57 protein-coding genes (1 of these 57 running past the window's edge) are annotated in these 57,671 nt (G+C 36.0%); 43 read left to right on the plus strand and 14 right to left on the minus strand.

Annotation, left to right across the window (positions count from 1 at the left end; genetic code table 11):
• Nucleotides 1-115: 115 nt before the first annotated feature.
• Nucleotides 116-280 carry a hypothetical protein gene (locus tag ACFSW4_RS13265; RefSeq protein ID WP_279401783.1) on the minus strand — a complete coding sequence of 55 codons (165 nt, stop codon included), beginning with the start codon at nt 278-280 and terminating at the stop codon, nt 116-118.
• 12 nt (nt 281-292) lie between these two features.
• On the minus strand, nt 293-3,058 hold the full coding sequence (locus ACFSW4_RS13270; RefSeq protein ID WP_377329861.1) for a UPF0182 family membrane protein: 2,766 nt from the start codon (nt 3,056-3,058) through the stop codon (nt 293-295).
• Between the two features lie 130 nt (nt 3,059-3,188).
• Between ACFSW4_RS13270 and ACFSW4_RS13275 the strand changes: the two genes are divergently transcribed.
• Nucleotides 3,189-3,464 (plus strand): DUF3219 family protein, encoded by a 276-nt coding sequence (locus tag ACFSW4_RS13275; protein ID WP_054754355.1) that lies wholly within the window; start codon nt 3,189-3,191, stop codon nt 3,462-3,464.
• Between the two features lie 71 nt (nt 3,465-3,535).
• Here the strand turns inward: ACFSW4_RS13275 and rpsD are convergent, their stop codons facing one another.
• From rpsD to ACFSW4_RS13290, 3 genes are all read right to left on the minus strand, one after another.
• Entirely contained in the window at nt 3,536-4,138 is a 603-nt protein-coding gene (gene rpsD, locus ACFSW4_RS13280; protein ID WP_054754353.1) for a 30S ribosomal protein S4, read from the minus strand.
• Between the two features lie 229 nt (nt 4,139-4,367).
• Entirely contained in the window at nt 4,368-4,976 is a 609-nt protein-coding gene (locus ACFSW4_RS13285; RefSeq protein WP_054754351.1) for a hypothetical protein, read from the minus strand.
• Nucleotides 4,977-5,084: 108 nt separating this feature from the next.
• Nucleotides 5,085-5,564, minus strand: coding sequence for a GAF domain-containing protein (locus ACFSW4_RS13290; RefSeq protein ID WP_054754349.1), 480 nt, complete (start codon nt 5,562-5,564; stop codon nt 5,085-5,087).
• Nucleotides 5,565-5,672: 108 nt separating this feature from the next.
• On the opposite strand from ACFSW4_RS13290, the gene refZ reads away from it, so the two are divergent.
• The 11 genes from refZ (at nt 5,673) to ACFSW4_RS13345 (ending at nt 16,104) form a co-directional block, all read left to right on the plus strand.
• Complete coding sequence (gene refZ, locus ACFSW4_RS13295) at nt 5,673-6,278, plus strand: forespore capture DNA-binding protein RefZ (RefSeq protein WP_377329864.1); 606 nt, start codon at nt 5,673-5,675, stop codon at nt 6,276-6,278.
• 103 nt (nt 6,279-6,381) lie between these two features.
• Nucleotides 6,382-8,082 carry a septation ring formation regulator EzrA gene (locus ACFSW4_RS13300; protein ID WP_377329866.1) on the plus strand — a complete coding sequence of 567 codons (1,701 nt, stop codon included), beginning with the start codon at nt 6,382-6,384 and terminating at the stop codon, nt 8,080-8,082.
• Between the two features lie 19 nt (nt 8,083-8,101).
• A complete protein-coding gene (locus ACFSW4_RS13305; RefSeq protein WP_054754337.1) occupies nt 8,102-8,407 on the plus strand; it encodes a hypothetical protein in 306 nt (101 codons plus the stop codon).
• An 82-nt stretch (nt 8,408-8,489) separates the two neighbouring features.
• Nucleotides 8,490-9,623: a cysteine desulfurase family protein gene (locus tag ACFSW4_RS13310; RefSeq protein ID WP_377329868.1), complete on the plus strand. Its 1,134-nt coding sequence runs from the start codon at nt 8,490-8,492 to the stop codon at nt 9,621-9,623.
• Between the two features lie 5 nt (nt 9,624-9,628).
• A complete protein-coding gene (thiI, locus tag ACFSW4_RS13315) occupies nt 9,629-10,831 on the plus strand; it encodes a tRNA uracil 4-sulfurtransferase ThiI (protein WP_377329870.1) in 1,203 nt (400 codons plus the stop codon).
• 77 nt (nt 10,832-10,908) lie between these two features.
• Nucleotides 10,909-11,106: an alpha/beta-type small acid-soluble spore protein gene (locus tag ACFSW4_RS13320; RefSeq protein ID WP_054754335.1), complete on the plus strand. Its 198-nt coding sequence runs from the start codon at nt 10,909-10,911 to the stop codon at nt 11,104-11,106.
• Nucleotides 11,107-11,257: 151 nt separating this feature from the next.
• Nucleotides 11,258-12,844, plus strand: coding sequence for an amidohydrolase (locus tag ACFSW4_RS13325; protein WP_377329872.1), 1,587 nt, complete (start codon nt 11,258-11,260; stop codon nt 12,842-12,844).
• 94 nt (nt 12,845-12,938) lie between these two features.
• Entirely contained in the window at nt 12,939-13,589 is a 651-nt protein-coding gene (locus ACFSW4_RS13330; RefSeq protein ID WP_377329874.1) for a hypothetical protein, read from the plus strand.
• Nucleotides 13,586-14,149, plus strand: coding sequence for a GerW family sporulation protein (gene ytfJ, locus ACFSW4_RS13335; protein ID WP_054754328.1), 564 nt, complete (start codon nt 13,586-13,588; stop codon nt 14,147-14,149). The genes ACFSW4_RS13330 and ytfJ overlap by 4 nt, the downstream gene beginning before the upstream one ends.
• Before the next feature lie 84 nt (nt 14,150-14,233).
• Entirely contained in the window at nt 14,234-15,220 is a 987-nt protein-coding gene (locus ACFSW4_RS13340) for a class I SAM-dependent methyltransferase (RefSeq protein ID WP_377329876.1), read from the plus strand.
• A gap of 74 nt (nt 15,221-15,294) precedes the next feature.
• Nucleotides 15,295-16,104, plus strand: a complete 810-nt coding sequence (locus ACFSW4_RS13345; protein ID WP_377329878.1) for an EcsC family protein — start codon at nt 15,295-15,297, stop codon at nt 16,102-16,104.
• A 22-nt stretch (nt 16,105-16,126) separates the two neighbouring features.
• Here the strand turns inward: ACFSW4_RS13345 and ACFSW4_RS13350 are convergent, their stop codons facing one another.
• Nucleotides 16,127-16,585, minus strand: coding sequence for a universal stress protein (locus ACFSW4_RS13350; RefSeq protein ID WP_054754326.1), 459 nt, complete (start codon nt 16,583-16,585; stop codon nt 16,127-16,129).
• Between the two features lie 145 nt (nt 16,586-16,730).
• On the opposite strand from ACFSW4_RS13350, the gene ACFSW4_RS13355 reads away from it, so the two are divergent.
• Nucleotides 16,731-17,483, plus strand: coding sequence for an SDR family oxidoreductase (locus tag ACFSW4_RS13355; protein ID WP_377329880.1), 753 nt, complete (start codon nt 16,731-16,733; stop codon nt 17,481-17,483).
• Nucleotides 17,484-17,574: 91 nt separating this feature from the next.
• The gene (gene ald / locus ACFSW4_RS13360; RefSeq protein WP_377329882.1) at nt 17,575-18,687 is read left to right on the plus strand and encodes an alanine dehydrogenase; all 1,113 of its coding nucleotides are present in this window, start codon (nt 17,575-17,577) and stop codon (nt 18,685-18,687) included.
• Between the two features lie 372 nt (nt 18,688-19,059).
• Here ald and ACFSW4_RS13365 read toward each other — a convergent pair whose 3' ends face one another.
• Entirely contained in the window at nt 19,060-19,857 is a 798-nt protein-coding gene (locus ACFSW4_RS13365; protein ID WP_377329884.1) for an alpha/beta fold hydrolase, read from the minus strand.
• Nucleotides 19,858-20,006: 149 nt separating this feature from the next.
• Nucleotides 20,007-21,098 carry a M24 family metallopeptidase gene (locus ACFSW4_RS13370; RefSeq protein ID WP_377329885.1) on the minus strand — a complete coding sequence of 364 codons (1,092 nt, stop codon included), beginning with the start codon at nt 21,096-21,098 and terminating at the stop codon, nt 20,007-20,009.
• A 117-nt stretch (nt 21,099-21,215) separates the two neighbouring features.
• Here ACFSW4_RS13370 and ACFSW4_RS13375 point away from each other — a divergent pair, with 117 nt between their 5' ends.
• Both ACFSW4_RS13375 and ACFSW4_RS13380 read left to right on the plus strand, forming a co-directional pair.
• Complete coding sequence (locus ACFSW4_RS13375; RefSeq protein ID WP_377329887.1) at nt 21,216-21,896, plus strand: metal-dependent hydrolase; 681 nt, start codon at nt 21,216-21,218, stop codon at nt 21,894-21,896.
• Between the two features lie 96 nt (nt 21,897-21,992).
• Entirely contained in the window at nt 21,993-23,297 is a 1,305-nt protein-coding gene (locus ACFSW4_RS13380; protein ID WP_377329889.1) for a DRTGG domain-containing protein, read from the plus strand.
• Here the strand turns inward: ACFSW4_RS13380 and ACFSW4_RS13385 are convergent.
• Nucleotides 23,287-23,577 (minus strand): YtpI family protein, encoded by a 291-nt coding sequence (locus tag ACFSW4_RS13385; RefSeq protein WP_377329890.1) that lies wholly within the window; start codon nt 23,575-23,577, stop codon nt 23,287-23,289. The two genes, ACFSW4_RS13380 and ACFSW4_RS13385, sit on opposite strands and share 11 nt — an antisense overlap.
• A 91-nt stretch (nt 23,578-23,668) precedes the next feature.
• Between ACFSW4_RS13385 and ACFSW4_RS13390 the strand changes: the two genes are divergently transcribed.
• Nucleotides 23,669-24,619 carry a DHH family phosphoesterase gene (locus tag ACFSW4_RS13390; RefSeq protein ID WP_377329892.1) on the plus strand — a complete coding sequence of 317 codons (951 nt, stop codon included), beginning with the start codon at nt 23,669-23,671 and terminating at the stop codon, nt 24,617-24,619.
• Nucleotides 24,620-24,645: 26 nt separating this feature from the next.
• On the opposite strand, the gene ACFSW4_RS13395 is transcribed toward ACFSW4_RS13390, so the two are convergent.
• The 3 genes from ACFSW4_RS13395 to ACFSW4_RS13405 form a co-directional block, all read right to left on the minus strand.
• On the minus strand, nt 24,646-24,828 hold the full coding sequence (locus ACFSW4_RS13395) for a hypothetical protein (protein ID WP_054754320.1): 183 nt from the start codon (nt 24,826-24,828) through the stop codon (nt 24,646-24,648).
• Nucleotides 24,829-24,934: 106 nt separating this feature from the next.
• The gene (gene ytrI / locus ACFSW4_RS13400; RefSeq protein WP_054754318.1) at nt 24,935-25,444 is read right to left on the minus strand and encodes a sporulation membrane protein YtrI; all 510 of its coding nucleotides are present in this window, start codon (nt 25,442-25,444) and stop codon (nt 24,935-24,937) included.
• Nucleotides 25,444-25,773 carry a YtrH family sporulation protein gene (locus ACFSW4_RS13405; RefSeq protein ID WP_054754315.1) on the minus strand — a complete coding sequence of 110 codons (330 nt, stop codon included), beginning with the start codon at nt 25,771-25,773 and terminating at the stop codon, nt 25,444-25,446. The genes ytrI and ACFSW4_RS13405 overlap by 1 nt, the downstream gene beginning before the upstream one ends.
• A 132-nt stretch (nt 25,774-25,905) precedes the next feature.
• On the opposite strand from ACFSW4_RS13405, the gene dnaE reads away from it, so the two are divergent.
• From dnaE to ACFSW4_RS13445, 8 genes are all read left to right on the plus strand, one after another.
• On the plus strand, nt 25,906-29,247 hold the full coding sequence (gene dnaE / locus ACFSW4_RS13410) for a DNA polymerase III subunit alpha (RefSeq protein ID WP_377329894.1): 3,342 nt from the start codon (nt 25,906-25,908) through the stop codon (nt 29,245-29,247).
• A 158-nt stretch (nt 29,248-29,405) separates the two neighbouring features.
• Nucleotides 29,406-30,641, plus strand: a complete 1,236-nt coding sequence (locus ACFSW4_RS13415; protein WP_377329896.1) for an NAD(P)-dependent malic enzyme — start codon at nt 29,406-29,408, stop codon at nt 30,639-30,641.
• A gap of 22 nt (nt 30,642-30,663) precedes the next feature.
• Complete coding sequence (locus ACFSW4_RS13420) at nt 30,664-31,272, plus strand: FadR/GntR family transcriptional regulator (protein ID WP_054754307.1); 609 nt, start codon at nt 30,664-30,666, stop codon at nt 31,270-31,272.
• Nucleotides 31,273-31,367: 95 nt separating this feature from the next.
• Nucleotides 31,368-32,225, plus strand: coding sequence for an acetyl-CoA carboxylase, carboxyltransferase subunit beta (gene accD, locus ACFSW4_RS13425; protein ID WP_054754305.1), 858 nt, complete (start codon nt 31,368-31,370; stop codon nt 32,223-32,225).
• Nucleotides 32,222-33,187, plus strand: coding sequence for an acetyl-CoA carboxylase carboxyl transferase subunit alpha (gene accA / locus ACFSW4_RS13430; protein ID WP_377329899.1), 966 nt, complete (start codon nt 32,222-32,224; stop codon nt 33,185-33,187). Before accD ends, accA begins: the two co-directional genes overlap by 4 nt.
• A 339-nt stretch (nt 33,188-33,526) precedes the next feature.
• Nucleotides 33,527-34,486 carry a 6-phosphofructokinase gene (gene pfkA, locus ACFSW4_RS13435; protein ID WP_377329901.1) on the plus strand — a complete coding sequence of 320 codons (960 nt, stop codon included), beginning with the start codon at nt 33,527-33,529 and terminating at the stop codon, nt 34,484-34,486.
• A gap of 20 nt (nt 34,487-34,506) precedes the next feature.
• Complete coding sequence (gene pyk / locus ACFSW4_RS13440) at nt 34,507-36,267, plus strand: pyruvate kinase (protein WP_377329903.1); 1,761 nt, start codon at nt 34,507-34,509, stop codon at nt 36,265-36,267.
• 16 nt (nt 36,268-36,283) lie between these two features.
• Nucleotides 36,284-36,679, plus strand: coding sequence for an FxsA family protein (locus ACFSW4_RS13445; protein WP_054754302.1), 396 nt, complete (start codon nt 36,284-36,286; stop codon nt 36,677-36,679).
• On the opposite strand, the gene ytvI is transcribed toward ACFSW4_RS13445, so the two are convergent.
• On the minus strand, nt 36,676-37,773 hold the full coding sequence (gene ytvI / locus ACFSW4_RS13450; protein ID WP_377329906.1) for a sporulation integral membrane protein YtvI: 1,098 nt from the start codon (nt 37,771-37,773) through the stop codon (nt 36,676-36,678). The two genes, ACFSW4_RS13445 and ytvI, sit on opposite strands and share 4 nt — an antisense overlap.
• A gap of 44 nt (nt 37,774-37,817) precedes the next feature.
• Between ytvI and ACFSW4_RS13455 the strand changes: the two genes are divergently transcribed.
• The 9 genes from ACFSW4_RS13455 (at nt 37,818) to splB (ending at nt 46,530) form a co-directional block, all read left to right on the plus strand.
• Nucleotides 37,818-38,291: a DUF441 domain-containing protein gene (locus ACFSW4_RS13455; protein WP_054754295.1), complete on the plus strand. Its 474-nt coding sequence runs from the start codon at nt 37,818-37,820 to the stop codon at nt 38,289-38,291.
• A 211-nt stretch (nt 38,292-38,502) separates the two neighbouring features.
• A complete protein-coding gene (citZ, locus tag ACFSW4_RS13460; RefSeq protein WP_377329908.1) occupies nt 38,503-39,618 on the plus strand; it encodes a citrate synthase in 1,116 nt (371 codons plus the stop codon).
• A 79-nt stretch (nt 39,619-39,697) separates the two neighbouring features.
• A complete protein-coding gene (gene icd, locus ACFSW4_RS13465) occupies nt 39,698-40,969 on the plus strand; it encodes an NADP-dependent isocitrate dehydrogenase (RefSeq protein ID WP_377329910.1) in 1,272 nt (423 codons plus the stop codon).
• Between the two features lie 24 nt (nt 40,970-40,993).
• Nucleotides 40,994-41,941, plus strand: coding sequence for a malate dehydrogenase (gene mdh, locus ACFSW4_RS13470; RefSeq protein ID WP_377329912.1), 948 nt, complete (start codon nt 40,994-40,996; stop codon nt 41,939-41,941).
• Nucleotides 41,942-42,193: 252 nt separating this feature from the next.
• Nucleotides 42,194-42,775, plus strand: a complete 582-nt coding sequence (locus tag ACFSW4_RS13475) for an anthranilate synthase component II (protein WP_054754292.1) — start codon at nt 42,194-42,196, stop codon at nt 42,773-42,775.
• A complete protein-coding gene (gene pabB, locus ACFSW4_RS13480) occupies nt 42,772-44,499 on the plus strand; it encodes an aminodeoxychorismate synthase component I (protein ID WP_377329914.1) in 1,728 nt (575 codons plus the stop codon). The genes ACFSW4_RS13475 and pabB overlap by 4 nt, the downstream gene beginning before the upstream one ends.
• A gap of 73 nt (nt 44,500-44,572) precedes the next feature.
• A complete protein-coding gene (locus ACFSW4_RS13485) occupies nt 44,573-45,178 on the plus strand; it encodes a class I SAM-dependent methyltransferase (protein WP_377329916.1) in 606 nt (201 codons plus the stop codon).
• 76 nt (nt 45,179-45,254) lie between these two features.
• Nucleotides 45,255-45,509 (plus strand): transcriptional regulator SplA domain-containing protein, encoded by a 255-nt coding sequence (locus ACFSW4_RS13490; RefSeq protein ID WP_054754284.1) that lies wholly within the window; start codon nt 45,255-45,257, stop codon nt 45,507-45,509.
• Entirely contained in the window at nt 45,502-46,530 is a 1,029-nt protein-coding gene (gene splB, locus ACFSW4_RS13495) for a spore photoproduct lyase (RefSeq protein WP_377329918.1), read from the plus strand. Before ACFSW4_RS13490 ends, splB begins: the two co-directional genes overlap by 8 nt.
• Before the next feature lie 262 nt (nt 46,531-46,792).
• Here the strand turns inward: splB and ACFSW4_RS13500 are convergent, their stop codons facing one another.
• Complete coding sequence (locus ACFSW4_RS13500; RefSeq protein ID WP_377329920.1) at nt 46,793-47,632, minus strand: protein-glutamine gamma-glutamyltransferase; 840 nt, start codon at nt 47,630-47,632, stop codon at nt 46,793-46,795.
• A 116-nt stretch (nt 47,633-47,748) separates the two neighbouring features.
• Here ACFSW4_RS13500 and ACFSW4_RS13505 point away from each other — a divergent pair, with 116 nt between their 5' ends.
• The 9 genes from ACFSW4_RS13505 to ACFSW4_RS13545 form a co-directional block, all read left to right on the plus strand.
• On the plus strand, nt 47,749-47,976 hold the full coding sequence (locus ACFSW4_RS13505; RefSeq protein ID WP_377329922.1) for a DUF3892 domain-containing protein: 228 nt from the start codon (nt 47,749-47,751) through the stop codon (nt 47,974-47,976).
• A gap of 122 nt (nt 47,977-48,098) precedes the next feature.
• The gene (locus ACFSW4_RS13510) at nt 48,099-50,159 is read left to right on the plus strand and encodes a thioredoxin domain-containing protein (RefSeq protein WP_377329924.1); all 2,061 of its coding nucleotides are present in this window, start codon (nt 48,099-48,101) and stop codon (nt 50,157-50,159) included.
• 58 nt (nt 50,160-50,217) lie between these two features.
• The gene (locus ACFSW4_RS13515; RefSeq protein WP_054754282.1) at nt 50,218-50,907 is read left to right on the plus strand and encodes a response regulator transcription factor; all 690 of its coding nucleotides are present in this window, start codon (nt 50,218-50,220) and stop codon (nt 50,905-50,907) included.
• Nucleotides 50,904-52,616, plus strand: coding sequence for a two-component system histidine kinase PnpS (pnpS, locus tag ACFSW4_RS13520; RefSeq protein WP_377329926.1), 1,713 nt, complete (start codon nt 50,904-50,906; stop codon nt 52,614-52,616). Before ACFSW4_RS13515 ends, pnpS begins: the two co-directional genes overlap by 4 nt.
• Nucleotides 52,617-52,637: 21 nt before the next feature.
• Entirely contained in the window at nt 52,638-55,292 is a 2,655-nt protein-coding gene (gene polA / locus ACFSW4_RS13525; RefSeq protein ID WP_377329928.1) for a DNA polymerase I, read from the plus strand.
• A gap of 15 nt (nt 55,293-55,307) precedes the next feature.
• Nucleotides 55,308-56,141: a DNA-formamidopyrimidine glycosylase gene (mutM, locus tag ACFSW4_RS13530; RefSeq protein ID WP_054754271.1), complete on the plus strand. Its 834-nt coding sequence runs from the start codon at nt 55,308-55,310 to the stop codon at nt 56,139-56,141.
• Between the two features lie 59 nt (nt 56,142-56,200).
• Nucleotides 56,201-56,833, plus strand: a complete 633-nt coding sequence (ytaF, locus tag ACFSW4_RS13535; protein WP_377329930.1) for a sporulation membrane protein YtaF — start codon at nt 56,201-56,203, stop codon at nt 56,831-56,833.
• A gap of 9 nt (nt 56,834-56,842) precedes the next feature.
• Nucleotides 56,843-57,454 carry a dephospho-CoA kinase gene (gene coaE, locus ACFSW4_RS13540; RefSeq protein WP_377329932.1) on the plus strand — a complete coding sequence of 204 codons (612 nt, stop codon included), beginning with the start codon at nt 56,843-56,845 and terminating at the stop codon, nt 57,452-57,454.
• Nucleotides 57,455-57,564: 110 nt separating this feature from the next.
• Nucleotides 57,565-57,671, plus strand: partial view of a glyceraldehyde-3-phosphate dehydrogenase gene (locus ACFSW4_RS13545; protein ID WP_377329934.1) — the 5' end (the start) only. 919 nt of this gene lie beyond the right edge of the window; 107 of the gene's 1,026 nt are visible here — the first part of the coding sequence; the start codon lies at nt 57,565-57,567; the stop codon falls past the right edge of the window.

The raw sequence follows: 57,671 nt of genomic DNA on the forward strand, positions 1-57,671 counted from the left end.
CTTTTTGTTTATCTAAAATAATAAAAAAATAAAAAATTGTGGATGACAACCATATTAATGTCATCCACAATTTTTTATTTTACTGGGTTATGTCCCAGCCTCTTTTTATGTTAAGTCAAGATTCACTTTTCTCTTTTAATAATTGAATCAATTCTTCATTTTGTTTAGTAATCTTTTCGCTGTTCTTGTAGAGCAATCTTAACCATCTTAATGCGAAGGCAATAATGAGTACAGGTAGAATCATGAAGAAGAATCCAATAAATTGAGATATTGCTTCCATATAATCCCCCATTTATGGTGTAGAGTTTAAACGTTCCTCAATATCTTTCATAATCTGTCCAGCGCGTTCCCACTGTCCATTTGATAAAGCATTTTGGTACTGATCAAATAGGTCAGAAACTTCTCTTAATGTTTGTTCAGCATCGATAATTGGCTGATCATTCGTTTCACCATCATCTACATTTTCAGAATCTGAATCAGGATTTGGATTAACATCTGGAGCATTTCCAGGCGCACCGTCTTCAACCATTGTCATAAGTTCATCGAGTGCTTGATCGAAAGTTGGTTCCATGACAATGTAGTCTTCATAAGCTACAATTACCTGCTTCACCTCAGGAAGTGATGTAGCATTAGATGATTCAATATAAATTGGTTCCACGTAAAGAACTGTGTCTTCAATTGGATACGTCAGTAAATTACCTCGAATAACTTCAGAACCACCCTGAGACCATAAATTCAATTGTTGTGAAATGTAACTATCTTGGTTAATCCGGTTCTCAATTTGTTGTGGACCGTAAACATTCTCTTGTTTAGGGAACCGGTAAACAAATAATTCTCCGTAATTGTCCCCATCATTTCGTGCGCCCATCCATGCAATCATATTTTGCCTACTCTTAGGTGTGAATGGAATGGACAAAATAAACTCCTCCATATCTTCGTCTGGTAATGCCATTGTCGTATAATACGGATCCATGACAATGTCTTGGTTATAATATTTCTCGGTTGGGAACTGCCAAGCGTCTTCACGATTATAGAATACTTCTAAATTAGACATGTGATAAGTACCCCATTTATCCGCCTGGATGGTAAATAATTTTTCCGGATAACGGAAATGAGCTCTAATATCTTCAGGTACATCTGTCGTGAACATGTCAGGGAACATGTTTTGATACGTCCTAAATAAAGGATCATCTTCATTTGCGACGTAAAAGTTTACATCTCCTGTATAAGCATCAACTGTTACTTTTACTGAATTACGGATGTAATTTAAGTTTTCTTCATACGGTTCAGCATAAGGATAATTCTCAGCTGTTAAATAAGCATCTAACATCCAAACGAGCGTTCCATCATCACGAATGACTAAATAAGGGTCTTGATCATAATCAAAGAATGGAGCAATTCTGTTAACTCGTTCTTTAATGTTTCTCGTTTGAAGTAATTGGCTTTCATTTGTTAATTGGTCTGAGACGAACATTCTAAATGAGCCTTCTTTTATAGAGAATAAAAGCTTATTGATGCCTTGAAGCGGTATACCACTGTTTGCCTCGTATCTAGTTGATGCATTGACTTCACCTTGAGGGTAATCAAACTCATCGACATTGGTGTTTACGATGACACTTTTATTATCTTCTTCACCAAAGTAAATTTGAGGGCGTTCAAGTTCAATAGCACCTTCTGTCGGTAAATCTTGTAATAGATATTCTGGTTGACCTTGTTGATCAATCTCATTTACATGGCTCATCGTTACACCATATCCATGCGTATAGCGTAAATTATCATTTACCCAAGTTCTGGCTTGGTCAGGCAAGTTGGTTGTATCTAATTCTCTTGCGCCAAGAAACACTTGACTATAATCGCCATCAATCATATAACGATCGATATCAATGTCTCTAAATTTGTAGTAGTTACGAATCGTTTGTTTTTGATTATACACATCTAATAGTGGTCTTGAATCATTCAGCCTAACATTGTCAATCGTTAACTGATTACGCTCAATTAACTCTTCACTTAGACTATTTTCACTCGGATGATCAATTTCGTTGATTTTTTCTAAGCCATAAGCTGCTCTAGTAAACTCGAGATTTCGTTCTAGATAAGGCTTTTCTTGATGAAATTCATTTGGTGATACAACGAATTGTTGAACAGCTACAGATGCTAACTGTCCTAAAATAACAATGGCTACGTATGTGGCGATTGGTATGAATACCGATTTAAGCTTACCACGTACTAATACTATAATCATCCACACGGTCGCAATCAAAGCAGCAGCTGCTAAGACATATGATTTCGGGATGTTAATAACATCATCTGTATAACTTAAGCCATAAACAACACTATCTTGAAAAACATTAACACTGTTCGTTAGCAACGTTCCATACGGTTCTAGTAAATGCTGAGCTGCCAAAATTAAACCGATAAATCCTACTGTGAAGCCGAGGTGAAGCTGAGCCATACGGCTTTTTCGGTACATTTCAAAAACTGAGTAAGCTCCGATTTCAGTTAATAGAACAATCACACTCAAACTGAACAGGACACCTAACACGAACTCTAAAAATGGAAGTATGTACAGATAGAATGATATGTCCATGTCAAAGTGAGGGTCAGTTTTACCAAAAGGCTCATAATTTAATACTTTTAATAAAGGTTCCCATCCTAACCCTTGAATTAAAATGGTTCCTAAGACTCCAAATATAATGGATACTACTAAAATAAGGGTCCAGCTCGTCTTTTTATGGAGGAGCATATTTGGAAGTACATTAGGATTCAAATAAGTTAAGTATGACTTTCGAATCCAATAAAGCGTCAAAATACCAATGAATAAAAACAATATAAAACCAATGGCTCCTAATGCGAATTTACTTGTTAAAATAGTTAGGTAGACATTTTGGAAATTTATTGTTTCCATCCAAATATAATTAGTGAACACCTGAAATCCAATAATCCCTAGAATTAAAATAGGTAAAATAATGAAGAAAATAAATTTAAGTCGTTTTGTAAGTTTCTTAATATTTTCCGCTTGTTTTTTATTTATTTGATCGAAAAAATCTTGTTGATCCATGTTGACCTCCCTAAAAGTGATTTATTCCTCTTTGTAATACGTAAGAATGAGTCCAAAAGTTTCACTCACACATTAAGTTTAAGTTAAAATAAAAATAGATTCCAGAACTTTGGTAAATAGGAGGATTTTTGTGGCAGATATTCTTATTAACGATTACAAACTTGAAGCGGAGAAGTATGAACTAGAACAAAAGTATTCTAAAAAGTATTTAACTATTGATTTTAAAGTTTCTCATGAAATGTATCACGATGTTACAACTTTACTTTATAGAAATGACTTTGTCGTGAATATTCCGAGTGAAGAATTAGAATTTCAAGCTGAAATTTATACGTTTTGGACGTCGTTTACTAATTTATATGAGCAGGGTGCAGTAGGAGATTTTCATTTAGAGTTAATAGAAAAGTGATGGGCAGGTAACTTAAACCAAAAAACCTCGAATTGTTTAGTAACAATTCGAGGTTTTTGTAAGTTGACATATTAACGAGAGTAGAACTCAACGATTAATGCTTCGTTAATTTCTGATGGTAACTCAGAACGTTCAGGATAGCGGTTATAAGTCGCTTCCTTGTTATCTTCGTTAAATGTTAAATATTCAGGTACGAAGTTGTTGACTTCGATTGCCTCAGCAATGATGTCAAGATCCTGTGATTTCTCACGTACACCAATTACTTGACCAGGTTTAATACGGTAAGATGGGATGTCAACACGACCACCATCAACTGTGATGTGACCATGACCAACTAACTGACGAGCTTGACGACGAGTGCGTGCAAGACCAGCACGGTAAACAAGGTTGTCTAAGCGAGATTCAAGTAAGATCATGAAGTTCTCACCATGAACACCTTTCTGTTTAGCTGCGTCGTCAAAGATACGACGGAATTGACGTTCAGTTAAACCATACATGAAACGAAGCTTTTGCTTCTCTTGTAACTGAAGTCCATATTCTGATTGCTTTTTACGCTGGTTCGGACCATGCTGACCCGGAGCGTAAGGGCGTTTTTCTAACTCTTTACCTGTACCAGTTAGAGAAATGCCGTAACGACGTGATTTTTTCCATAGAGAGCCTGTGTAACGTGCCACGAGCGTCTCCTCCTTTATATATTAAATTTGCATAAAATAAAAAGGATGTGTCCCACACCATGCTCATTTTGCATTCATGTACCTTCGCTCCAGCAGCAGAGAGTTACGCGATACACCTCATCTAGAGGTACAAAATGATGACATAGCAAGTTCACCTAAGCTGCCTTTTATTTTACACAAAGGATATTATATGAAAAATTAGCGGAGGAGTCAAGTGTTAAGTGGAAGATTATAAGATGACTTTTCTAATGTTTCGAATAGAAACCTCGTGTTCACCTATCATTTCAAAGAATGTGCTTTGGTTTTGCTTCATTTCGTTTACTTTTTCTTTTGTTTCAAGAACTGCTTGTTTAATGACGCTTTGCTCTTCTTTTAGATGGGATAAATCTTCATAAATTGGCCTGAGGTCGTCTTTCGTCGCAAAGTTCTTAAGTTCACTTCTGAGTTCGTGTAGGTCGTCTTTAGTGGCGAATTTTTTGAACTCACCTCTGAGCTCTTGCATATCCTCTTTCGTTGCAAAGCTCTTAAGATCATCTTTAGTAGCGAAATTCTTAAGATCATCTTTAGTAGCGAAGTTCTTAAGGTCATCTTTGGTAGCGAAATTCTTAAGATCCTCTTTAGTAGCGAAATTCTTAAGATCCTCTTTAGTAGCGAAATTCTTAAGATCGTCTTTAGTAGCAAAGCTCTTAAGATCATTTTTCGTCGCAAACTGAGACATGGACTCCTGTGTTGCTTTAAGCTCGTCCCTCATTAATTGCTGATTCGTCTCAAGAGATGTGACTCTTACGTTTAGACTTTGGAGTTCAGCTAATATTAAATCCAGTTTTTCTTCAGACATAATATTGTCTCCTCTCAAAATATAATAATTATTATACCACGATTTAGTCGAAAAATGGCACAAAAAAACACCAACTTTTTCAGAAAAAATTGGTGCTATAAGCGCGGTTTATAAATGTTTCTTTAACGTTTCGACAAATGCTTCTAAATACTTCTGATCTACTTCATCAAAACGGTTTTTAATCGGACTATCAATGTCTAACACTCCGTAAACTTCTTCATTCATGATGATAGGAACAACAATTTCCGATTGACTTTGGGCATCGCAAGCAATGTGACCAGGGAACTCGTTAACATCTGGGACGAGCATGGTTTTACGTTCTGCAGTTGCTGTTCCGCAAACACCTTTTCCATCGGCAATTCTAACGCAAGCAGGTAACCCTTGAAATGGACCTAAAACTAGTTCCCCATTTCTCATAATATAAAAGCCAACCCAATTTACAGTATCTAAAAATTGGTTTAACAAAGCACTCGCATTAGAAAGGTTGGCTACAGCGTCTGGCTCGCCTTCTAACAAACTATCTAACTGTTTAACTAAAAGTTCATAATTTTCTTCTTTTGTTCCGTTGTATTTTATTGTGTCAAACAATGTGATACGCTCCTTTATAAATGTTTGGTAAAATGTTGTCATAAATTCTATAAAATTAAAAGGTATTTTACATTTACAATCGAATTATAGAGACAAAGAGGTGATGTTATGTCAAACGATAGTACAAGACAAAAGATTATGGATGCTGCCGCTCAATTGTTCTATTACAACGGTTTCAAAGGTACATCTGTTAGAGCAATCACCGAAAAAGCTAATGTAAATGTATCGTCTATTAATTATCATTTTAAAAACAAACAAGGATTAATTGAATATATGACAGTAGATTATTTTGAGAAGTACTTAAAGCTTCTTGAGCACATTACTCAAGATGAACAAGCGTTAACTGATTTTAACGTTTTGTTTAAAGCTATTGAGGAAATTATACATTATAAATATGAACGTTTTCAATTCAGTTGTTTAATCCAGAGAGAGTTATCTTTAGATAATATGTTTATCCGTGAATTGTTTTCTACATATGTCGCGAAAGAGAAGTATTTATTTAAAAAAATGTTAAAAGGTTTCTCAGAAGAGTGGGGTTTTAAGGCTTTAGAGCAAGATATTTTATATATTCAGCTTAAGAGTTTAATTAATGGTCCATTTGTCTACGCACATGATTGGCAAGACCATTATCAGTGGGATCAAAGCGGAGAAATGTTTATCAAGAAGTATATGGAAACGTTTAAAAAATGGTTTTATAGAAATGTAAATGTATAAAATTTGACTTTTTATGTTGAAAAAGCTAAAAATATGGCAAATTCTACTTTAAAATATGATATTATAGAGTAAATGTATTAGTCGTAGTGTTAGGGGGCTTTTTATGGAACTTGTAATCGCCATTATCATTGTAGCAATTGTTCTATTTATTATAGTTGGGGCCGTCATGCGTAAAAAAGTATATCAGCGTGTTGATGGTTTAGAAGAGAAAAAAGTCCTGTTAATGAATCGCCAGGTAGCGGATGAAATGAGTAAAGTGAGGAACTTGAATTTATCAGGTGAAACGGAATCTTTATTTGAATCTTGGCGAGATGAGTGGGATGACATTAATGATGAAGTTTTCTCAAATGTTGAAGAAGATTTGTTAGATGCTGAGGAATCAGCTGAACGCTATCGTTTTGGAAAAGCTTTCAGGATTCTGAATCATGTGGAACGTGAATTAAACCAAGTTGAGAAAACAATTGATGATATTTTTAAAGAAGTTGATCGCCTCCTTCATTCTGAAAAAGATAGTCGTGAAGAAATTGAAAAAATAAAACCACGAATTAGCGAAGTTAGAAAAGTTGTTCTTCAAAATGGTTATCAACTTGGAAAATCTGAAGTCGTTTTTGATGTTGAATTAGATGAAATTGAACAAGAATTAAATGAATACGAAACGTTAACGGCATCAGGAAATTATACTGACGCCCAGGAACTAGCTCAAAAGCTAAGTGAACAATTGAGTGAACTTGAACGTAAAGTTCAGGTATTCCCAGAGTTGTACCGTTCATGTAAACAAACTCTACCTGAAGATTTAGACCATCTTCAAAATGGAATTCGTGAAATGCGTGATGATGGATTCCAAGTACAATTACTTGGTCTAGATAAAGAGATTCAAACTCACCATGAAACCCTCATCCAAATGATTGATGAACTAAATAAAGGTCAAGATCAAGGTGTTAGTGAAAAAATTGAACAAATACAAAGCCGGATCGTTGAGATTTATGACGAACTTGAAAAAGAGGCATTAGATAAAAATTATGTCGTGCAAAAATTAGAAAAGATGGAACTAAAACTCGAAGCTGCTGCTAAACGTTTTGCAGAGATTAAAGATAACGTGATGGAAGTTAAAGAAAGTTATCATTTAAATGATGATCAATACGAACGACAATATCAATTAGGTAAATCCCTTGATCGTTTAAATAAAGAAGCACAAAGAATTCAAGGTATGATTGAACAAGAAGAAGAGCTCTTCTCTTCAATTAGGATAGAAATTGATGAATGGTTTGCTGATTATGAAGATTGGGAACATGCATTAAATGATTTTGATGAGTTTCTACATAATCTTAGAAAAGATGAACTCGAAGCTAGGGATCAGATTACAACCTTAAAAAATGAGATTATCCAAATTAGACAGCAATTGCAAAAGAGCAATTTACCTGGCATTCCTCACTATATTAATGAATTAGTAAATGATGGAAGAGAAGCTGTCTTAGATTCTTTACAAGCTCTTGAGGAGCAGCCATTAGACATTGAACGTGTTAATCAATCTATTGATAAAGCCGAGAAATTGGTGGGCCGAGCTGTTGAGCAAACTAGTTTACTGGTTGATCAAGCACAGCTTGCCGAAAGAGTTATTCAGTATGCGAATCGCTATCGATCAACATATCCTTTATTAGCAGCTCAAATTTCTGAAGCTGAAGCTGCGTTTTTGAACTACGATTATGAATTAGCTTTAGAAAAATCATCAAAGGCTTTAGAAGAGATAGAACCAGGCGCACTTAAACGCTTAGAAGAGGTTATGACTGACACAACGGTTTCATAATGTTGGGAGGGTGAATCATATGGATCGTGTATTAATAGGTGTGGTAGGCACTTTGTTTGTTACGACCTGGGTAGCGGTAATCGTCTTATTCGTGAATTCAGATGAACCTAAGCAGATTGTGGCAAATACTCACCAAGAAATTCAATCATTCCAAATTCATGCTAAAGATTCATCCACTTTTTATGCTTTAACTTCACCATCTTCTAAAAAAGGAAAATCATTAGATGAAATGGTTTTATCGCGAGATGATGAAGGGGTATCCATAGACGATCTATTAGAGTATTTTGATTTAAATAAACCAAAGAAAGCTGCTCCTAACTCATAAGGGGTAGCTTTTTTAGTTGATAATCATTCTTTATTTATGTTATTATAACTCGATGCAAAAAGACGTTGATGGGAGTATTAAAATGATCTATTTAGATAATAGTGCCACAACAAAACCAGCGCCTGAAGTGCTTAAATCCTTTCAGTCAGTGGCGATGAATTATTTTGCCAATCCATCATCTATACATGAAGTTGGCGGGGAAGTTGAAAAACTTCATCAAAAAGCTAGAAAGCAAGTCGCAAATCTTCTTAGAGTTCGAGAAGACGAAATAATTTTCACCTCTGGAGGAACAGAAAGTAATAATTTAGCATTAAAAGGGATTGCACATGCCCATTTAAATAGAGGGAATCATATTATTACGACTCAAATTGAACATCCTGCTGTACTTCAAGTCTTTCAGGAACTTGAAAATGAAGGTTTTGAAGTGACTTATTTACCAGTCAATTCATCTGGTGTTATTAACATGGATGACTTGAAAAACGCCTTAACAGAACAAACTATATTAGTTTCCATTATGCATGTTAATAATGAAATTGGTTCTATTCAGCCTATTGAAAAAGTAGCTAAGTTACTAGCAAACTTTCCGAAAGTGACATTTCATACGGATCATGTTCAAGGCTTTGGTAAAATTCCACTACCTTATGATTTGAAAGGATTAGATTTGGTGACGATTTCTGGTCATAAAATACATGGTCTTAAGGGAACAGGTTGTTTAATTAAAAAGAAACATGTTCAGCTTAAGCCACTTTTTCATGGTGGAGCTCAGGAGTCTGGCATAAGACCTGGTACTGAAAATGTTGCTGGAAATGTTTCTCTAGCTAAGGCAATGAGGTTAGCTTTAGAGAAGCAGGATCAATATAAATCGCTTGAATCTGTTAAACATAATTTATTTGAACAACTTTCATCCGTTGATGGAGTTACCATTAACTCACCGCAGGATGGAGCCGCGCATATTTTTAATTTTTCTGTTAGTGGATTTAAACCAGAAGTGATTATACATGCCTTAGGTGAAAAGGACATTTATGTGTCGACAAAATCCGCCTGTTCATCCAAACAAGATGAGCCGAGTCACGTTTTAGTTGCGTGTGGAAAGGAACTAGAAGCTGGTGCTGCTATTCGCGTGAGCTTAACCATTGATCAGAATGAACAAGAATTAGATGTTTTTATAGAAGAAATTAAACGTGTGATTGAACAATATAAAAGTATAATGGGGTAATTGACATGATTTATAATCATATTTTAGTGAGATACGGAGAACTAGCCTTAAAAGGAAAAAATCGAAAATCATTCATACAGATTTTGAAAAACAATGTGGAAAAGAAGCTTAATGACTATCCAAATATTAAAGTAAAAGCTAGAAGAGACCATATGTATATTCTCTTAAATGGCGAGGATTACGAGGCTATTTTAGAGAAATGTAAAGATATTTTTGGAATTCAATCGTTTAGCTTAGCTATGAAAATTGAAAACGATCAAGAGAAAATTAAAGAAGCTGCTTTAGAGGCATTACGTTTAGAATCTGGTGAAACCTTTAAAGTAACTTGTAAGCGTCCGAATAAAGATTTTCCAATTGGTTCTCAAGATATGAATCAAATTTTAGGTGGGCATTTACTAAGTCATACGGATGGTTGGACAGTTGACGTTCATCAGCCAGATGTAGAGTTGCGCGTTGAAATCAGACATGATGCAACTTATATCACATCAAAAAAAATACAAGGTAAAGGCGGTCTTCCCGTAGGTACGACTGGAAAAACTTTATTATTACTTTCTGGTGGAATCGATAGTCCAGTTGCTGGCTACTTAACGATGAATCGTGGAGTTGAAATTGAAGCGATTCACTTTCATTCACCACCGTTTACAAGTGAGAGGGCTAAACAGAAGGTAGAAGATTTAGCGAGAGTTTTAACAAAGTATGGTGGAGACGTTAAACTACATTTAGTTCCTTTTACAGAAATTCAGCAAAAAATCTTTCAAGAAGCGCCTGAAAATTATGGTATGACTATTATGCGTAGACTTATGATGCGTATTAGTGAAATGGTCGCTAAACAGCGTGATATTTTATCGATTACGACTGGAGAAAATTTAGGACAAGTGGCTAGTCAAACAATGGAAAGTATGCACACCATTAACGAGGTTACTAATTATCCAATTATTAGGCCACTCGTAGCTATGGATAAAATTGATATTATCGACATTTCAAAAAAAATTGGTGCTTATGAGATTTCTATAAGACCATACGAGGATTGTTGCACGATTTTTGTACCAAAGTCTCCAAAAACGAAGCCTAGAAGAGACAAAGTTAATGAGTTTGAAAGACCAATTGATTTTTCTATGGATATTGAAAAAGCTTTAAACAATATGGAAACAGTGACATTTAGCGCGACAGACGAAGAAAAAGAAGACGAGTTTGAAGACTTATTATAGCTTGATTTCTTCCAAGTTTTGCATTGTATTATAACTTTCCCGTTGCTAACAATAGTTAACGAGGAGGTGAAAATCCAATGGCAGATCGCAACAACTCAAACCAATTATTAGTTCCTGGTGTTGACGCAGCGTTAAACCAGATGAAAACTGAAATTGCTCAAGAGTTTGGTGTACAACTTGGTCCTGATTCTACTTCTCGTTCAAACGGATCAGTAGGTGGAGAAATCACTAAACGTCTTGTTCAACAAGCACAATCACAAATGAATGGTCAATAATTAAATAAGAAACATTATCTAATACTCTAAGGGCAGTTTTGAAACTGCCCTTTTTTTGATTGTCAAAATAGAAGCGGTTTAAGTTGAATTTTTAGTCAAAATGGTAGTAGTATAAGGTCAACGAACTAGAAATGTATAAGGGGGACGACAAATGGGGCAACTATGGTTTGGTGGAAAGATTTACACAATGACTGGTCCCGAGAATATGGTTGAAGCCATTTACACTGACCACGGAAAAATTATAGAAACAGGTTATTTAAAAGATCTGAAGAATAAATATAAACAACAAATAGATGATGAAATTAGATTTGAAGGAGTATTGTTCCCAGGATTTATCGATAGTCATCTACATATAATTGGTCACGGTGAAAAACTTCTTCGCTTAGACTTGTCTGATGTTCAATCAAGAAAAGAAGTCATTCAAAAAGTTCAAATCGCATCAAACCAATTAAGTGAAAACGAATGGCTGATTGGTGAAGGTTTTAATGAAAATAACTGGGATGAACCCATTATGATTCACCGCAAGGAGTTAGATGAAGTTTCGAATGGCCATCCAGTTGTTTTAACACGAATCTGTCGACATGCTTTAGTGGCTAACTCTAAGGCTATGGAAATTTCAGGCGTATCTGAGGAGACGGAGGATGTACCTGGAGGCGTTATAGAAAGAGATTTTTATGGTCACTTAACAGGGGCTTTTCACGATCAGGCACAGGAATTGATTAAATCGCATATGCCTACCCCTGATTTAGATTTTTTGAAGAAGGCTATTCAAACATCGGTTAGAGATTTATTATCTAAAGGAATTGTTTCTGGCCACAGTGAAGATTTAAGTTATTATGGTGGCTTTAGCAAAACATATGAAGCTTTCAAACAAATCATACCCAATCAAGAATCTTTTAGAGCTCATTTATTAGTGCATCACCTAGTAGTAGATGACCTGCACGCTGAGGGTCACCAATCGCAAGAGAAGGATGATTGGTTGGAATTTGGAGCTATGAAATTATTTGTTGATGGCGCATTAGGTGGTAGGACTGCACTCTTGTCTGATTCATATTCGGATGATCCAACTACAAATGGGGTTGCCATTCATACGGATGAGGGTTTAGAAGAATTGGTTAAAAAAGCTAGGGATTACCAAATGCCAATTGCCACTCATGCTATTGGTGATTTAGCAGCTGAAAAAGTTATTGATTTAATTGAGAAATATCCGCCTCCACAGGGGATGAAAGATCGATTAATTCATGGGCAAATAATGCGCCCTGAGTTAATTGAACGCCTTAAAGGAAAATCAGTTATTATAGATATTCAGCCGCTTTTTGTTTCTTCTGATTTCCCATGGGTAATCGACCGGGTCGGTGAAAGGCGAGCGAATCAATCCTATCCGTGGAAATCATATATTCGTGAAGGCATATTATGTGGCGGTGGTTCAGATGCTCCAATTGAGATTGTTGATCCGTTAACCAGTATTGATGCTGCGGTTAATCGTAGGTCAACTTATGATGGGATGACTTATAACATAAGTGAATGTTTATCAGTTTATGAAGCATTTGAGTTGTATACGGTTAATCCTGCAAAAATCATTGGAAAAGAGCATGTTCAAGGACAAATTGAGGCAGGGTTTTATGCTGATTTTGTAATTTTAAATCAAGACCCTTTTTTAATTGAAATAGAAAATCTTCATAACATTAAAGTTGAAAAAACCATAGTGAATGGGAAAGTGGTTTATTCATCTACATGACAAAAGCGTTTGGATTTACTTCCAAACGCTTTTCTATTTTATGTACGCATATTTTTCCAATAAATAGACACCTTAAATTTAAGGGGTGCTTTAGATGATCGTGTTATCGATATTGGCTGCAATCTTATTGGTTTTTATATTGCTAATCCTATGTTTAATTTTTAGTCAGGTAAAAGTGGCCATACATTTTACATATCGTCATCAAAGGCAAGACCTCTATATTCAATTAATTCTTTGGAAATATATTAAACTTACTCGATCGATTCCAATTATTGATTTAAATACTGATACGTTTTCAGTTGATTTAGTCGAGAAAGACGAAATGTTTGGTAAGCAAAAAGAAAAGAAAAAATCATTCACCATAGATGATCTTAAACAGCAATGGACGTTAATTAATGAAGTTATTAAAACGACTAAAGACGTTTTACCACATTTAAAAAAAGCACTTAAGGCTATTCAAGTCAATCAATTCAATTGGGATACCATGCTAGGAGTAAGTCGTGCTGACCATACAGCTGAATTAACTGGAGTCCTTTATACCGTTAAAGGTGGAATTGCAGCTATGATGTTGAATTATTTAACGCTTAGCACCAATCCCGATTACACGGTGCAACCTTATTATGTCAAACCGACTTATCAGACAGAGCTAAAGTGTATATTATCCTTTAAACTCGGTAAAATTATGCGTGAATTATATAGCGTAGGAAAACAATATGGAAAACTTAAAAAGGTGGGCTTAAAATGAATGAACATCCTATACACGACATGATGGTTACAGCCATGGAAAACTTAAAAGATATGATCGATGTTAATACCATCATTGGTGACCCTATTGAAACGCCAGACCGTTCAACTGTCATTCTACCAGTATCTAAAGTTGGATTTGGCTTTGCTGCAGGTGGTAGTGAATTCGGTAAATCATCCCAACAAAGCGATGATGGGCAAGGTCAAGGCCAAAGTGGTTCATCGCATCCGTTCGGTGGAGGAACTGGTGGGGGTGTTTCGATTAATCCAATCGGCTTTTTAGTAGTTCGTCCGCACGATGTGAAGATGGTTCATTTGGATCAAGGGACTCATATCGTAGAGAAATTAATTGATTTTGCACCGCAAGCTGTTGAAAAAGTGCAGCAATACTTTCAACAACAACAATCCAATCAATCTCAGCAATCTCAGAGAGGCGGACGAGGGCAAAATAATCAGGGTAATCAAGGAGGTCGAGGTTATCGAGATCAGGGAGGTCAAGGTTATCAAGACCAAGGTTACCGTGACCAAGATTATGACCGAAGAGGCAATATTCCAGAATAACCATTTATCTATCAATGTCCCTTTAAATTTGCTAAAATAAAGTAAGTAACGCAAGGAATCGGTTAGAAAGCGGAGGGACTTTGATTGGAGCAACAAATTGAAATAATATTTAAATGGTTAGATGAGACTACTGAAATCATTACTAAACAAGAAGATGTTCCGTACTTAGACGGGCTAATTGCAGCAAGTGAATTGTTGTTTTATCGAGAATTACCCGATGATTTAGAGCCAACATATGAACAACAATTACAGACAAAACTTAGTCAGATTAATCTTTCTGAATATACAGGTGAGATGAGGCGTAAAGGGCTTCAACTCGCAATATTAAAAGGTATGAAAGGACAGACACAGCAGCATCACTACATCACCCCAGATACAGTGGGTATGTTTATTGGTTATTTAGTGCAGCGTTTTGTTGGAACTGAAAAACCTTATACATTATTTGATCCTGCATGCGGAACAGCTAATTTATTGTTTGCTGTTTTAAATCAACAAGAGGTATTAAAAGAGTCGATTAAATTATATGGTAGTGAAGTGGATCCGACCTTAATTCGATTAGCTTATATCAATGCTAATTTACAAGAAAAAGAGGTGGAGTTCTTTCATCAAGATAGTTTAAAGCCTATTTTACTTGAACCAGTTGATGTCGTCGTTTCGGATCTACCAGTAGGATATTACCCTGATGATGAAACGGCACAAGGTTATGAGCTTAAGGCAGAGCAGGATCATTCATACTCTCATCATTTATTTATTGAACAGAGTATAAAATATACTAAAGAAGGTGGCTATTTATTTTTTGTAGTACCGAGTATGTTGTTTGAAAGTGATCAAAAGGATCAACTTCAAGCTTACTTAAAAAAGCATGCTCATATTGTTGGCTTGCTTCAGCTACCTGAATCGATGTTTAAGAATGAAACGATGAGAAAGAGTATTTTCGTTCTGCAAAAGAAAGGTGAGGCCACGAAAGATCCTAAAAAGGTTATGCTTGCCGACTTGCCTTCATTTAAAGAAGCTGAAGCCATGCAGCAAGTGTTGCAACAATTGAATCAGTGGTTTGAAAACGAGCGATAAAACCTTTATAAATGTTTACTATAGCCAGTCCTTAGGTAGGGGCTGGTTTATCAATAGGTAAAAAGGGTGATGAAATGGGAGAGGAAAGAGTACGTCGTTCGATTTTAAAATGGGAAGCTGAACTAGAAGCTTATCATACAAATGATTTTGAAAGAATGTATGAGATATCACTAGATAGCATGTTTGGGAAAATTCCTAATCACTATCAAGAGAAAATTCTCAATTGGGCTGATCAGTGGTTCTTATACACGTACACGTTTCTTCAGGGAACTAACTCGCAACAGGCTTCTCAAGAAAGAATACTTCAGACAGCAAGATCATTTAATGAACAAATTGAAAAAATTGATGATTTAAAATCTCTATCGATAGAACAGCTTACTTATTTATCTGATCAACAATTAGCTAAGAGCAGAGTGTATTCATTTGCTCAAGGCGGGTTAACGGGAACTGGTGGATGGTTGTTTTTAGGTGTGGATTTTCCATTAATTATGACATTAAACTTAAGGTCAGTTCAGTTAATTGGAAATAGTTTTGGTTATGATATGAACAACCCTGTGGAGATGATTTTAGCCTTAAAAATACTGCATGGTGGGCTTATGCCACAGCGGTTCAAATACGAGGCATGGACAGAGCTTAAAAATGACTTAAACTCACTTGATACTATTATGGAACAGGTAGACGGTACTCTTGATGAGACATGGTTAGAACAGCCCGTTAATCAGCTTTTTAAGACGCTCGCAATTGTAATGTTCAGAAAAAAGTTAGTGCAAGGTGTACCATTAATAAGTGTTGGGATTGGGGCTCTTTCTAATTATAAATTATCGAAAGATGTAACCTTATTTGCGAAGTACTTTTATCAGCATCGTTTTTTAGAAGAGCAATAAAAGAGGAGAGATTACTCTCCTCTTAAGTTTGTTTATGTTCATCTTCTGGTCTTATGACGAGTACATCAACTTTAGCATAACGAGTAATGTGTTCAGACACACTTCCGATGAAAAAGCGTTCAACAGCATTCATTCCGGTAGCTCCGCAAATGATTAAATCTGCCCCGTGTCTAGGTGCAACTTCTTTTGCAATTTTTACTTTAGGTGAGCCATGTTCCATGTCTGTCACCACATTGGTTACACCAGCTTGAGAAGCACGCTCTTCATAGCCTTTTAAGAGTTCTTGTGCGTCGTTCTGAACTCTATCCGAAACATTACGATCATAAGCTTCAATGGTGGAATACACACGAGTGTCAACTACATGAGAAATAATTAATTTGGCATGGTTTCTTTTAGCAATGTCGATTGCTTTTTGAAAAGCAAAGTCCGATGCTTTAGATCCGTCAACAGCAATTAAAATATTGTGGTATTCAAACGCCATCTGTTAAGACCTCCTTTATGTTAAGTATATCATGATTGTAAGCGCATTCATAACATTTATTTTTAACAATGAATTAAGAAATTTTAAATTTGATTATGTAATGGTAAAATGTTCATATAGTTAAACAGGAGAATGGAGGGGTCCCATGCGCCATGCCTTAATCACTGCAGGTACAAAAGGGTTAGGCAGAAAAATGACAGAGTACTTTCTCAAAAATGGTTATAGTGTCACCGCGACTTATCGTTCAGACAAAAATCAGGCTAATAAGTTAAAAGATGAGTATATTGGCTATCCGTTACATATCGAACAATTAGATGTGCAAAACCATCATAAGATAGAACAAGTTGTACATGAGGCATATCAAAAGTTTGGACGCATTGATTGTTTAATTAGTAACGCAGGCCCATTTATTTTTGAAAGAAAAAAGCTAATGGATTATAGTACAGATGAATGGGATCGAATGGTTCGTGGGAATTTAGATGCCTCTTTTCATTTAGTTAAATCTTGTATTCCTATCATGAGGAAGCAAAATTTTGGCAGGATTGTATTTATGGGGTTTCAAGGAGTCAATCACAGTTCGGGTTGGATATACAGATCAGGCTTTGCTTCGGCAAAAGTTGGGGTAGCTTCACTGATGAAGTCAATAGCACTTGAAGAAGCAGAATATAAAATTACCGCTAATATGGTTGCGCCAGGTAAAATAATTGACAATATGAAAGAAGAAAATATTGAAGAAAGCCGAAAACACCCCAGTCAAGATACACCGATTGGACGTGAAGGGACTGGTGAAGATATCGCTAGAACGGTAGGATTTTTATGTGATGAGAATTCTGATATGATTACTGGTTCCGTTGTCGATGTTAACGGAGGCATGGATGTCATTCACCGTTATTTATAAAAGTGTACAACTTTATTGGAATTAGTGTTATAGTAAAATTTGTTATGATATTTTTCATTTTTTTATTACATAATCAGGGAGGTTTTGACTGATGAAGATCGGAATACCTAAGGAAATTAAAAACAATGAAAACCGTGTTGCATTAACTCCTGCAGGGGTCATTGCACTTGTTAACGCTGGACATAGTGTTTTTGTTGAAACAAATGCTGGAGAAGGTTCTAACTTTACGGACAAGCAATATGAAGAAGCGGGCGCAACGATTGTGCCATCAGCTAAGGACGCTTGGTCTCAAGAAATGGTTATGAAAGTTAAAGAACCACTTCCTGAAGAATATGATTACTTCTATGAAGGTTTAATCTTATTCACTTATTTACATTTAGCTGCTGAACCTGAATTAACTAAAGCGTTAATTGATAACAAAGTTGTTGGAATCGCTTACGAGACCGTTCAGCTAGATAATCGCTCACTTCCACTATTAACACCAATGAGTGAAGTTGCGGGTCGTATGGCAAGTCAAATCGGTGCTCAGTTCTTAGAAAAATCTCGTGGTGGTAAAGGAATCTTATTGAGTGGAATTCCTGGTGTTCAAAGAGGGAGAGTAACTGTAATCGGCGGTGGTGTCGTTGGAACAAACGCTGCTAAAATCGCAGTTGGTTTAGGTGCAGATGTAACGATTATCGACCTTAGCCCTGAGCGTTTAAGAGAGCTTGATGATATTTTTGGTAATCAAATTAATACGGTCATGTCGAATGAATTAAATATTGCAGAAGCTGTGAAGCATTCGGATTTAGTTGTTGGTGCTGTGCTAATTCCTGGTGCAAAAGCACCTAAACTAGTGACAGAGGACATGGTTAAAGAAATGTCACCTGGATCAGTTATTGTTGATGTGGCAGTTGACCAAGGTGGAATTGTTGAGACAGTAGACCATATTACAACTCATGATAACCCTACTTATGAAAAACACGGCGTTCTACACTATGCTGTTGCTAACATGCCTGGTGCCGTGCCAAGAACATCAACAATCGGCTTAACCAACGTGACGGTACCTTATGCGCTACAATTAGCTAACAAAGGCTACAAGCAAGCAGTTAAAGATAACCAAAACCTTCTAAAAGGGATTAATACATTAGATGGTTATGTAACATACAAAGCTGTTGCGGATGCGCATGAATTAGACTATAAAGATTTAAGTGAATTATTGTAATCATATTTTCCTTCAATTGTGAAAAACTATAGATATAGAAGATTGAAGGTGGTATGACATGAAGAAATGGTTTATTAGATTGATTAAATACGGCCCGATTATTTTCCCTTTTATACAAAAGATCAAAAACAAATTGGGGCGACGTAAAAAGAAAAAAGCTATATAATGCAAAAAAGGCATCCTTTTAATAAAAAGGGCGCCTTTTTTATATTGATTTTCTGCAAGATGCATAGTCCAGTATACTTTAAGCCGGTTGAATGGTAGCATCTTTACTAATGTTGTAATTATTAATCTCTTATAAATATAAAAAAGCCTCTTCAGAAAGAAGAGACTTTAATTATTTTCTATAGTTGAAAAAGTCAAGTTGTCATACTAATTCGCTTGTTTAAGTTTATTCTGATTCTCAAGTAAAAAATTCAGCGAGATTTGATTAAATTCTTTAGCTTTTTCAATATTACATATGTGACCGCAATGATCTAACACGCATAGCTTAGCGCTTACATCTTGTTTAATATCTTTTTTTAATGGATGGATAAATAAGTGATCTTCACTTCCAGAAATATAAAGTTTGGGAATATGAGGTGCCATCTTTTGTACTTTCTGGTAGCTTTGTTCAATGGTATAACATAAGCTATACCAACCTAAAAAGTTTTTTCTGTGCATTTTTACAGCTTCTCGCACAAATGTTAATCTGGATTCTTTATGATTAAGTTTAGGCATCATGATGCGTGCAAAGAGTCTGTAGATCCACATATAAGGCGTGAATCCTTTAACCATGTTTCCAACCTGTAATAACATCTTAGAGAATAATGAAAATCGTGTCACTGTTCCAGCTAACACGGTGCTTTGCACTCTCTCAGGTGCTGTTTGAAGAATTTCATGAATAATAATAGTACCTAATGATACTCCAACAAAATGGGCTTGGCCTATTTTTAAAAAGTCTAAAGTTTCTATGACTTCACTGGCTGCTATTTCTGATGTGAATCCATTTTTATAAGTATTTATATCAGGTGAGTTTCCATGGCCAGGTAGTTCAATGGTGACAACGTTAAATTGTCTTTTATAATGTTTTAATTGTTTATAAAAAATGTTTGAGTTACCGCCAAGACCATGAATCAAGACTAAATAATCTTGAGTTTCGATTTCATTGTGAATTTTATAATCTAACATATGTTTACCTACCTTGCTGTCACATAAAAAATTATTAGCACTTGAAATTATAACAGTTCAAGCCAAAAAAAGTGTGACAGAACAGCGACAGATTAATTACAGCTTAAAAAAACTTGCCACATGTTAATCGTGACAAGTTTTTATAATTACTATAGTTCCAACAATTCCTTCATAAACTCTGTTAATGTGGTCGCACCGTTACTTGTTATAAAGACATCATCTTCAATTCTAACGCCGCCTATTTCTGGTACGTATATACCAGGTTCAATCGTATAAGACATACCTTCTTTTAATACGTCATCATTGTTTGATGCAAGGGATGGGAATTCGTGGACATTAATCCCTAATCCGTGTCCAATTCGGTGAGGGAAGTATTCACCGTAACCAGCTTCTTCAATGACCTGTCTTGCGATTTGGTCTAAATCTCCTAAACGAGTACCAACTTTACTTGCATGGATAGCTTTTTCCTCAGCTTGTAAGACTGTATTGTAAATTTCTTTTTGTTGATCAGATGCTTGACCTAAGACAACTGTGCGGGTAATGTCCGAACAATAGCCTTTGTGTACGACACCGAGGTCCATCAACACAAAATCTCCGTTTTGGATCGGCGTCAAGTCAGGTGTTCCATGGGGTGCGGCTGATTTTTTTCCGGCCAATACAGTCGTGTCGAACGACATATTTCGAATGCCTTCTTTTTTCAGTGCGTATTCAATTTCAGCTATAATTTCTAATTCAGTTTTTCCTTCTTGAATATGTTTAAGGGCTGTTTCAATGCCAAAATCAGCAAATTGCGCAGCTTCTTTTAAAATACCCATTTCTTTTTGATCTTTAATTAGTCGGAGTTCGTTTAGCATTAGCTGGCCATCTACAATGTCAGTTCCGTTTAGTTCCTTAATGACAGTTTCATATCTAACGACATTAAGATCTTCTTTTTCGATAGCCAATGTTTGCGGCTGACCGAGGTCTTTAATATAACGTGATAATTTAGTCCAGGGGTTTTCGTGGTCAAAATATGTAATGGTGTCGCCTTCCCATCCAGCGTTTTTAACATCTTCTTTTTCTAAAGCAGGAACGATGAGTGCTGAATTGCCTTTTTGGTCAACAAATGCTCCTATTAATCGTTCATGTGCTTCAGCGTAAAGATTTGTAAAATAAAAGACATTTTCTTTCGATGTGATAAAAACGCTATCTAGATTGTTGTCTTTCAGCTTTTGAATTAATTGATTTAATCTACCTTCCATCCAGAATCACCTCTAATAAAATTTTGTCTATATGTGTTATCATAACGAAACAAGGGAAATAAATGAACTGTGGAGAATTAATTTATGTAGATAAAAATTAATTAGGAGGTTTTTAACATGAAAGTTTCTTATCATGGACACTCAGTAGTCAAAGTTGAGCACAATGACAAAACTATTCTAATTGATCCATTCATTACAGGAAATGGATTGTGTGATTTGAATGCCGATGAGGTTAAGGCAGATGTAATTTTATTAACTCATGGTCATAATGACCACGTTGGAGACACTGTGGACATTGCGAAACGTCATGATGCATTAGTGGTGGCTCCAAATGAGCTAGCGGATTATTTAGCCGGCAAGGGCTTGAATACACATAACATGCATATTGGCGGGGCACATGAATTTGATTTTGGTAAGGTAAAGTATACACAAGCATTCCATGGTTCTAGTTACAATGAAGAAGATGGAACGATTGTTTATACAGGTATGCCTGGCGGAATTTTGTTAACGATTGAAGGGAAGACAATTTATCACGTAGGAGATACTGGTTTATTTTCTGATTTAAAATTAATTGGTGATTTAAATGATATTGACCTAGCATTCGTTCCAATAGGAGATAACTTTACGATGGGACCTGAAGATGCCAAGCTAGCTTGTGAATGGATTAAGGCTAAAAAAGTGGTTCCTGTTCACTACAACACATTCCCTGTCATTGAGCAAGACCCTAAGGCATTTGTCGATAGCTTACCATCTGGAATGGGACAAGTTATGAATCCTGGAGATGAATTAACATTATAAGAAGCTGTATAAGTGCCAGTTTTGCGACTGGCACTTTAATTATGAAAAATAGAACGATATAATTAAATTATTATAAAAGGAAAACGGTGATGCTTCATGGCTACGAAACATGAACAAATTTTAAATTACATAGAAGAACTACCCATTGGTTCAAAAATTTCTGTGCGTCTAATTGCGAAGGATTTAAATGTGAGTGAGGGTACGGCTTATCGTGCAATTAAAGAGGCTGAGAATATTGGCTTTGTCAGTACAATAGAACGCGTTGGTACCATTCGTATTGAAAAGAAGAAAAAGGAGAACATCGAAAAGCTAACGTTTGCTGAAGTGGTCAATATAGTCGATGGACAAGTTCTAGGCGGTAGAAGCGGGTTACATAAAACATTAAATAAATTCGTTATTGGTGCCATGAAATTAGAGGCAATGATGCGTTATACGGATAAAGGTTCGCTCTTAATTGTAGGTAACCGCGTTAAAGCTCAAGAAAAAGCTTTAAATGCAGGGGCAGCCATTTTAATAACAGGAGGCTTTGATACAACAGACCATGTTAAACAACTCGCTGATCAGTATGAGCTTCCAGTTATTTCATGTTCATATGATACATTTACAGTTGCCGCAATGATTAACCGAGCTATTTACGATCAGTTAATTAAAAAGGAAATTATTATAGTAGATGATATTTACACGCCGCTTGATGACACCTTTGTTTTAAAAGAAGGCGATACAATTGCTAAATGGTATGCTTTGAACAATGAAACGAAACATAGTCGTTACCCGGTATTAGACGATGAGCAACGGGTTGTAGGTATTGTGACCTCTAAAGATATAATTGGTAAGTCTGATACATTACGAGTTGATAAGGTTATGACGAAACATCCTATTTCCGTTCAAACGACAACATCACTAGCAAGCGCGGCCCACACGATGGTTTGGCAAGGTATTGAACTTTTACCTGTGGTAGATGAACATAATGTGTTTCAAGGTGTCATTACAAGGCAGGACGTCATTAAAGGACTTCAAAACAATCAGCGCCAACCGCAAATAGGTGAAACGATTGATGACATAGTTCAAAAGCAACTTCATTATGATGAGGAATTATCAACATTTTCAACCGAGATCACCCCTCAAATGACGAATCATCTAGGATCGTTATCATATGGAGTGTTCGCCTCACTCATGACAGAGGTTTGTAATCAGATTTTGAAACAACAAAAAACAGGCGACATGGTCATCGAGAATTTATCGATTTACTACATGAAGCCTGTTCAAATTGGAAGTCATTTAACCATCGTTCCGCAAATATTAGAGTTAGGTCGTAAGTTTGCGAAAGTGGATGTTCAAGTGCTATCAAACGATGAACTTGCTGGGAAAGCAATGATTATGACTCAGTTTATTAACCGTTAACTTTGTCCATTTCGCCTTTATAATGCTTATAAAGCTTATAGCCATAAACAATTTGTGCGATTCCTAAGATTAAAAAGAGAATGGTGATAAAAAGAGCTAATCTCGTTTGATAATAATAATATTGATTCATAAAAAATGTCGATACGAAGATCCCCAAAGTGATGCGCGCCTTAGCGTTTGTAATATGCATATATAAGGGATCTTTAGATTTCGTTATTTTAACTTTAAAATAAATATATAAAATAATTGAAACGATAAATAAGGTTATAAGTATTGGCATAGTGCTCCTCCTCTAAACTGAAACCTTCATTCATTGTACCGACTGTTTTATAAAATTTCTAGTATAAAACTGAAGAAAGGTTGACGAATTCATGAAAGATGAAATTATAAAATTAATCCAAGAATACGACCGAATTATTATTCACAGACACGTCAGACCTGACCCAGATGCTTATGGATCTCAAGTAGGGTTAGGTGAATTAATTAAAAATTCATTTCCTGATAAACGAGTTTTATTAGCCGGTGAAGAGGAGCCTTCCCTAAATTATTTAGCTCGATTGGATGAGATACAAGATGAAGACTTCAAAGGATCACTAGTCATTGTTTGTGATACTGCTAATGAAGAAAGAATCTGTGATCAGCGATATCTTACAGGAGAAAAATTAATTAAAATAGATCATCATCCTAATCGTGAACCTTACGGTGATATCATGTGGGTTGACACAGAAGCATCTTCAACGAGTGAGATGGTTTATGAATTATATGAAGCTGGAAAATCTGAGGGGTTTAAATTAAATAATGATGCGGCAAGACTTTTATATGCTGGTATAGTTGGGGATACTGGAAGGTTCTTGTTTCCGAGTGCAACGAATCGAACGTTTGAAGCGGCAAGTGAACTCATAACTTATCAATTTGATCGAACAGAACTTTATGAGAAAATGTATCAAATTCCATTGAAAGTGGCTAAGTTAAGAGGTCGTTTGTTAACGGATTTGGAACCTAGAACAAGTGGGGTTGCAGTCTTTAGAATTAACCAAGAAATGCTTCAGGAGTACGGTGTAACATCTGAAGAAACGCATGCTTTTGTCGGAATCGCAGGAGATATACAAGAGATTCTCTCTTGGGTTTTCTTTGTTGAAGAAGAAGATGTTATTCGAGTCAGATTACGTTCAAAAGGCCCTATTATCAATAATGTCGCTGCTAAATACAATGGTGGGGGACACCCGATGGCATCTGGTGCTAAAGTAAGCACATGGGATGAAGCAGATGAGCTTGTTAAGGATTTAGAGAAAGTTTGTCTTGAGTATCAACAAAAAAGTTAGCCCATCAATTAGGGCTAACTTTTACATTAATTGTTTGGTGTAAACCAACAACCAATATCGGTTTCGTCTACTGTAATATCTAATTCGTGCGACTCAATTCTACGATTCATTAGTCGGATGAGTTCTTCTGTTTCAGCATAAACGGTATTGCCGCTAAGCAACTCATTTAGCTTTTCATCGGCTAATTGCCGTTTATTTAAGACAAACATCATCCTCACCTCTTACATTAAGAAATTCTATAATTATATTGTAACCGAAAATTTGATTATTATAGCTTTTTTGACATAACTTTCTAAAAATAGACATATTACGTCCCTAGCTAGATTGAATACTAATTTCAAGAGAGACATCAAGAGTCGGTCCGATTGTAAGATAAATCACTTTAACCTGATACTGAATTTGATTTACTTTAAAGGTCTTGTTCTCAATGGTTCGAACGAGTAAGTCGCGTTGTTCACTTACAGATGAGATGTTATTCCCAACAACTGCTCCAATTTCATCTTCAATTAAAGCTGTTAGCCTTAATGTTGTAAAACGATCAAGTTTAAGTTGGTCTATGTTAAGCAGTTCTATTTCGACATCTTTAATTCTAAGCAATTGTTCACTTTGTTTACTTAAATCATCCGTATCCTTCTTTAATAATTCATAATCTTGCTCAAGGTTTCTTAATTCTTTTCTAAGTGTTAAATTTTCTTCAATCCAACGTTCAGTATGTTCTCCGTAAATATAAAGAAAAAACAAATAACCAACCATAGTTCCAACGATTATACCAACAAAAAAAGCTTGCCATTTTGGTTTTTTATAATAAGGTGGTATATGCATCATTATAGTTCTCCTTGTGTCACCCAGGAAATAATTAGAATACCTGCTTTGACGCCACCCATAGCTGCGATAATCAACATAATTTGTTTGACTAAATCAATAGTAGAACTTTCAAAGATTCCCCTTTCAAATGTGGAAATCGCATCAAATGTCCCGCCAATAGCTGCAACAATCGCCCATATTCTTAATCGCTGAGCGGATGACATCATTTCTGAAATAGGTGGCTCTCCAGTTATATAGGCGCTAAGGCTGCCAAAGACTGATCCACCAATTAATACACCAAAAGAAATGAAAAAGCATGTAATTAGCGCTGCATAGAAACGTTCTTCCATATTAATCAACCTCTTCAAATGCTTGTCTTTACTTATTAATATGAAAACGAGATTTATTATATGTTGAAACATTTCAAGAATGAAGCAGGTTCGATATAATTGAAGTAGGTCTAATAAAAGAAGGTGACGAACATGTCGTTTGTTCATTTGCAGGTTAAAAGTAGTTACTCTTTTCTGCAAAGTACCATTAATATAAAAGAATATGTGAGATACATAAAATCGTTAGGATTATCTACATGTGCTATAACCGATCATCAGGTTTTACACGGGGCATATGAATTCTACCAAATCTGTAAGCAAGAAGAGGTCAAACCGGTTATTGGTATGTCTGTTGATGTTTATTTAAATCAAGAACAAAGACCACTAACATTTTATTTATATGCTAAAGATTTTAAAGGGTACCAATCGCTTGTAAATTTATCAAACTTAATTCAATTAGAAAAAGAACGGGTGACGCTGAAACATATTTTACAAAGCGAGCAAGTCATTCCAGTGGTTTCCTTTTATGATACGTTTGTTGAAGAATTAATCTATTTAGATGATCAGCATAAATTAAATGAAATCGTAGATACGTTTAATCAATTACAACATTTTTATGTTAAAGTCGATCCTATTACTTCATCTAAAAATTTAGTGACAGAATGGTTCTCTACTCGAAATGATTTGAAGAAACGCCTTGTTCTAATGTGTGATGTAAGGTATTTAAAAGTTTCAGATCGTGTTGGGTTTGAAGCATTATACGCCATGCATCAATCAACAACTGTATCTAATGTTAGACGAGAAGCTAATGTTGGCACACATCTGTTAACGTTAAATGAAATCGTCGAACAATTCGGGCAAGATTGGGAACGAGCTCAAAAACGTAGTGTTGAAGTGGTTGATCAATGCGAGATGACTATGCCAAATAAATGGTTTGATCTTCCGTCATATCAGGAGACGGATGGTTTATCTTCTGATGAATATTTGAGAAAAATCTGTGAGGAACAAGTGAATCGAGTTTATAGGGAAGAAATGCATGATCAGGCTTATAAGAGACTTAATCATGAATTAGAAGTGATTCAATCCATGTCATTTTCGGATTATTTTTTAATCGTTAAAGACATGGTTGATTATGCAAAACGTGAACATATTTTTGTTGGACCAGGGAGAGGGTCTGCAGCAGGCTCCATTGTCGCCTATTTATTAGGCATTATAGAAGTTGATCCATTAAAATATGGATTATTATTCGAAAGGTTTTTAAATCCAGAAAGACAGAATATGCCTGATATTGATATTGATTTTTCTGATTATAGACGAGATGAAGTGATTCGCTATGTTTCTAAAAAGTATGGTGAAGACCGAGTTGCACAAATTATGACGTTTGGTACGTTTCAGGCTCGTTCAACGATACGCGAATTAAGTAAAGTATTTGAAATCGATCGTGATCAAGTTGCTTATTTACTCAAGCAGTTACCTAACCATTCGACGTCCTTGAAAGAGCTGGTTAAGCGTGATTCTTCGTTACAAGAAACCATTAAAAACTCATCTTTATTAAAAGAAATGTTCAAAGCAGCTATATTAGTTGAAGGACTGCCTAGACATTATTCAACTCACGCAGCAGGGATTGTCATTAGTAACGAACCATTAACGAATTATGTGCCAGTTACGTTAGGTCAGGATTTAGTCATGTTAACCCAGTACCCCATGCAACAGTTAGAAGCTGTAGGTTTGTTAAAAATGGATTTGCTTGGACTTCGTAACTTAACCTTATTAGAACGAATGGTTAAACAAGTTGAAGAGAATGAAGGAAAAACGATTAACCTTAAAGGTTTATCGCTGAATGATGAATTAACCTATAATCTTCTTAAAAAAGGAATGACAACAGGTGTCTTTCAGCTTGAGTCTAACGGCATGAAGCAAGCGCTACGTGCTATTAAACCGAATCAACTTGAAGATATTGTAGCTGTTAATGCTCTTTTTAGACCTGGACCGATGCAATTTATCGAAACCTTTGCTAAAAGAAAGCATCAACAAGAGACTGTGTCATATATACATGACGATTTAAAGAATGTATTAAAAGATACTTATGGGGTTCTAGTTTACCAAGAGCAAATTATGCAAGCTGTGCACCAATTTGCTGGCTTTTCTTATGGACAGGCCGATTTATTAAGACGGGCCATTAGTAAGAAAAATCGTGATGCTATTCAAGAAATGAAGGAGAAATTTTTAGAAGGTAGTGCGAGAAACGGTTATGATCGATCCACGGCATTAGAATTATTTGAATGGATTGAGCGTTTTGCTGATTATGGTTTTAATAAAAGTCACGCTGTTGCTTATTCTTTAATTTCTTATCAAACAGCTTATTTTAAAGCTAACTATCCGGCATATTTTTATTCAGAATTAATTTCATCTGTTATGCATGACGATGAGAAAGTTGAAAAGTATGTTAAAGAGGCAAAAACTCAAAGTATCCAGGTTTTACCACCTTCAATTAATGAAAGTTTTGGAAAATTTACAGTCTCAAATAAACATCAGATCCGTTTTGGGTTATTAGCTGTCAAAGGAGTCGGTAAACAGGCTTACGAGGAAATTATTAAGTCCCGTCAAAAAGGCAAATTTAAAGACTTATTTGATTTCTGTAAAAAAGTTGACCTTAAAGTGATGAATCAGACTATTATAGAGAATTTAATTATGGCAGGAGCCTTTGATGAGACGCGAAAACACAGGGCTCAACTATTAGCTGCGGTTATGCCAGCAATCGAACAAGGTGAGTTATTTTCTGATATGGATGAACAACTTAACTGGTCAGATGAATTGTTTGATATGGATATCGAGTATCCTGAAGTTGAACCATTCCCTATTATTGAGCAGTTAAAGCTTGAAAAAGAAGCTCTGGGGTTCGTGATTAGTCCTCATCCGTTATCGTATATTAGGAGAACCTTGCGCAGGTATGGATATCAATCGATTCGTGATGTTTCAGACCTTAAGCTAAAAAGTGTTGTCCAGTTAGTAGGTCACCTTGAGAGAATGAAACAAGTGCGGACTAAACGAGGCGAACAAATGGCATTTTTAACGCTGCAAGATGAATTCTCTGAAATTGATGCTGTACTATTTCCAAAACTGCATCGAGAGGTTCATAGAGAACTCAAAGAAGGGCAATTTGTGAAAGTAAAAGGCCGAAAAGATCAAAGAAACGGTGAAAACCAAATTATTTTAGACGCAATCGAACCTTTTGACATCAACCAAGTTCCTAAGACAAATGCTGCTAAGATTTATATAAAAATTGATTCTGAGGATGAAGTCGGTCAATTAGAACAAATTAAAGCTATTAGTCAGAAATATACAGGAACGACGCCTGTTGTGATTTATTCACCTGCAAGAAAGCGAACCTATCAGTTATCTGAGGGGTATGATTTAGTAGAAAGCCAAGAGCTGTTAAACGAACTTGAAAACATATTCTCTCCAGAAAATGTAAAGGTTAAAAGAACAGAATAATTGCAAGTGTTTTAAGGGTCCGCCAAAATAAAACTTTTGGCGGGCTATGTTTTATCAATTGAAATGCTTTACACAAAATGGTGTTTTGTTATAATGAATTAAGTTAAAGTAGTGGTCAGACCACTTGAATTTAAAGTTCTTGAAAAGGAGAGGTTCTCGTGACGAACTTAAAAGAAGAAGCACTTCATTTGCATAAAGTCAACCAAGGGAAACTAGCGACGCATTCTAAAATCCCAATTCGTAATGAACAGGATTTAAGTTTAGCTTATTCACCAGGGGTTGCGGAGCCTTGTAAAGCTATATATGACAATAAAGATGCCGTATATGATTTTACGATGAAAGGAAATATGGTAGCCGTGGTGACAGATGGATCTGCTGTATTAGGACTGGGTAATATTGGACCTGAAGCGGCATTGCCTGTAATGGAAGGTAAGTCAGCACTTTTCAAAGGGTTTGCTGGTGTTGATTCATTTCCAATTGCCTTAAATACAAATGATGTTGATGAGATAGTCAACACAGTAAAATTGATGGAACCAACGTTTGGTGGCGTCAATTTAGAGGATATTGCTGCTCCTAACTGCTTTATTATTGAGGACCGTCTAAAAAAGGAAACAAATATCCCAATTTTCCACGATGATCAGCATGGTACTGCTATTGTAACGGTAGCAGGATTAATTAATGCTCTAAGGCTAAGTGGTAAATCTTTCTCTGATATAAAAGTTGTAGCTAATGGTGCAGGTGCGGCTGGTATTGCCATTATTAAACTACTGTATAACTTTGGCGTTCGTGACATGATCATGTGCGATTCTAAAGGCGCTATTTTTGATGGACGCCCTTATGGTATGAACCCTGTTAAGGAAGAAGTCGCAAAAATGACGAATAAAGATAAAGTTGAAGGTCCGCTAGAAGAAGTAATTAAAGAAACAGACGTCTTTATTGGTGTCTCAGTTGGCGGTGCGTTAACTAAGGAAATGGTTGAGAGTATGAATGATGATCCTATTATTTTCGCCATGGCCAATCCAGATCCAGAAATTATGCCTGATGATGCTAAAGCTGCAGGTGCTAAAGTAATTGGTACAGGTCGTTCTGACTTTCCGAATCAGGTCAACAATGTGTTAGCTTTTCCTGGAATTTTTAGAGGTGCATTAGATGTACGTGCAACTCGAATTAATGAACGCATGAAGGTTGCAGCAGCAGAAGCAATTGCTAATCTAGTGGGAGATCAATTAACAGAAGACTATGTGATTCCGAATCCATTTGATCCACGCGTTGCACCAGCAGTTGCAAGCGAAGTGGCTAAAGCTGCTATGGAATCAGGTGTAGCTAGAATACAAGTCAATCCAGAAGAAGTTAAAAGACGTACACAAGAACTCACGACCATTGATGAAGATTAGAACCATTTTTTGAGGTGCCCAAATGACTAATACGTCAAAAATCAAGGTTTACCAAGAGGTTTTGGATAAAATTCGCCAATTTATAGAGGCAAATTCTCTCTCTGAAGGTGACAGACTCCCTTCTGAAAGAGAGTTAGCTGAACAATTGAATGCAAGTCGTTCATCGGTAAGGGAAGCACTAAGAGCTATAGAGTTATTAGGGTTAATTGAAACAAAGCACGGGGAAGGAACATTCCTAAAAACATACCGCCCATACCATACTGTTGAATTACTTGCTACATTTGTACTTAGGCAACCGACAACCAAACATGAGTTGCTAGAGGTTCGTCATCTATTAGAAGAACAGTGTTTATCCAAACTTATTTCTAGTGAGCAGCAATCATTTAAGGAACTTATTGATTCGACCAAACAATATAATGGTCAAGATTTACACACATTTGTGTTTAGTGAGCTTTTTGAGTTAGTTGATAATGAATTGTTCTATAAGATTTGGCATTTGATTAATAACTTCTCTCAAACGACCTATAGTAATAAGCTTGACTATGATCGTTATATAAATCTTGTTTTAAGTGTAGAGAGTCAAGATTTATCAAGTGCTTTGCAAGACTTAAATTCAATTTACGAAAAATAACTAATGTTTAAATCTATGAACGATGAATTCCGACAAACTTTTTACTCAAAGTTTTATATAGTTGAAAGAGCTTGTTTCAATAGGGAGGAATCCGTGTGTTAAAAGATATTTTTAATAAAAAGAAAAAGTATGCAACGGTAACGAAACAAGAAGAAAGGGATGATGTCCCTGAAGGCCTTATGGTCAAATGCCCTTCTTGCCGTGAGATTTTTTATAGAAAAGAAATAGAGAAAAATTTAATGGTTTGTCCGAAGTGTGATCATCACCATCAAATTACTTCTCGTGATCGAATTGAGCATTTAATGGGGAATACGTTTGAAGAATGGGATGAAGACATGGTTTCTGAAAACCCATTAGAGTTCCCTGGCTATCTAGAAAAGTTAGATAAGGATCGCGAAAAAACGGGTATTAATGAAGCTGTTGTTACAGGAAAAGGTTATATTAACGGGCTTGAGACGGCTATTGCCGTTATGGATTCACGATTTAGAATGGGTAGTATGGGATCTGTTGTTGGTGAGAAGATTTCTCAAGCCGTTGAACGTGCAAGGGAAGAACAAATTCCTTTTATTATTTTCACAGCTTCTGGTGGAGCTAGAATGCAAGAAGGGGTTTTAAGCTTAATGCAGATGAGCAAAACTTCCGTTGCTTTAGAACGTTTCGCAAGATCTGGTGGACTATTTATTTCATATTTTACTAATCCTACTACAGGCGGTGTATCAGCTAGCTTTGCATCGCTTGGAGACTATAATTTTGCAGAACCAGGTGCATTAATAGGATTTGCTGGTAGACGTATTATTGAACAAACGATTCGTGAAAAGCTTCCTGATGACTTTCAGACTGCAGAATTTTTATTTAAACATGGACAACTCGATCGAGTCATTCATAGACAAGATATGAAACAAGTACTGACAGATGTCCTTGACCTACACCAAGTAGGAGGTGGAGTTCGATGAAGCATGTATTACCATTTGAAAAACCAGTAGTAGAACTCAAAGAAAAAATTGCAGAACTCAAGAAGATTACATCAGATAGTGATATAGATTTCACAGATGAGATTAAGAAATTAGAAGGTCGTCTTGAGAAATTAGAAAAAGAAGTTTACGGAAATATGTCACCATGGGACCGGGTACAAATGGCTCGTCACCCTGAGCGTCCAACAACTTTAGATTATATTGAGCATCTCTTTACTCAATTTTTAGAATTACACGGTGATCGCTATTATGGTGACGATGAAGCAATTGTAGGCGGAATTGCTAATTTCGAAGGCACTCCAGTAACGGTGATCGGTCATCAGAGAGGTAAAGATACGAAAGAAAATATTCGTCGTAACTTTGGCATGCCTCATCCAGAAGGTTATCGTAAGGCACTACGATTAATGTATCAAGCTGAAAAGTTCAACCGTCCTATCATAACGTTTATTGATACGAAGGGTGCGTATCCAGGAAGGGCTGCAGAAGAACGTGGTCAGAGTGAGGCCATTGCCCGTAATTTAAGAGAGATGGCTGGATTAACAGTTCCAATTATCTGTGTAGTAATTGGTGAAGGCGGTAGTGGTGGTGCTTTAGGCATTAGTGTTGGCGACCGTCTTTATATGCTAGAGAATTCTACTTACTCTGTTATTTCTCCTGAAGGTGCAGCGGCACTGCTGTGGAAGGATTCAAACCTAGCACAAAAGGCTGCTGAGAGTATGAGAATTACTTCTTATGATTTAAAAGAATTAGATATTATTGATGAAGTAATTGAGGAAGTACAAGGTGGTGCGCATCGCGATATTCAAAAGCAATCCGAGGCGATTCGTGATATGATCCGCCGAGGATTAGGTGAATTAAATGGATTAACGGACGACCAATTACTTGACCAGAGATGGGAAAAGTATCAAAAAATTGGTGCCGTCTCAACTGCTGTGAGGAGCTGAATTTAATTTCAGCTCTTTTTTTCTCATTTCTATGAGGTGGGACTGCTGTTATCAGCCATTGGAGAACAACTTACACCTATAGAATTAAGACTTACGCTCATAATATACACCCATAGATTGAAGGTTTACACTCCAGAATCGTCACCATAAACCTTATTTTTAAGTTGAATAATGTTTATGAATTATGGTAAATTAAAAACTTCTGATGAATATGGATTCAACAATTGGTCGTTTAAAAATTTCCAAACTTTTGTACTTTTAGATTAGTAGCCGTTTACATGGTATTTGGTTCGGTAATGTACTAAAATATAAACATAATAGAGAGTCGAGGTGTCATAAATGAAACGAATTGGTATTTTAACAAGTGGTGGGGATGCACCAGGCATGAATGCCGCCATTCGTTCAGTCGTTAGAAGTAGCATCTTTCACGAACTTGAGATCTACGGAATTTATTATGGGTATCAAGGTTTAATTGATGGACAAATTAAACCACTACATATAGGTTCTGTCGGTGACATCATCCAGCGAGGTGGAACGATGTTATACTCTTCACGCTCAGAAGAATTTAAGACAGAAAAAGGACGACAAAAAGCCATTGAACAACTGAAAAAACACGGTATTGAAGGGTTAATCGTTATCGGTGGAGATGGCTCTTTTAGAGGTGCACAAAAATTAACAGAGGAAGGTTTTCCTTGTATAGGAATTCCAGGAACGATTGATAATGATATTCCTGGTACAGATCATACAATAGGTTTTGATACGGCGCTTAATACTGTGATTCAAGCAGTTGATAAAATACGAGATACAGCCACTTCACATGAAAGAATTTATGTTATTGAAGTGATGGGAAGAGACGCTGGTGATTTAGCTCTATGGTCAGGAGTTGCCGCTGGTGCTGAAAGTATTTTAATTCCAGAATATCCATATAACTTAGATGAAGTTACGGATAAAATTAAACGTGGTCACGATCGCGGAAAACGTCATAGCATTATTATGGTGGCAGAAGGCGTTGGAAGTGCGAGTGATATTGCTGATCAAATTAAAGATGATCTGCAAGTTGAAACGAGGGTGACGGTGTTAGGTCATACTCAAAGAGGCGGATCTCCTACAGCGTTCGACAGAGTATTAGCTGGTAGACTAGGAGCCTACTCAGTGGATTTATTATTAGAGGGTCAAGCAGGACGTATGGTTGGAGTTCAAAACAATGAGCTTGTTCACCACGATATTATTGACGCTTTAAAGAAAACAAATGAAATTTCAAAAGACTTGTATAAACTATCCAACCAGTTATCGATTTAGAAGTTTTAAGGAGGATCATGATGAAGAACACAAAAATAGTATGTACGATTGGACCTGCTTCAGAGTCAGTTGAAACATTAAAGCAATTAATTGAAGCAGGAATGAATGTTGCAAGATTAAATTTTTCTCACGGTGATCACGAAGAACAAAAGCAGCGTATTGCGAATATTAGACAAGCTGCAGAAGAAATGGGGCAATCGATCGCCATTCTTTTAGACACAAAAGGCCCAGAGATTCGCACTGGCTTGTTTGAGGAAGACGAAGTTGAACTTGAAAAGGGTTCAACAGTCACGCTTACAATGGAAGAGTTTAAAGGTAATAAAGACCGTTTTACCATTAGTTATAAAGGGCTTATTGATGATATTGAAGTAGGAAAAAACATCCTACTTGATGATGGACTTATTGCATTAGAAGTGACGGAAGTTAATAAAAATAAACAAGAAATTGTAACTAAAGTATTAAACACAGGTGTGATTAAAGACCGTAAAGGTGTCAATGTTCCAAATGTTAGAGTAAATTTACCTGGTATTACGGATAAAGATGCCAATGATATTTTATTTGGTATCGAACAGGATGTTGACTTTATTGCCGCCTCCTTTGTTAGAAGACCTTCAGATGTACTCGAAATTAGAGAACTTTTAGAGAAGAATAAGGCAGATCATATTAAAATCATCCCGAAAATTGAAAATCGTGAAGGCGTTGAGAATCTAGACCAGATTATTAACATTAGTGATGGAATTATGGTTGCACGTGGTGATTTAGGAGTAGAAATACCAGCAGAAGAAGTTCCGTTTATTCAGAAGACAATGATTAAGAAATGCAATGTAGCTGGTAAACCAGTTATTACAGCAACTCAAATGCTTGATTCAATGCAGCGAAACCCGCGTCCTACACGTGCTGAGGCAAGTGATGTTGCGAATGCTATTTATGACGGAACGGATGCCATTATGTTAAGCGGGGAAACGGCCGCAGGTGATTATCCAGTTGATGCGGTTAAAACGATGTATAACATCGCTGTTTATACCGAGAAAACATTGAATAACAAGGCTTTTTCAGGTGAACAAACTCTTGCTACTGACTTCAATATTACAGATGCCATTAGTCACTCAGCTGCAAGTTTAGCGGAAGATTTATCAGTTAAAGCAATTATTACACCTACTGAGAGTGGTAATACAGCTCGTATGGTATCTAAATATCGACCTAAGGCGCCGATTATAGCAGTGACGTCTCATGCTTATGTTAGTCGTCAGCTCAGTCTAGTATGGGGTGTACATGCCGTTCAAGGTCATCGTGTTGAATCAACAGATGAAATGTTAGCACACGCTATTGACAAAGGGCTTGAGACCAACTTATTTCATCACGGAGACCGCGTCGTGATTACCGCAGGAGTTCCTGTCGGAGAGAGTGGAACAACTAATTTAATTAAAGTGCACATTGTTGGTAATGTTGTCGCTAAAGGACAAGGGATTGGCCAAAAAGGTGCGATTGGCAGAGCTTTTGTTACCAATGACCTGAAGAGTATGGAAAAAGACTTTAATGAAGGCGATATTTTAGTTACATCAGCGACAGATCGTGACATGATGCCAATTATAGAAAAAGCATCGGGTATTATTACAGAAGAAGGCGGTCTTACAAGTCATGCTGCAGTCGTTGCACTGAATGTAGGTATTCCGGTAGTCGTTGGTGTCGATCAAGCTTTAAACAAAATTCAACATGGTGAAGAAATTACGATAGATCCTTCAAATGGAAATGTATATCAAGGTCGCACAACTGTGATTTAAAAAAGGGGAAATTAGGATGTTTCGTATCTTATTCTTTTTAATTATTGTTATATCAGCTGTTGAGATTGCATTGTTCGTCTGGTTAGGGAACGTATTTAATGTTTGGTTTGTTTTATTTGGTATTATCTTAACAGGATTAGCAGGTGCTTATTTAGCTAAATATCAAGGCACTGATACATTAAACCGTGCTAGGTTTGAGCTTTCACATGGCAGAGCTCCTACTGATGAAATTTTAGATGGAATTGCTATATTAGTTGGTGCTGTACTGTTATTTACTCCGGGGTTTGTAACAGATACAATAGGATTTCTATTATTAATCCCGCAAACTAGAAAACCAGCTAAGATCTATATTAGAAAGATTGTCTCTGAGATGTTTCGTAAAGGTTCCATAAAAGTGTTTAGAAATTATTAACCATCAAACAGATAATTTTTTAGCGATGTAAATGCTCCAGCCTGTGATAAGGCTTTAATGCTTACGGCAACCATTGGACCAATTAGAATACCGAAGAAACCAAACAGTTTCATAAATACAAATAAAATCATAATTAAAAATAATGGGTGGATACCTATTGATGAACCAATTAATTTAGGTTCAATAATATTACGGATAAGAATTAGAAGTATAAATAAAATGCTAAGCTGGACTGTTAAAGTATAATGATTAGTAAAAAACAAATATAAAATCCACGGTGTAAACAGAGCACTTATGCCTATAAAAGGTATGAGATCAAGAAAAATAGCAACTGATGCAATTGCTAGTGCATGTTTAACATCAAATATTAATAATCCAAAATAAACAATAACTCCTGTGATGAACACAATGATGAGCTGAGCTAGGGCATATTTTTTAATCAAAGATACGAAACTTTCCTTAATGGTATGAATATAATTTGTCATTTTACCCGGGAGTTTTTCATTCAGTTCAGTGAGCCATTTAGGGCCATCTGAGCTGATAAAAAATGTCCCGATTAAAATGAATAACACAAAATAGCTGCCTTTTAATAGGTTCGTTAGAGTATTGATTGTATTTTGAAAGAAACTGACTAAAACATGTTGACTGTAGTCTTTGACACTATTAACCATATCGTTCATTAACTCTTTAAGCAGCGCTTGAGATTGTGGTTGTATAGAGTTCATAAACGAAGACATTAGATCATATGAACGATCTATGATTCTTTCGCTCCACAATTGAATGGCTTTAAACGTTTCCTCAATGCTGTGAGGCATAATTTGAGTAAGATACTGAAATAAATGGACTAGCTCAATCAAACTAAAAGTTATAATCGTGATAAAACTAAACAATATAAGTACGAGTACGCTTAAAACAGCTAATTTTCGGTGAAGGTTAAGCTTGTCCTGTAAGAGTTGTACGATCGGGTTAATCATTACAGCAATGATTAAACTTAATGCAAAAGGAAATAAATGATGAAATACCATATAGATAATTAAACCAATTATACATAACCATATCATTAATTTTATGAAATTCAGGTAATTAATTGTCATCATACTATTCCTTTCGCTTGTCCATCTAGAAAGAAGGGTTAAGGATGCTAACATCTTCTAATTTGTTTTTATTAATTTTGCTACTACTTGGCTTTATTGCTAAAAACCAAGCTATTTTAATTGCGGTCTATATCTTATTTGGAATTAAGCTTTTTAATTTGGATGATAAGCTATTTCCTTTTCTTGAATCTAAAGGATTATTTCTTGGTGTCGTTGTGATTACCGTTGCTGTATTAGTTCCAATTGCAACAGGTGAGATCGGTTTTCAAGAGCTTGTCCAAAGTGTTAAGTCTTATTACGCTTGGATTGCGCTTTTAGCTGGTATGTTTGTTGCTTACATTGCAAAAGATGGGCTCCACTTATTAGCAAATGATCCACATTTAACAGCGGCATTAGTAATCGGGACAATACTAGCTGTTGTGTTTTTCCAAGGTGTCGCGGTTGGACCATTAATCGGTGCCGGTATTGCATACTTAGTGATGCAAACTGTAGATTCGATTATCAAGATATTCTCTTAAGTTTAATGGAATATTTACAAGGGAATATATTTAATAGCTATGCAGACATTAAAGATATTATTATTTTTGAGTAGAAAGATTTCACATTCATTAGAATTTTGTTTATAATGGTCTGTGGGACAATTATGCTAGAGGAATAATAGATTAAAGTGTATATTTATGCATACACTTATTGCTCTATGACTAATTTGTGGAAAAGGAGAGAGATACTATGGCAAACCCTAAAGGTCTTGAAGGAATCGTTGCAACCGAATCCTCCATCAGTTCAATCATTGATGACAAATTGACTTACGTTGGTTATGATATTGATGATTTAGCTGAGAATTCAAGCTTTGAAGAAATTATCTACTTACTCTGGAATCAAAAACTACCTACACAAAATGAACTCGACTCATTTAAAAAAGAACTTGCCAACAACATGAGTCTTCCTCAAGAAGTGATTGATCACTTAAAATCATATGACTTAAAAACTGTACATCCTATGGCTGCTCTAAGAACAGCTGTATCTATGCTTGGATTATATGATGAAGAGGCTGACGTGATGGAACAAGATGCAAACCGTCGCAAAGCACTTCGCTTACAAGCTAAGATTCCTACAATTGTAACTGCGTTTGCTCGTATCCGTAACGGTGAAGAGCCTATTTCACCTAAGACTGATTTAGGTTTCGCAGCTAACTTCTTATACATGCTTAAAGGTAAAGAACCTGAAAACATTGAAGAAGAAGCATTTAATAAAGCATTAGTATTACATGCAGACCATGAGCTAAACGCTTCAACATTCACAGCTCGTGTATGTGTAGCTACATTATCTGATGTTTATTCAGGTGTAACAGCTGCTATTGGTGCTCTAAAGGGCCCTCTACATGGTGGTGCGAACGAGCGCGTTATGAAGATGTTAACTGAAATTGGCGATGACTCTAAAGCAATTGAATACATTGAAGAAAAGTTAGCTAATAAAGAAAAAATCATGGGTATGGGACACCGCGTTTATCAAAATGGTGACCCTCGTGCGAAGCACTTAAAAGAAATGTCTAGACAATTGACTACAATCACTGGTGAATCTAAGTGGTACAACATGTCAGTTAAAATTGAAGACTATATTAAAGAGAATAAAGGTCTACCAGCTAATGTGGATTTCTACTCGGCATCTGTTTATCACAGCTTAGGAATTGATCATGATCTATTCACACCGATCTTCGCTGTGAGCCGTGTATCTGGTTGGTTAGCTCATATTTTAGAACAATATGATAACAACCGTTTAATTCGTCCTCGTGCTGAATACGTTGGACCTAACAAGCAAACTTATACACCAATTGACAAGCGATAAACCAAAAGCCGGTTTAAACCGGCTTTTGTGATGTTATTAAATCTAAATAAAGTGTAACGAGAATTAGGAGGTTATGACATTGACAAAAGGTGAAAAAATTACTGTTGAAAATGGAAAAATGAATGTACCAAATAATGCGATTATTCCTTTTATTGAAGGTGACGGGACAGGACCAGATATCTGGGCAGCAGCTTCTCGTGTATTAGAAGCAGCAGTTGAGAAAGCATATAATGGTGAGAAAAGCATTGAATGGAAAGAAGTTCTTGCTGGTCAAAAAGCTAAAGATAATACAGGTGAATGGTTACCTAATGAAACTCTAGATACTATTCGTGAATACAAGATTGCAATTAAAGGACCTTTAACAACACCAATCGGTGGCGGTATTCGTTCTTTAAACGTAGCATTACGTCAAGAGCTTGACCTATTCACTTGCCTACGTCCAGTAAAACACTTCTCAGGTGTACCATCTCCTGTTAAGCGTCCTGAAGATGTAGACATGCAAATCTTCCGTGAAAACACAGAAGATATCTATGCTGGTATTGAGTGGCAAGAAGGTACAGATGAAGTTAAAAAAGTTATTGACTTCATTCAAAACGAAATGGGCGTTAGCAAAATCCGTTTCCCTGAAACTTCAGGAATCGGTATTAAGCCAGTATCAAAAGAAGGTACGGAACGTCTAGTTCGTTCTGCGATTGAATATGCTCTTACTGAAGGTAAGAAGAGCGTAACACTTGTACACAAAGGTAATATTATGAAGTTTACAGAAGGTTCTTTCAAAGCTTGGGGTTATGACCTTGCTGAACGTGAATATGGTGATAAGGTATTCACATGGAAAGAATATGATCAAATTGTTGAAGAAAAAGGCCGTGAAGCAGCAGACCAAGCACAAAAAGAAGCTGAGGATGCTGGTCGCATTATCGTTAAAGATGCGATTGCTGATATCTTCTTACAACAAATTTTAACTCGCCCGAAAGAGTTCGATGTGGTTGCGACTATGAACTTAAATGGTGATTACATTTCTGATGCACTAGCTGCACAAGTTGGTGGAATTGGAATCGCCCCAGGTGCGAATATTAACTATGAAACAGGTCATGCTATTTTTGAAGCAACTCATGGTACTGCACCTAAGTATGCTGGAATGGATAAAGTTAACCCATCATCAGTGATCCTTTCAGGTACATTAATGTTAGACCACTTAGGCTGGAGAGAAGCTAGTGAGTTAATCCATAAAGCTATGGATAAAACAATTGCTAGCAAAGTTGTAACATATGACTTCGCTCGTCTAATGGACGGTGCTACTGAAGTTAAATGTTCTGAATTCGGTGACGAGCTAATCAAAAATATGGACTAATTATATTTTTTGGGAGGAACGCTCATGACAATTAAGCGAAGAAAAGTTTCTGTCATAGGTGCTGGTTTTACAGGTGCAACAACAGCTCTTATGGTTGCTCAAAAAGAGCTAGCCGATGTTGTTTTGGTGGATATTCCAGATATGGAAGACCCAACTAAAGGTAAAGCGTTAGACATGTTAGAAGCAAGTCCTGTTCAAGGTTTTGATTCGAACATTATTGGCACATCAAACTATGAAGATACAAAAGGTTCAGATGTAGTTGTGATTACTGCAGGTATTGCTAGAAAGCCTGGTATGAGCCGAGATGATTTAGTTGCAACGAACTCAAAAATTATGAAGTCAGTTACTAAAGAGATTGTCAAGTATTCACCAGACTGTTACATTATTGTATTAACAAATCCGGTTGATGCGATGACTTACTCAGTGTTCCAAGAAGCTGGCTTTCCTAAGAATCGAGTGATCGGTCAATCCGGTGTACTTGATACATCGCGTTTTAGAACATTTATTGCGCAGGAGTTAAATGTTTCAGTTAAAGATATTACTGGTTTCGTTCTTGGTGGTCACGGCGACGATATGGTTCCTATGCTTCGCTATTCGTTTGCTGGCGGTATCCCTATTGAAAAATTAATCTCTAAAGAGCGATTAGATGAGATTGTTGAACGTACACGTAAAGGTGGCGGAGAGATTGTTGGTCTATTAGGTAATGGTTCTGCTTATTATGCACCAGCTGCATCCATTACGGAGATGGTCGAGGCTATCTTGAAAGACCAACGTCGTATTCTTCCTTCAATTGCTTATTTAGAGGGTGAATATGGCTACAATGATATGTACCTAGGCGTTCCTACTATTTTGGGAGGAAACGGACTTGAGGAAATCATTGAGCTAGATTTAACCGAAGAGGAAAAAGCTCAACTAGATCAATCAGCTGACTCGGTTAAAAACGTCATGAAAGTATTAGCGGATCACGAATAATAAAGTATAATAAAGCTCGAGGAAAGATTTCTTTCCTCGAGCTTTTTTGTAAATTTGTCCTATATTTTGCCTTGAATGTCCTATATATCGTCTTCAATGTCTCATAAATTAAGATAAATTCACGTTTTCGACAAAATTCGATACCGAATTTTTAATTGAAAATGTCTCAAAAGTGGCTGAAAATGTCTCATATAAACTAATGCACGTAGCAAAAATAAAGTTCAATCACATGACTAGGTAAGGATGGTAACGATGATTTTAATGATTGATCACGATGATTCATTTACATATAATTTAGTTCACATGTTAGAGGATTTAGATGAAGAGGTTATAACGATTAGCCATACTGACATTTCATTCAATTATTTCAACAACTTCATCCCTGACTATGTGATATTATCGCCTGGGCCTGGTCACCCTAAAGAACACGCCGTTTCTAAAAAGGTAATTGATATGTTTAAAGGCAAAATTCCAATTTTAGGTGTTTGTCTTGGATTTCAAATGATTTACGAATATTTTGGTGGGTGCATTATAGAAGCTAATCGTCCTATGCATGGAATGACAGATGACGTCCTCCATGACGGCCTATCGATATATAATAATCTTGAAAATCCCATTCAAGTTACCCGTTATCATTCATTAATTGCTGACCCTGAATCGAAGCCAGATGAGCTTATTGTAACTGGAAAGACCAATCAATATGAAATCATGTCAATAAGGCACACTAAAGATCCAATTGAAGGTGTACAGTTTCATCCAGAAGCAATTTTAACTTCCTCAGGACAAACCATGCTTCATAACTTTATAAAGACATACCGGGAGTGGAATAAGTGACTAAACAAATTGTTCATTTCAAACACGATTGGTTAGATGAACATTCATATATTTTTGAGCAGCCAATAGATTATGTGGTGGCTAATCGTTTAGATGAAGTAAAACCTGCTTTAGAACAGATAGAGCAATATTCCAAAGATGGTTATTATGGTGTTGGCTATCTCAGTTATGAGGCGGCACAGGCATTTAACCCTAAAATGAGAACACATCAAGATGTAAGGTTACCCTATCTTTATTTCGGGATTTACAAAGAGACAAATCATTTATATGACATTCCGACTGAACATTTTCAACAAATGAACTGGCAAAGTGATACTAAGCCAGAAAGCTATTTTAAGGCTATTAAGTCAATCCATGATGCAATCAAACAAGGAATTAGTTATCAAGTTAATTATACTTTTCGTTTGGTGGCACTATTTGACCAGTTAAATACTAGGCAGCTATATGAACAGCTTAGACAAAGTCAAATGGCTAACTACACTTGTCACTTACAATTTAATGATTTTGAAATCATCTCGGTGTCACCAGAATTATTCTTTGCCTGGGACGGTCATCGTATTGAAACTAAACCAATGAAAGGTACTGTCAAAAGAGGTTATTCCGGTGAAGATGATCAGTTATGTAAGAAGCAACTGTTAAATTCGAAAAAAGATCAAGCCGAGAACGTCATGATTGTGGACCTACTTAGAAATGATTTATCACGAATTGCCCAAAAGGGGTCGGTTAAAGTGCCTAAGCTCTTTGAAATAGAAGCCTATCCTACGGTTTATCAAATGACTTCAACAGTGACCGCAAAAACTCGAAGTGATGTCGGACTAGCATCTATTTTCGAAGCCATTTTTCCATGCGGTTCTATAACTGGCGCACCTAAAATTAGTACGATGGAAATTATTTCGCAATTAGAAACCTCACCAAGAGAAGTTTATTGTGGCGCCATTGGAATGATCACTCCCGATCAAAAAGCAGTTTTTAATGTGCCAATTAGAACTGTTTTAGTTGATCATCGAGATAAAAAGGCTTTCTATGGTGTAGGTGGGGGCATTACTTGGGATTCTACTCCAGAAAATGAATACGAAGAGACAGTAGCTAAATCGAACGTGTTAAAGCAACAAGGAACTGAATTTGAATTACTTGAGACGATGAAATTAGAATATGGACAAATCAAGTACTACGATGAGCATATTAGTAGGTTGAAGAGATCAGCGCATTTTTTCAAAATTCCTTTCAAACTAGAAGAGGTCGAAAGAGTTACTAAAACTATTTTATCCAAACATCCTAATCAAGAACATGTTATTAGACTGCTTTTAAATCGAGAAGGTAATATCAAATACGAAATCAAGCCATATGGAAGTACACCTTCGACGATTAAAGTTGCATTAGCCAATAAACCAATTGATGCTTCAAATATGTTTTATTATCACAAGACGACCTATCGTGATTTTTATAAATCGTTTCAAAGGAATGACGTTTATGATGTTCTATTATGGAATGAGAATGATAACGTAACTGAATTTACAACTGGTAACGTTATTTATAAAATAAATGAGCAATATTTTACTCCACCTGTTTCGGACGGACTCTTAGCTGGTACGTTTAGAGAGCGATTGTTAAGAGAAAATCAGTGTACTGAGCGCTCATTGTCTAGAAATGAAGTAGGCATGGTGGATGAATTTTGGTTCATCAATAGTGTCAGGGGATGGATTAAAGTAGACGAGATTATATAAATATGACGAGTGGTTTATCTGTGATAAATATGTGTAACTTATTAAATACAAGACATTAAAGGAGTGCAGGGTTATGGCAGATACAGAACAGATAAAAAAACGATTCGACCGAATATCAAGTAAATTTGAAGTCATGGATCATCTCGTAAAAGAAGATTGGCGAAAAGAGTTATTAAAAGGAGTCAATGGTCGAATACTCGAAGTCGGTGTTGGTATTGGAACTAATTTTAAATATTATCCAAAAGAAGCTGAAGTTGTTGGGATAGATTTTAGCTCGAAAATGCTTGATCGAGCCCGTGAAAAGGTAGATGAAGCAGCCTGTGAAATTGAATTATATGAAATGGACGTTGAGAATCTCGAATTTAACGATGACAGCTTTGATTATATCGTCTCCACTTGTGTGTTTTGTTCTGTACCTCACCCAGTAAAAGGTTTGAAAGAGCTTAGACGAGTGGTTAAACCTGAAGGAAAAATAGTCATGTTAGAACATATGCGGAGTGAAAATGAGTTCATAGGTAAAGTGTTAGATTTCTTTAATCCGGTTAGTGTTAATTTAATTGGAGTAAATGTCAATCGTAAAACGATTTCAAATATATACCAGGCCAATTTAGAAGTCGAAAAGCAAGAATACTTAATGACATCGGTTATGAGAAGGTTAATTTTATCTCCTAATAAGTGAATGGTAACATCGGATAAATCTCCTTTAATGGTACAGGCTAAATAATAGCTTGTACCATTTTTATGGAGGTGTAGAGATGGAAATCCAAAATGAATATCGGCCTGGTGATATCGTTTACGTTATGTATCGTAACCCACATACTCAAAATGTTGCTCAAGTTCAAGAAGCTGCTGTTGTTGAGCATCCAGACGAGCCAGGCGAATTGGCACTATTTTTATATGAGACCTATTATCCTTTAGATGACCAAATTGCTGTATTTAAAACTGAAGAAGAAGCTAATGAGGCTTACGATTTTTACTTCGGTCAAGATGGAGAGACTTTTTATGGTTAAGCCATTTGTTCCTGAACTTGTCTATGTTGAACCTCGAGCACTTGAATATGATTTAGGTAAAGAATTAGTAAATAAGTTTGAGAATATGGGAATTGAAATAAGAGAAACCACTTCTCATAACCATATTCGAAACTTACCTGGAGATAATCACTTTCAAAGATATCGCGTCGCTAAGTCGACATTAGTTGTTGGACTAAGGAAAACGTTAAAGTTTGATACATCAAAGCCATCTGCAGAATATGCAATCCCTTTAGCGACTGGATGTATGGGGCATTGTCATTATTGTTATTTACAAACGACAATGGGAAGTAAACCATATATTCGAACCTACGTTAATGTAGAGGAAGTTTTTGATCAAGCTGAACAATATATGAGGGAACGGGCCCCAGAAATGACACGATTCGAAGCGTCTTGTACATCAGATATTGTTGGAATTGATCATTTAACTCATACACTTAAAAGAGCAATTGAATACTTCGGCGAATCTGATTTGGGACAATTGCGTTTTGTGACTAAATTCGCTCATGTTGATCACTTATTAGATGCAAAACACAATGGGAAGACTCGTTTTAGGTTTAGCATCAATGCAGACTATGTAATTAAATATTTTGAACCTGGAACATCTAAGCTAGATGATCGGTTAGAAGCAGCAAGAAAGGTTGCTGAAGCGGGTTATCCATTAGGTTTTATTGTCGCTCCGATTTACCTTCATGAGGGCTGGAGGGAAGGCTATAAAGAAATGTTCGAAAAATTAGAGGCGCTATTGCCACAATATGCCCGTAACGATTTGACTTTTGAATTCATTCAGCATCGTTTTACAAAGCCAGCTAAAAAGACAATTGAGAAAAACTACCCAATGACTAAGTTAGAACTTGATGAGTCAAAACGTAAACCAAAGTGGGGTAAATACGGCATTTGGAAGTATGTTTATACTAACGAAGAGCAGGAGGATATGAAAAATACATTAGGAAAGTATTTAGTTGACTATTTTCCTGAAGCTAAATTTGAGTATTTTACTTAAATATAGATATTTATTTTTTCCTAGATTTTAGGACACTACAGTTGACATACACTTCTTTTTCTGCGAGCGGTCTGCAAGACTCCTCGCACTCCAACTTTGTTTCGTTCTGCGGAGTCTAGCTAGCCTCGCTTTCCCTGGTAAAATCTTTGTGTATGTCAACTAACAGTGCGTTACTATGGAATGGTTGTGTTTTCACATAAATAGTTTGTTTAAACTATAATTTATCACCAATTATCTCAGCCACTATCCATCTCACAACCACTTAATTTTTCAAGTAAAACATATTTAAATAGTACAAATATTTACTACTTGATATGGAAGGTTCACCGTGGTGAATAACTTCTAGTTGTGGTTTATCGAGGTTACGATTAGATGAAACATTCGCTAAATATCTGAAGTTAGGTCTTGTTACAGTTTTGTGTAAGTATGCCGATCGTGTGCTATTGTCTTTTCTATTCTCATTTAAAAAATGAATAATCTGTTCAGCAGACGTAATACCCATTCCATGACCGAAGTAACTACCATCTTCTAATACCACAGCATTTTCTCCTTGCCACCAAGGGGTTTGAGGGTTCACATCGGGATTTTTAAAATAAACAATGTCTCCAGGAATTAAGAAGTCGGTATCAATGGTTTGTAATTTTAAGTCTGAATCTGAATGCCAGCTATATAAGTAAAGATATTTAAAAATTCGATTAAATAGCTCTTTGCCAATCGTATTTAAAACAGCGTGATAATAGATGATCAGCATTGCGGTTGCGCATTCAAATCCATATTGATCACTATTAATATAGATATCTTTTATAGCGTCTGAAGGATTAACATCGGCCCTTAATAAAAAACCACCCATCATCGTACGAATCCAGTAGTCAGGATTGCGCCTAGATTGAGCAAATACTTCGAAAGTCGCTTGACTATCGTTCATTAACTTTGCACTGTGTATAATTTGGCTTCTTAGCTGGATTTCAAATTCTAATTCATATAGGTTTCTATAAGCGTACGTTAAAGGATCTTCTAATAATCGATTAAAGATGACTTTTTCAATTGGATCAAGCGTCAACATATTTGCGTTTTGAAGATAATCACCCGAAACTCTAATCATTCTAATACGCTCCTGTTCTGAAGTAGGTGTTAGTTTATATTACTCATATCATGTGCAAACGGTGATGAATAAAAATGACCAACTTACACATGCTATAGGATAAGGAGGGTGATCACATGAATCAAGAAACGTTTGTCGCAGTCAGAAAAGACCAAGATGGTGACATCACTCATTTTAAGACGTCTAGTGGACGTGAATTAGACTATCAGCAAGCATTAAATGAGATTCAAAACGGTACCATTTCAGGAGTCAATATAGGAGAAGCTAGAAATGGTAGACCGGTCATACGTGGGAATGCTGATGGAGATCCAACTAATAATTTAGATAACCTTGAAACATTTTAATAAAATAAACAATGAGCACCAGCCTATTTGGGTTGGTGCTTTTTCTTAGCTTACGAGTAGAGAAGTGCTCTTGATGTAAGTTAAAATAGTAATAGACATAATTTAGACGAGTAGGTGATCTTGTGGCAAGCCAAAAACCAAATCAATTGATTAATGAAAAATCACCGTATCTGCTGCAGCATGCATACAATCCTGTAGATTGGTATCCATGGGGTGATGAAGCATTTAAAAAGGCTAAGAAAGAAAATAAGCCAATCTTTTTAAGTATTGGCTATTCGACATGCCATTGGTGTCATGTGATGGCTCATGAATCATTTGAGGATGAAGAGGTCGCTAAGGAAATTAATGAAAAATTCGTAGCCATCAAAGTCGACCGTGAAGAACGTCCTGATATTGATGCTGTTTACATGAAGGTATGCCAAAGAATGAATGGGCATGGCGGTTGGCCTTTAAGCATTTTTATGACGCCAGATCAAATTCCTTTCTACGCTGGAACATATTTCCCAAAAGAAAGTAAACATGGCTTACCAAGTATTAAGCAGGTCATTGGATATTTAGCGGAGACCTATCATAACGACCCTAAGCAAATTGAAGATGTAACTGAAAGTGTTAAGACATCACTTAATCAAGTTATTTTTAATAAAGGTGAGGAGCGGGTTTCTAAAGATGCTGCTGATCAAGGCTTCCATGAATTAGGAAAAACCTTTGATACATTACATGGAGGTTTTGAAGGAGCACCTAAATTCCCTTCACCTCATAATTTAATGTTTTTAATGAGATATTATAAGCAAACTGGTAAATTAATGGCCCGTCAAATGGTAGAAAAAACGTTATATTCAATGGCTAAAGGTGGGTTGTACGATCATATTGGATTTGGATTCGCCAGATATTCAACGGATGAAGAATGGTTAGTTCCTCATTTTGAGAAAATGCTTTATGATCAGGCCTTACTTTTAATGACTTATGTAGAAGCGTATCAGTTAACCGGTAATCAGTATTACAAAAGGATTAGTGAACAAATTATTGAATTTGTTTTTAGAGAAATGACAAGTCCTGAAGGTGCATTTTATTCAGCTATTGATGCTGATTCTGAAGGTAAAGAAGGGGCTTATTATGTATGGGGAAAACGTGAAATTGACCAAATCCTTTGTGAAGAACTTGGAGAGTTGTATAGTTCAACATATAACATAACAACTGAAGGAAATTTCGATGGTAAAAATATTCCGAATTTGATTCATACTAACGTTGATTCTATTGCGAATCAGTTTAATATGTCATTAGAACAACTAGAAGAAAAGCTTGAACAAGCTCGAACAAAGTTACTAGAGGCAAGGGAATCAAGAGTTTACCCTCACTTAGATGATAAAATTTTAACTTCATGGAATGCTATGATGATTGCAGCATTAGCTAAAGCAGGTCAAATTTTTAAGAAGCCTTTATATATAGAACGTGCACGACAAGCAGCTGAGTTCATTGAAAATAACCTTTTCAAAAATAAACGATTAATGGCGCGTTTTCGTGATGGAGAAGTAAAATATAAAGGTTATCTGGATGACTATGCATATTTAGCTTGGGCTTATTTAGAGTTATATGATGCCGAGTTTGAAGTTGATGACTTAAGTAAGGCTAAGAATCTAGCTGATGCCAAGTACGAACTGTTCTGGGATGATGAGCATGGAGGTTTTGTGTTAACAGGTCAGGATAGTGAACCCCTCATTTCAAATGAAAAAGATATTCACGACGGGGCTGTACCATCTGGTAATAGTGTCGCTACAGTCGTATTAGCTAGATTGTCATCATTAACAGCAAATACCGAGTATGCGAATCTAGTTGACGATCTATATCATGTTTTTTATCCTGCATTATCGCGTATACCTGAAGGAAGTACCTTCTTCTTAATTAGCTTATTATTAACAGAATATCCTTCCGCAGAAGTGGTGGTTATTGATGAGGGACAAGACTCTTCATGGGATAAGCTTGAGGAGTTTAAAGTGAATCACTTTTTACCTCATATCAGTTGGCTTAAATCGGATAGGCAAAAGAAGTTATCTCATATAGCACCTTTTACGACAGACTATATATCGTTACATGGACAGACGACCATTTATGTGTGTGAAAACTTCACTTGTAGGCAACCGACCACAAATATAAATGAAGTAATCGATCAGTTAATCTCTAAGTAGATTACGGACTATTTTTTAGTTAAAATTAAGACAAATATAAAAACAGGAGTTGGGGAGCTTGGAATATCGTATTTTAATTGTTGATGATGAAGAATCAATTACAACTCTGATTGACTATAACCTTATGCAAGAAAGGCACCAAACGACAGTTGTTCATGACGGGGAGACGGCATTAAGTCTTGCTGAAAAAGAGAATTTTGATCTAATTTTATTAGATTTAATGTTGCCTAATATAAGTGGTATTGAAGTTTGTCAGAGGCTTCGTTCACAAGGTTTTAGTGTTCCAATTATTATGCTAACAGCTAAAAGTGAAGAACATGATAAAATAACAGGTCTTGACGTGGGGGCTGATGATTACATTACAAAACCATTCAGCCCAAAAGAGTTAAGTGCAAGAATACGAGCGGTGATGAGAAGGACAAGTCATTCTGATGCCAATCAGGACATCATTCGTTTTAGTGATATTAAAATCAACACGGAGACTTATGAAGTGTTTAAGCAAGACCAGCCAATTGAATTCACGAAAAAAGAGTTTGAGCTTCTTTTATATCTCGCCAAGCGAATCAATAAACCTGTTAAGCGTGAAGTTCTTCTGCAAGATGTTTGGGATTTTGATTTTATTGGAGATACAAGAATTGTAGACGTTCATATCAGTCATCTTCGGGAAAAACTTGAAGATGAACCTAAGAGGCCCCAGTTGATTAAAACAGTAAGAGGGATTGGGTATAAGTTAGAGGGTCAGGCATGAAAGGAATCAGTAATCGTAAGCCATTAATCATTTATACGTTAATTGGTATTGTCTTTATTCTAGTGCTAGGAGTTTTATTCGTTCAGGTTGCTAAGCATTATGTGACAAAAGCTTACGAAGAGCAGCTTCATTATGATGCTAATTTTGTTGCGGAAGATTTTAATCTCAACACTGACTCGAGTTTAGAAAGACAGCAGCAGTTAGAGCATTATTCTGAATCTTTTCCAATTGAACTTGTTCTTTACCAGACAAATACACAGGAATATTTACATACTTTTAATCGGAATGAGACGATTACGTTAAACGAGTTAATTGATCATCAACTTAATCTTAATTCAGCACTCAGATTAGATTCCAGACTAGCTGTGGTAAGGCAAATTAATGAGAATGTAAGGATCATCGTAGTTTCAGAAGAGCTCCCCATTGAGTATTTAAATACAACGTTGTGGTCCGTTGTCATTATATTAGCTTTATTAGTAGGATTTTTTATCTGGGGTTTGGGAAATCGTCTTTATGAAAATTACGTAACACCAATTAAAAAAGCTTCTGATACAGCCAAGTCACTAGCTGAGGGTAATTATAAAGCGAGAATCCACGATGCGCCTTATGGCATTGTGTCTGAATTGAGTCAATCGATTAATACGTTAGCTCGTAATTTAGAATATATCACGTCAAAATACCGAAATCAGAACGATCGTTTAAAAACGGTGGTTAATAATATGGAGAGTGGCCTTTTACTGATTAATGAAAAAGGCTTAACAAGACTTGCAAATGAACCATTTATTAATAATTTTACGAATAAAGACACTTCGATTTTAGGTGAAGTTTATTACGATGTGATAGAACATAAAGAATTAAACGATGCTCTACAAGAAGTTATTTTCATGGAAAGAAAAAAACAGTTAACAATTGAAACCGTCCAGGGAAATTATTTTGAAGTTTATTTAGCACCAATTCGTAATGAACATGACTCTTGGAAAGGTGTTGTCGTCGTTTGTCATGACATTACGAAAATCAAACAGCTTGAGAATATCCGTAAAGATTTTGTAGCTAACGTGTCCCATGAGCTTCGCACACCGATTACGTCTATACAAGGTTTTGTAGAGACGTTATTAGATGGAAATGAACATGATGAAGAGATCGTGAAAAAATTTCTAAACATTATCAATAAGGAATCAAGGCGCTTAAATGCGCTTATTGAAGACTTATTAGAACTATCGACCATCGAAAAAGATGATTTTACGCTATATAAATCTCACTTTTATGTCACTGAGTTAATGCATGATGTCGATCAAGTCGTAGAGAATCAATTAAAGGAAAAAGGCTTAACTAGAGATTTGTATGTAGATGAATCGATTGCATTATATGCTGATTATAATCGTATGTATCAGTTAATTTTAAACCTGTATTCCAATGCCATTCAATATACACCTGGTGGAGGTCACATAGAATGGAACGTGACCCTTGATGAGGGATACATAAAGTTTCAGATCCATGATAATGGAATCGGTATTCCTAAGAAGAATCAAGGCCGCATATTTGAACGATTTTACCGGGTTGATCAAGATCGTAGTAGGCAGACTGGCGGTACAGGACTTGGACTATCGATTGTTAAACACATCGTTGAAGCTCACGAAGGTATCATTAAACTTGAAAGTGAAGAGGGGGAAGGGACCACGATTATTGTATTAATCCCTCAAAAAATATAATCTGTTATAATGGACAAAAAGATGATCATTAAAGAGGTGTTTGACTTGTCTAAAGATGAGATCGTTTTGATTGATGGAAACAGTGTGTTATACCGAGCATTCTTTGCTTTACCGTTGCTAAGTAATGAAAGTGGTGTACATACAAATGCTGTTTATGGATTTACGAATATGTTATTAAAAATCTTAGAAGATAAAGATCCTAGCCATATTCTAGTGGCATTTGATGCAGGGAAAACAACTTTCAGACATAAAACATATAAAGAATACAAAGGTGGACGTCAAAAAACACCTCCAGAGTTGTCGGAACAATTTCCAGTGATGCGAGAGATTTTAGATGCATTAGGCGTAAAACATTATGAACTCACGCAATATGAAGCGGATGATATTATCGGCACTATCTCTAAACAAGCTCAAGAAAATCAAAAGAAAACACTGATTTATTCAGGTGATAAAGATTTGCTGCAATTGGCTTCTGAACATGTGACAGTTGGAGTAACACGTAAAGGAATTACCGATATTGATGAGTATTCACCAAATGAAATTAAGGAAAAAATGGGTGTTACGATTGATCAAATTATTGATTTAAAAGCTTTAATGGGAGATAAATCAGACAATATCCCAGGTGTTCCAGGTGTTGGTGAGAAAACGGCGGTTAAGTTATTAAATCAATTTGGAACGCTTGAAAACATCTATGACAACATTGATGACGTAAGTGGTAAAAAGTTAAAGGAAAACTTGATCAATCACAAAGATGATGCTTTCATGTCTAAAGAATTAGTAACGATTAATCGTGAATCACCAATAGAAATAAAAATTGATGACTTAGATTATGAAGGGTATCAGTCAAGAGATGTTATTGAGCTTTTCAAACAATATGGATTTAAATCCTTGATGGGTCGTATAGGTGGAGAAGAAGAAACAGTCGAACGTGAAGGTGTCACATACGAACATGTTGAGGAATTTAAGACCGATTATATAAGCTCTAATGAGAACTATTTAATTATGGAAATGTTAGAAGAAAACTATCATAATGGCGATATTTTAGGCTTTTCGTTAGTTAATGACCAGGGTTATTACTTCATTCCAACTGAAGTGGCCTTAAACTCTGAAAAATTTAAAACATGGCTTGAGAGTAAAGAAAATAACAAAATCGTTGCTGATACGAAACGATTAAAAGTGGCTCTAAAATGGAGAGGTATTAATTTAAACGGGGTTCAGTTTGATTTAATTTTAGCATCCTATATCGTGAACCCTTCAAATAGTAATCATGATTTGCCATCCATTGCACAAAATTACGGGCTAGTTGATGTGTCATATGATGAAGAAGTTTACGGAAAAGGTGCAAAACAAAAGGTTCCTGAAAAGGACGTCTTAGCTGAGCATATTGTTCGAAAAGGTGTCGTAGCTAAAAAACTTTACCCACAATTAATAGAAGAAGTAGAGAAAAACGAACAAGAGCAGCTGTATTATGACTTAGAGATGCCATTATCTTTAATTTTAGCTGACATGGAATATTTAGGCGTTCAAGTAGATGTGGACCGTCTAGAAGAGATGCAGCAAGACTTAAGTAAGAGACTTGATAAAATTGAAGAAGAAATCTATGAACTTGCAGGCCAATCATTTAACATCAACTCACCAAAACAATTAGGAAAGATTTTATTTGAAGAATTAGAACTTCCTGTTATTAAGAAAACTAAAACAGGCTATTCAACTTCTGCAGATGTTCTAGAAAAGCTTCAACATGAGCATGAAATTGTAGATAAGATTTTACATTATCGCCAGCTCGGTAAGTTACAGTCAACTTATATAGAAGGCCTATTAAAAGTCGTTCATGATGACACACATAAAATTCATACACGCTTTAATCAAGTTCTAACCCAAACGGGGCGTTTAAGCTCTACAGATCCGAACTTACAAAACATCCCAATTAGACTTGAAGAGGGGCGTAAGATTAGACAAGCATTCGTACCGTCAAAAGACGATTATGTCATTATGGCAGCTGACTATTCACAAATTGAACTTCGTGTTCTAGCTCATATTGCAAATGATGAAAAATTAACTTCTGCTTTTAAAGAAGGCAAAGATATTCATACTCAAACAGCTATGGATGTTTTTAATGTTAAAGAAGATGAAGTTGATTCATTAATGAGGCGCCATGCAAAAGCTGTTAACTTCGGTATTGTATACGGAATTAGCGATTACGGATTAAGTCAAAGTTTAGGCATTAGCCGCAAAGAAGCTGGACAATTTATTGAGAAGTATTTAGAAAGTTATCCAGGTGTTAAACAATATATGGATGATGTTGTTAAGCAGGCGAAACATGATGGTTATGTTGAGACGATCATGAAACGTCGTCGATATTTACCTGATATCTCGAGTCGTAACTTTAATAAAAGAAGTTTTGCCGAACGAACTGCAATGAATACGCCAATTCAAGGTAGTGCAGCAGACATTATTAAAAAAGCGATGATTGACGTTATGGACCAATTAAATGATTCGGACGTAAACGCTCAGTTATTACTACAAGTGCATGACGAATTAATTTTTGAAGTTGCTAAAGGTGATATTGATCAGCTAAATAAACTAGTGAAAAATGCTATGGAACAAACTGTAGAATTAAATGTTCCTTTATTAGTGGAAGCTGATTATGGCAACACTTGGTATGATGCGAAGTAGAAAGAAGGATTAACGATGCCAGAATTACCAGAGGTTGAAACCGTAAGAAGGACGCTAAAGCCTATTATCCAAGGGAAAGAAATTGTTGATGTCCTTATTTATTACCCAGGAATTATTAAAGAGCCTGAAGATTCAGTAGCGTTTAAACATCGTTTACTAGGTCAACATTTTACCGACATAAATCGATTGGGGAAATTCTTAATCTTTCATTTAACAGACGACCGCTTAGTGTCACATCTTAGAATGGAAGGGAAATACGGTGTGTATGATGAAGATGAACCAATAGAACCACATACGCATATTGTCTTTAAATTAAGTAACGGAAAAGAGTTAAGGTACCGTGATGTTCGAAAGTTTGGAACGATGCACTTAAAAGAACCTAAGGATTTATTTACATCAGCTCCGCTTAATAAATTAGGAGTCGAACCTTTTAGTGAAGACTTTACAACGGATTATTTATATGAACGGCTTCGAAAAACATCTCGTAAAATAAAGCCTGCCTTGTTGGATCAAGCCATTGTGACAGGATTAGGTAATATTTACGTGGATGAAGTGTTATTTAAAAGTCAGATTCATCCTGAAAGAATTGCGAATACCATTACTATAGAAGAAGCTAAACGTATACAGCATTACACGATTGAAGTCTTAAATGAAGCCGTTGAACATGGGGGTTCATCTATCCGTTCTTATTTGAACAGTTTAGGTGAAGTTGGCTTGTTTCAACTTAGAATTTCTGTTTATGGAAAAGAAGGGGAAGCATGTCCTTCATGTCAAACAACGATTGAAAAAATAAAAGTTGGTGGAAGAGGGACTCATTTTTGTCCTCAATGTCAACCAGCTCCAAACTAACACACGTACTAGGCTTCTTTCATAAGATAAGTTGAGTTCTTATGGAAGGAGCCTTTATTTTGGATCATCTAATAGCAGCTGTATTATTATTAAGCTTAGCAGTTAGTTTTGACAGTTACTTTTTTGGATTTACTTATCGTTTGAAATCGATTACAGTAAAGAAAACCACTTATTTAATTATTGGATTAGTGACGTCTGTTAGTTTTCTAACAGGTTATTTATTGGGTGATATATTGGGGATTTTAATCCCTAAAGTTTCTGAATATCTTGGCGGAATCATATTTCTTTTAATAGGTTGTTATGTGCTCTGGCAGTGGGTTGATGAGCAGAAAGAAAAATTTCGGAAGTACTACCACGATGAATCAATTCGATTTAATTTTAAAACGATTTGGATGATTTTGAAGGACCCTCAAGTGGCAGACTTAGATCATTCTGGAACAATTTCAGGTAAAGAATCTTTGTTTGTTGCATTAGCTTTATCGTTAGATTCATTTAGTAGCGGGGTAGGCGCTGCATTCACGATCTTACCTTATTTCATAACAGCTGTCTTAATTGGGTTTAGTTCAATGTTTTTTTTAGGATTAGGAACGATTACTGGTCGAATTCTAACTAAATATCATTGGATGCAGCAACTGTCATTCTTACCTGGATTAATATTTATAATGCTAGGGATTTGGAATATAACGAAGTAGGTGATTTTAATGTCAGTTATTATAGGATTAACTGGAAGTATTGCAACAGGAAAATCAACTGTTTCAAAGATGTTTAAGGAATGGGAAATTCCAGTAGTGGACGCAGATCAAATTGCACGAAATGTTGTGAAACCTGGTGAACCAGCATATGAAAAAATAGTGGAACACTTTGGAGAAAAAGTGTTATACGAGAATGGAATGCTTAATCGAAAAAAACTAGGTGAGATTGTATTTAATGATGAAGAAGAACGAAAACGATTAAATAGTTTTATTCACCCTGAGATTCGCAAAGAAATGATTAGGCAAAGAGAAAGTCACGTAGCTAATGGCGAGCCTGCCGTTGTGCTGGACATCCCTTTATTGTTTGAAAGTAAGTTATTTGATTATGTCGATAAAGTTTTAGTCGTTTATGTAGAACCAGAAGTTCAACTGGAAAGACTGATGGAACGTGATGAATCAGGTAAAGAAGAGGCGCTGAGCCGAATACAGTCTCAAATCTCTATTACAGAGAAGAAAGATCGTGCAGATGCTATTATTGATAACACTGATTCAGTTGATCATAGCAGGGAACAACTTAAAGATATTCTTCGTGAATGGGGAATTGAAAATAAAAATCTATAAAAATAGTAACATTTTTTAATAATTCTCCCCTATAATATAATAAATGTGTTATACTATTGTCGTAAAAATATTGTTAAGTGTAACATATATAGTTTGGGAGGTTATTATAAATGACAACACGTATTGCAATTAATGGATTTGGCCGAATTGGTCGCATGGTGTTTCGTAAGGCGATCAAAGATGAAACACTTGAAGTTGTAGCAATTAATGCAAGTTA

This window comes from Piscibacillus salipiscarius, assembly GCF_042685285.1.
GTDB classification, from domain to species: Bacteria; Bacillota; Bacilli; order Bacillales; family Alkalibacillaceae; genus Piscibacillus; species Piscibacillus salipiscarius.

Bases quoted from the DNA above. Each gene is read 5' to 3' on its own strand.
- ACFSW4_RS13265 (WP_279401783.1), bottom strand. From the start codon at position 280: ATGGAAGCAATATCTCAATTTATTGGATTCTTCTTCATGATTCTACCT.
- ACFSW4_RS13270 (WP_377329861.1), bottom strand. From the start codon at position 3,058: ATGGATCAACAAGATTTTTTCGATCAAATAAATAAAAAACAAGCGGAA.
- ACFSW4_RS13285 (WP_054754351.1), bottom strand. From the start codon at position 4,976: ATGTCTGAAGAAAAACTGGATTTAATATTAGCTGAACTCCAAAGTCTA.
- refZ (WP_377329864.1), top strand. From the start codon at position 5,673: ATGTCAAACGATAGTACAAGACAAAAGATTATGGATGCTGCCGCTCAA.
- ACFSW4_RS13300 (WP_377329866.1), top strand. From the start codon at position 6,382: ATGGAACTTGTAATCGCCATTATCATTGTAGCAATTGTTCTATTTATT.
- ACFSW4_RS13305 (WP_054754337.1), top strand. From the start codon at position 8,102: ATGGATCGTGTATTAATAGGTGTGGTAGGCACTTTGTTTGTTACGACC.
- ACFSW4_RS13310 (WP_377329868.1), top strand. From the start codon at position 8,490: ATGATCTATTTAGATAATAGTGCCACAACAAAACCAGCGCCTGAAGTG.
- thiI (WP_377329870.1), top strand. From the start codon at position 9,629: ATGATTTATAATCATATTTTAGTGAGATACGGAGAACTAGCCTTAAAA.
- ACFSW4_RS13320 (WP_054754335.1), top strand. From the start codon at position 10,909: ATGGCAGATCGCAACAACTCAAACCAATTATTAGTTCCTGGTGTTGAC.
- ACFSW4_RS13325 (WP_377329872.1), top strand. From the start codon at position 11,258: ATGGGGCAACTATGGTTTGGTGGAAAGATTTACACAATGACTGGTCCC.
- ACFSW4_RS13330 (WP_377329874.1), top strand. From the start codon at position 12,939: ATGATCGTGTTATCGATATTGGCTGCAATCTTATTGGTTTTTATATTG.
- ytfJ (WP_054754328.1), top strand. From the start codon at position 13,586: ATGAATGAACATCCTATACACGACATGATGGTTACAGCCATGGAAAAC.
- ACFSW4_RS13345 (WP_377329878.1), top strand. From the start codon at position 15,295: ATGGGAGAGGAAAGAGTACGTCGTTCGATTTTAAAATGGGAAGCTGAA.
- ACFSW4_RS13350 (WP_054754326.1), bottom strand. From the start codon at position 16,585: ATGGCGTTTGAATACCACAATATTTTAATTGCTGTTGACGGATCTAAA.
- ACFSW4_RS13355 (WP_377329880.1), top strand. From the start codon at position 16,731: ATGCGCCATGCCTTAATCACTGCAGGTACAAAAGGGTTAGGCAGAAAA.
- ald (WP_377329882.1), top strand. From the start codon at position 17,575: ATGAAGATCGGAATACCTAAGGAAATTAAAAACAATGAAAACCGTGTT.
- ACFSW4_RS13365 (WP_377329884.1), bottom strand. From the start codon at position 19,857: ATGTTAGATTATAAAATTCACAATGAAATCGAAACTCAAGATTATTTA.
- ACFSW4_RS13370 (WP_377329885.1), bottom strand. From the start codon at position 21,098: ATGGAAGGTAGATTAAATCAATTAATTCAAAAGCTGAAAGACAACAAT.
- ACFSW4_RS13375 (WP_377329887.1), top strand. From the start codon at position 21,216: ATGAAAGTTTCTTATCATGGACACTCAGTAGTCAAAGTTGAGCACAAT.
- ACFSW4_RS13380 (WP_377329889.1), top strand. From the start codon at position 21,993: ATGGCTACGAAACATGAACAAATTTTAAATTACATAGAAGAACTACCC.
- ACFSW4_RS13385 (WP_377329890.1), bottom strand. From the start codon at position 23,577: ATGCCAATACTTATAACCTTATTTATCGTTTCAATTATTTTATATATT.
- ACFSW4_RS13390 (WP_377329892.1), top strand. From the start codon at position 23,669: ATGAAAGATGAAATTATAAAATTAATCCAAGAATACGACCGAATTATT.
- ACFSW4_RS13395 (WP_054754320.1), bottom strand. From the start codon at position 24,828: ATGTTTGTCTTAAATAAACGGCAATTAGCCGATGAAAAGCTAAATGAG.
- ytrI (WP_054754318.1), bottom strand. From the start codon at position 25,444: ATGATGCATATACCACCTTATTATAAAAAACCAAAATGGCAAGCTTTT.
- ACFSW4_RS13405 (WP_054754315.1), bottom strand. From the start codon at position 25,773: ATGGAAGAACGTTTCTATGCAGCGCTAATTACATGCTTTTTCATTTCT.
- dnaE (WP_377329894.1), top strand. From the start codon at position 25,906: ATGTCGTTTGTTCATTTGCAGGTTAAAAGTAGTTACTCTTTTCTGCAA.
- ACFSW4_RS13420 (WP_054754307.1), top strand. From the start codon at position 30,664: ATGACTAATACGTCAAAAATCAAGGTTTACCAAGAGGTTTTGGATAAA.
- accA (WP_377329899.1), top strand. From the start codon at position 32,222: ATGAAGCATGTATTACCATTTGAAAAACCAGTAGTAGAACTCAAAGAA.
- pfkA (WP_377329901.1), top strand. From the start codon at position 33,527: ATGAAACGAATTGGTATTTTAACAAGTGGTGGGGATGCACCAGGCATG.
- pyk (WP_377329903.1), top strand. From the start codon at position 34,507: ATGAAGAACACAAAAATAGTATGTACGATTGGACCTGCTTCAGAGTCA.
- ACFSW4_RS13445 (WP_054754302.1), top strand. From the start codon at position 36,284: ATGTTTCGTATCTTATTCTTTTTAATTATTGTTATATCAGCTGTTGAG.
- ytvI (WP_377329906.1), bottom strand. From the start codon at position 37,773: ATGACAATTAATTACCTGAATTTCATAAAATTAATGATATGGTTATGT.
- ACFSW4_RS13455 (WP_054754295.1), top strand. From the start codon at position 37,818: ATGCTAACATCTTCTAATTTGTTTTTATTAATTTTGCTACTACTTGGC.
- citZ (WP_377329908.1), top strand. From the start codon at position 38,503: ATGGCAAACCCTAAAGGTCTTGAAGGAATCGTTGCAACCGAATCCTCC.
- mdh (WP_377329912.1), top strand. From the start codon at position 40,994: ATGACAATTAAGCGAAGAAAAGTTTCTGTCATAGGTGCTGGTTTTACA.
- ACFSW4_RS13475 (WP_054754292.1), top strand. From the start codon at position 42,194: ATGATTTTAATGATTGATCACGATGATTCATTTACATATAATTTAGTT.
- ACFSW4_RS13485 (WP_377329916.1), top strand. From the start codon at position 44,573: ATGGCAGATACAGAACAGATAAAAAAACGATTCGACCGAATATCAAGT.
- ACFSW4_RS13490 (WP_054754284.1), top strand. From the start codon at position 45,255: ATGGAAATCCAAAATGAATATCGGCCTGGTGATATCGTTTACGTTATG.
- splB (WP_377329918.1), top strand. From the start codon at position 45,502: ATGGTTAAGCCATTTGTTCCTGAACTTGTCTATGTTGAACCTCGAGCA.
- ACFSW4_RS13500 (WP_377329920.1), bottom strand. From the start codon at position 47,632: ATGATTAGAGTTTCGGGTGATTATCTTCAAAACGCAAATATGTTGACG.
- ACFSW4_RS13505 (WP_377329922.1), top strand. From the start codon at position 47,749: ATGAATCAAGAAACGTTTGTCGCAGTCAGAAAAGACCAAGATGGTGAC.
- pnpS (WP_377329926.1), top strand. From the start codon at position 50,904: ATGAAAGGAATCAGTAATCGTAAGCCATTAATCATTTATACGTTAATT.
- polA (WP_377329928.1), top strand. From the start codon at position 52,638: ATGATCATTAAAGAGGTGTTTGACTTGTCTAAAGATGAGATCGTTTTG.
- mutM (WP_054754271.1), top strand. From the start codon at position 55,308: ATGCCAGAATTACCAGAGGTTGAAACCGTAAGAAGGACGCTAAAGCCT.
- coaE (WP_377329932.1), top strand. From the start codon at position 56,843: ATGTCAGTTATTATAGGATTAACTGGAAGTATTGCAACAGGAAAATCA.